Origin of the sequence: Nocardia sp. NPDC052316 (genome assembly GCF_044547795.1) — a bacterium.
GTDB lineage: Bacteria > Actinomycetota > Actinomycetes > Mycobacteriales > Mycobacteriaceae > Nocardia.
This window is the reverse complement of record NZ_JBIUBB010000001.1, coordinates 1306343-1364013: the sequence shown is the minus strand read 5'-3', so window position 1 is coordinate 1364013 and position 57671 is coordinate 1306343. Positions and strand designations below refer to the sequence as shown.

Here is a 57671-nt window from a genome sequence, read left to right as displayed (position 1 = left end):
AAGCTGCCCACCGCCCGCGGCGAGTAGTCGATCGGTCAGCTCGAGATCCGGATCGCGCAGAAACCGGGGATCCTGCGCCCCGCAGCGCGCCTCCGAGAGAAACGGCCCCTCGGTATGAACGCCGCCGAGCAGCCCGTCTTCGGCGAGTTCCCGCAGTACCGCGGTCTGCGCGACCATGTCCGCGGCAGCCGCGGTGACCACGCTGGCCACCACGGTCGTCGATCCGCTCGCATGGTGAAATTGCGCCGCCGCTCGGGCTTCCATCGCATCCACGGTGTCGAACCGATGCCCGAACCCACCGTGATTGTGCATGTCCACCAGGCCGGGCAGCACCGTGCCTGCGAAGGCGGGCGCAGCCGAATCCGGATGCGCCGCAGCCCACTCCGCGAACGGCGCCACGGCAGTGATTCGGTCTCCGGCGACCGTGACGACGCCGTCCGCGAGCTGAGCGCTCGCGGAAACGACGCGCCCGCGGATCGTCGTCTCGGTCCCGGCGCCGATCATTCGAGCGCCCCATGCCTTGCGAACAGCGCGGCCCCCATCAACCCAGCCCGAGCACCGAATTCACCGAGCACGACGCGCGGTGCGGCAAACAACCGAAGCCGGTCGGCGATGGCTTGATGCAGCGGGTCGGTCAGCGCGGCACCCGCTCCCGCCAGCCCGCCACCGAGGATGATCAGTTCGGGGCAGGCGGCGTGCACGATGCCGATCAGGCCGTCGGCGAGCGCGTCGACGGCGTCCCCGAGCACCGCCTTGGCATCGGTGTCGGTCTCCACCAGCGCGAATACTTCTGCCGCGCCGTTGATCTCGCGGCCGGTGCGGCGGGTGTAGGCGCGGGCGATCGCCGCACCCGAAGCCACGGTCTCCACGCAACCGGTGTTGCCACACGGACAGGGCAGACCGTCCGCACGGACCGGGATGTGCCCGTATTCGCCGACCTGACCGTACGAACTGCGCAGCAGATGTCCGCCGACGGACAGCGTGCCCGAGATGCCGGTACCGAGAATGACCACGCACACGTTGTCGTAACCGCGCCCGGCGCCGAAGCGCCATTCGGCCCAACCAGCAACGGCCACATCGTGTTCGATCAGCACCGGAATGCCCCAGCGGGTGACGAACCGGTCGCCGACCCGCACGTCGCGCCACCCGACATTGCTGCTGAACACGGCGATCGATCGGGCGGTGTCCACGATGCCGGGCAGCACGACGGCGGCCCGGCCGACCCGATCGCGAAGCTCGGGGGCCAGCTCGGCGAGCAACTGATCACCGAGCGCCCCCATCGCGTCGAAGGCCGCCTCGCCCTGCGGGGTCGCGACGGTGCCGACGGCGAGCACCCGGCCCGCGGCGTCGGTGATCTCACCCTTGATGGTGGTGCCGCCGACGTCGAGTCCGAGCACCAGCGCGTCCTCGGCCAACGCGTCCGGCTGCGGGCGCACCGCAGCCGGACGCGTCACTGTGCCGCCGCGATACGCCGCCGCGGTCGACCCGGCAGTCCCGGCCGCGGCGTCGGCGGCACCGGTCGAGGACGCCGGGCTTGCGGCTACAGCCGTTCGCCCTGCTCCCGGGTCCTGCGTGACTCCCATGCTCGGCACAGTAGTTCCCGGTTCGTGCTGCGGCGCGCGGCCGGCTGGTTCGAGTGTCACCGGGTCGGTCCGATCACTGGTCGAGGACGACCGAGCGATTGAGCCCACGCGGGTGGTCGGGGTCGAGGCCGAGATCGGCCGCGCGCAGCACACACAGCTGATGGACGCGCAACAGATCGGCCATCGGGTCGATGTCGCGGTGCTCGAAGTGCGCACCGGTACCGGCGATGTCGGCGGCGAAGTTGGGCACCAGCGGGCCGAAGGCCCAGACCGCGCGGCCCGGCGCGGAGATGGCGATCGGGCCGTGCCGGTACTCGGTGGCCAGGTAGGACTCGGTCCAGGACTGGCAGGATTCGCGCAGCTTCAGCCCGGACTCCTCGGCGATGGCGGCGGCGAAGCCCATGCCGACGAAGCTGATCTCCTCGGCGTGCCGGACGTCGGCGAGCGAGACGGCCGGGTCCTCGGCGAGCACCGCGCGGGCCTGCTCGATCACCGGGGCGAGGTCTTCGCCGAGGTGCCAGCGCAGGATCGCCAGCGCGGTGGTGGCGAAGCGGGTCTGCACCACCGATTCCTCGTCGACCTCGTCGATCAGGATCGGGTCGCCCAGCTCGAGCACCGGGGTGCCCGGACTGGAGCAGATGACGGTGCGGGGAATGTGTGCTGGGATGGCCCGCATGGCGTTGACCACCTCGGTGGTCGTGCCGGAGCGGCAGATCACCAGGTAGCGGTCGTAGTCGCGGCCATAGCGGACCTCGCTGGCGGGCCAGGCGTCGGTCAGACCGTGGCCTGCGCCCTCGCGCAGCGCCGCGATCGCTTTGGACATGAACAGGGAAGTGCCGCAACCGATCACGGCGACTCGCTCGCCCTTGTGGGGGAGGATGTCGCGATGTTCGGCAGCGATCGTTTCGGCGCGCGCCCAGTCGTCAGGCTGGGTGGCGACCTCGGTGGCCAGGTGGGTCACGGGCGTGGTTTCGGCGGAGATCGGCACACCAACAGAATCCGCCCGGTGATCGTTCATGTCAAATTTACGAGCGAATCGGTCACATATGATCAAGCTTGGGTCTATGTTGATAGTCGGTCGATCAGTTCGATCCCATCATCGGCTGTCCAGTGGCGCCCGGTGTGCAAATTTGAAAGGTTCTACTCGTGAAAAGACCACTCCACGGCGTGCTTGCGGGGGTCGCGATGGTCACCGGCCTCGCGCTGGCGATCTCGTCCTGTGGGTTCGGCTCGAAAGATAACGCCGACTCCGACACCACGATCAACTTCTTAGCCCCGGCCTACAGTGACGGGGCCACCGGTACGAAGGCGCTGTGGGACGGCATCATCGCGGATTTCCAGCAGAAGAACCCTGATATCAAGGTGAACCTGCAGATGGAGTCCTGGAACTCGATCAACGACGTGGTGCGCACCAAGCTGCAGTCGAAGTCGACCACCCCGGACATCCTCAACATCGACGCCTACGCGAGTTTCGCCAGCGACGGGATGCTGTACCCCGCCAACGAGATCGTCTCGCCGTCGGTGCTCTCCGACATCCAGCCCGGCTTCGCGAAGAACGCCTCGCTCAACGGCACCCAGTACGCGCTGCCGCTGTTCGCCTCCACGCGCACCCTGTTCTACAACACCGAACTGTTCGAGAAGGCAGGCATCAGCTCACCGCCCAAGACCTGGGCCGAGCTCACCGACGCGGCCAAGAAGATCCAGGCGCTCGGCGGCGGCGTGTCCGGCTACGGCCTGCCGCTCGGCAGCGAGGAGGCTCAGGGCGAGACCTCCATCTGGACCTTCGGCGCGGGCGGCCAGTGGGCCGACGGTGACAAGATCACCGTCGACACCCCGCAGAACCTGGAGGGCGTGCGCGCCATGCGCGAGCTCGCCGACGCCGGTGTCACCCAGCCGAATCCGGGAGCGACCGACCGCAAGGACGTGATCAACGCGTTCATCCAGGGCAAGATCGGCATGATCGAGGGCCTGCCCCCGACCATCGGCCAGATCGCCGCGAAGAACCCGGCGCTGAAGTACTCGACCGCGCCGACGCCGACCAAGTCCGGGACCCCGGTGACGCTCGGCGTCGCCGATCACCTGATGGCGTTCAAGAAGGACGGCAAGAAGACCGAGACGATCAAGAAGTTCCTCGACTTCTTCTACAGCGCCGACGTCTACGCGAACTTCGTGTCCAAAGAGGGCTTCATCCCGATCACCAACACCGCGGCCGCCAAGCTGGCTGCCGACCCGGTGACCAAGGCGTTCGGCCCGACCCTCGCGGTGGCCAAGTTCTACCCGAGCAACAACCCGAAATGGGCTGCGGCGCAGGGCGCTATCCGGCAGCAGATGGGCACCATCGCGCAGGGCACCGATCCGGCCCAGGTGCTGGCGCGTGTTCAGGAAGCCGCGAAATAGCGTGCGCCGGAAAGGAACTCTGGCGGCGATACCGTGGATCGGGCCCGCGCTGGTCTTGATCGCGGCTATCGTCGCCTTTCCGGCCTGCTACATGGTGTGGACCAGTACCAGGGATCTGAGCGACTACGGTCAGGACCGAGGCTCGGCCGGACTGGCGAACTTTCGCGAGCTCTTCAGGATTCCAGAGCTGGGTTCGGTACTGGCGCACACGGTGATCTGGGTGGTCGCCGTCGTGCTGATCACCCTGGTGCTCTCGGCCGGGCTGGCCCAGTTCCTGGCCAAGGACTTCCCAGGCCGCACCGCGGTGCGGATGGCGGTCCTGGTGCCGTGGGCGGCCTCGGTCGTGATGACGACGACGATCTTCTACTACATGCTGGATCCCGACGTCGGCATCGCCAACCGGTTCCTGGTCGATATCGGCCTGCTGGACCGGGGTTTCGGCTTCACCAAACAGCCGACGCCCGCGTTCCTGGTCGCGATCGGGGTCGCGGTGTTCGTCTCGATCCCGTTCACCACCTACACGATTCTGGCCGGGCTGCAATCTATTCCGGCCGAGGTGGGCGAGGCGGGCCGGGTCGACGGCGCGAGCGCGTGGCAGCGATACCGCTTTCTCACGCTGCCGCAACTGCGTCCGGCCATCGCGGTGGCGACGATCATCAACATCATCAACTCGTTCAACTCGTTGCCGATTCTGCAGGTGATCACCGGCAGTATCGCGGGCTTCGAGGCCGACACCACTACCACGTTGATGTTCAAGCTGATTCGGCAGAACCGGGCGATCGACGTGGCTGCCGCCATGAGCGTGCTGAACTTCGTGCTGATCATCGTCATCATCGCGATCTACGTGAAGGTGATCCGGCCGACTCGGGAGGTCGACGGGTGACAAGACCGCAGCCACACTCGCCGGCCGACCGGGTGTCCCGCACGGCACAGGAGGCCGACCGATGACCACGGCGGACGTCGCGCACCTCGAAAAGGTAACGGGTGCGGTAGAAGTGGCCGTTTCGGCCGAGCGCCCCGGGGTGAAACCGAAACGGCGCCGCTGGGAATTGACCGCCGTCGGGGTCGTGCTCGCCGCGCTGTTCCTGTTGCCGTTCATCGTGATGGTGCTCGGCTCGCTCAAGAGCAGGCCCGAAATCCTGCGCATCCCACCGACCTACCTCCCCGAGTCGTGGCATCCGGACAACTACGCCACCATGTGGGACACGCCGGAGACGCCGCTGGCGTTCAACATGGCCAGCACCGTGATCATCTCGGTGTTCGCCACGGTGCTCGTGTTGCTCGTCGCCATCCCGGCCGCGTATTACACGGCGCGGCACAAGTTTCCGGGTCGCGCGGTATTTCTCGGGCTGGTGCTCGTCACCCAGATGCTGCAGCCCACCGTGCTGGTGACCGGTCTCATCCGGGAGTTCTTCGCCATCGGCATCAACGACACCTGGCTGGCGATGATCCTGGTGAACGCGGCGTTCAACCTGTCGTTCGCGGTGTGGATCCTGCACAGCTTCTTCGCCTCCATACCGGTGGAGATCGAGGAGGCCGCGATGCTGGACGGTTTGAGTCGCTGGCAGACGTTGGTCCGAGTGTCCCTGCCGCTGGTCTGGCCCGGCATCGTCACCGCAACGATCTTCGTTGTGGTCTCCTGCTGGAACGAGTTCGCCGCCAGCCTGGTGGTGCTGACCACCGCGGAGAACCAGCCGCTGTCGGTGGCGCTGACCAAGTTCATCGGCCAGTACGACACGTCGTGGCAATACGTCTTCGCTATCTCCACGGTCGGCATCATCCCGGTCGTGATCCTGTTCGCGATCATCGAGAAGCGCCTCGTCGCAGGTCTGACGGCGGGCAGCGTCAAGTAGTCGGACGCGGCGGGTGGTGCGCTGCACCACCCGCCGTTGTCATGTTCGTGAACCGCACCACTGTCTGAGTCTGGACTTCTGGCCCGTTATCTGAAAATATCTCTTACCAATATTGGTGGCGAGCGGTTACGGGAAGGCACTTCGATGAGCGTGCGCAATGGTGGGCGCGTCGTCGTCCTCGGCGTCATCGCGCTGATGGCGGCGTGGACGGCACTCGGTTCGGGGCAGGCCGAGCCGGGCGAGCAGGACGGTGTCCGGGTCGAGCCCGCGCCCGCACTGACCCTGCCGCCCGAACTCGACGACTTCTATCGCCCCGCCGCGGGTGCGGTCGCCGCGGCGCAACCGGGTGAGATCCTGCGCGCACGGGCGATCTACCCGGCGTTCATGGGCATCGTGCAGCTGAATGTCGATGCGTGGCAGTTGCTGTATCGCACCACCAACAGTCACGGCGAGCCGATCTCGACCGTCACCACGATCCTGAAGCCGCGCGGGCCCGCACCCGCGGGTGGCTCGAAGCTGCTGTCCTACCAGATCGCCGAGGACAGCGTCGCGCAGTACTGTGCCCCGTCCTATGTGGCCCAATCCGGTGCCATCCCGGTCGATTACGTGAACGCGGCGGAGACGCTCATCCCGATCGCCGCGGGTCTCGGCCAGGGCTGGACCGTCGCCATGCCCGACTATCAGGGCCCGAATTCGGCGTACGGCGCCTCGCGCATGAACGCGCAGGCGACGCTCGACGGTATTCGCGCCGCCGAGAACTTCGCCCCGGCACAGTTGAACGGACCGCAGACGCCGACCGCGCTGTGGGGATACTCCGGCGGCACGATTCCGTCGGCCTTCGTGCCGGAGATCAAGCAGAGTTACGCTCCCGAACTCAATATCGTCGGCGTCGCGGCGGGCGGTGTCGCGGCGGGCGACTATGCCGGGGTGGTGCGGCACAACAATGGTGGCGTCTACGCGGGCCTCATCTCGGCCGCGATCGTCGGCATCGCGACCGAATACCCGGACATGCAGCGGATAATGCGCGAAAAGGTCGACGTGCTCGGGCAATTCGTCATGGCGTCGAAGAAGGTACTGTGCCATCCGCAGGGCGCGGCACTGTTTCCCGGATTCAATTACTTCGGCAGTTTTCAGGGCGGTGACCCGTTGAATCTGCCGGAGATCCGGGCGGCGATCGCGGATAACTCACTCGGCCAGCAGAAGCCGACCGTGCCGATCTACTTCTACCACGCGCAGCACGACGAGCTCATTCCGATCGCGGGCACCGACGCCATTGTCGACAAATACTGCGCCGAGGGCGCGCCGAGCGTGACATACGTCCGGGAATTCCTCGCCGAACATCTCTCCGGTGTGCCCGCGCATCTGCCCGGCGCGTTCTTCTGGTTGCGGGACCGGCTCAATGGTGTCGCGGCGCCGCAGGGCTGCTCGATCACCAGTCCGGTGAGCGCCTTCACGGAACCGCAATTCGGGCAGGCGCTGTCGGAGATACTGCCGCCGATGGCGCAAGCCCTCGTCGGATACGCGATCGGCCAGCAGAAGTAGGGCGGTGCGCCCGGCGCGGACCGATCTCCGTGCCGGGGTGGTGGGGCGGGTGCGGGGTAGCATCGAACGGTGGCACGGCGGGAAGAGGATGCAAAGGACGGTCGCAGCTACGGCGGGCTGTCCAGGGAGCAGCGGGTCGCCCAGCGGCAGACGCGATTGATCGACGCCGCGCTCGAATTATTCGGAACCCAGGGGTACGCAGCCACTTCCATCGAGCGCCTGTGCGCGGAGGCCAATGTATCCACGCGTAGTTTTTATGAAGATATGGGCAGCCGTGAGGCTTTGCTGATCGCGCTGGTGAATCGGATCACCTCGCGCGCGGTCGAGCGGGCGCTGGAGGCGCTGGCCGAAACCGTCGGCGAGCCACTGTCGACCAGGGTTGTGCAGGGCTTCGGCGCTTATCTCGCGGTGACTTGTCAGGACCACCGCTCCGCGCGGGTCTGTTATGTCGAAGTGGTCGGCGTGAGCGCGGCCGTGGAGGAATGGCGCAGGGAGCAGCGGCGGCTGCTTTCCGCCCTCATCATCAGCGAGGCCGAGCGGGCGGTCGAGCGTGGCGAAACCAAACCGAGGCGATTCGATCTCTTCGCCCTCGCGGTGATCGGCGCGGTGAACTCGCTGGCTCAAGAATTGGTCCAGAGCACCTTGCCCGGCACGGTGATCGGTCTCGACGAAATCTGCGAGGAGATCGCGTATTTCGTGAACTCCGGACTCGCTCTCACCTGATCTGAAATCAAGCGTAACCGCTGCGGGATCACCTAGGCCGACCATCTGAAAAGATGTCTTGCCCAATTTGGGATAATCTCCTACAGTCGAGTCGACCTCCTTACTCGAGGCGGTCATCGATTCTCTGGACGGAGTGTTCATGTCCTCCATCGGAAGTGCCGTTCGGGCGCTGATGGTCAATCTGCACTCGGTGGGCGTGCTACAACGCGCCGGGGTGCTCGACCTGCGCGCGCCCGCCGATCTGGTGCGCGCCTCCCGGGCCGTCCGGCAGTTCGGCGGCATCGCCGGGCCGGTGCGGATGTCGGCCCGGCGCGAACCCGACCGGGTGGCGGTGATCGATGAACTCGGCTCCCTCACCTATCGGGAGTTGGAGGCCCGCGGCAACGCGCTGGCCCGCGGCTTCACCTCGCTCGGGCTCGGGCCGGGCGACACCGTCGCCGCGCTCGTCCGGGACCGGCGCGAGCTGGTGGACACCATGCTCGCCGCCGCCAAGATCGGCGCACGACTGGTACTGCTCAATACCGGATTCGCCGCGCCGCAGCTGGCCGATGTCGCGACGCGTGAGGGCATCGACGTCGTGGTGTACGACCAGGAATTCACCGAGCTGTTGCGGGTGGTGGCGCCGCAGGTCCGGCGGGTGCTCGCGATGCACGACGGCGTCGACCTGGACGGCATCGCCACGGTCGACCAACTGATCGCAGGTCACGACGCGGCCGAGCTGGCGCCGCCCGCGCGGCAGGGCGGGTTCGTGCTGCTCACCGGTGGGACCACTGGAACGCCGAAGGGCGTGGCACGCGAGATCAAGTCCCCCTTGGCGGCTGCCGCATTGCTGGAGCGAATCCCATTGCAGCGCAATCAAACTGTGGTAATCGTGGCACCGCTGTTCCACGGCACGGCGCTGAACCAGTTCATCCTGGCACTGTCACTGTCCTCGACGGTGGTGCTGCGCAGGCGATTCGACGCCGAGGCGACGCTGGCCGCCGTCGCCGACCATCGAGCACAGGTGCTCGTCCTCGTGCCGACCATGCTGCGCCGGATACTCGACTTGGGCCCGGAAGTCTTGGCCGCGTATCGAACCGACAGTCTGCGTGTCGTTTTCAGCGCGGGCTCGGCCTTGCCCGCCGCGCTCGGCGACGCCGCCGCCCAGGTGTTCGGCGATGTGCTCTACAACTTCTACGGCTCGACCGAGGTAGGCGTCGCCGCCATTGCCACGCCCGAGGATTGGCGGGCGGCGTCCGGAACGGTGGGCAGGCCGCCGACGGTGTGCACCGTGCGGCTCTACGACGACGGCGAGCTGGTCACCGAACCGGGCAGGCGCGGCACCGTTTACGTGCGCAGCCTGCTGTCGTTCGCCGGGTACTCCGGCGGCGGCACCAAGGACAGCATCGACGGTCTGCTGTCCACCGGCGATGTGGGGCACTGGGATTCGGGCGGGCGGCTGTTCATCGACGGACGCGACGACGACATGATCGTCTCCGGCGGCGAGAACGTCTTTCCCGGCGAGGTCGAGGAGTTGCTCTACGCCCACCCTGCCGTTGCCGAGGCGGCCATCGTCGCGGTGCCCGACGAGGAGTTCGGGCAGCGGCTCGCGGCCTTCGTGGTGCGGCAGGCCGGTCACGAGTTGGACGCCGAAGGGGTTCGGGCACACGTCAAGGCGAACCTGGCTCGGTTCAAGGTGCCGAGGGATGTCACCTTCCTCGACGAACTGCCACGCACCAGCACCGGAAAACTGCTGCGCCGCGACCTCACGGTGCACTGAGAGCGATGGGTGATCAACGATGATGACCGTCTACCCGCTGCATCGCGGTGGTACGCGCCGGGGCCGTTTCGCCAGGGCCACCTCGACCACGGCACGAACGCTGCTCGCCGTCGGTGTACTCACCGTCTCCTCGGTGCTGCCGCTCGCCGGCGCGGAACCGCCGGGCGCGGACGCCCTGCCGACGGCCGACTCCCGCACCGGATTGCCCGAGGGGTGGAATCCGGGTCCGAAGCGGTACGGCGTCGGCGAGCAGAAGAACGTCGAGCTGCCCATGGCGGACGGTGTGGTGCTGCGCGCGGACATCCGGTATCCGACGGACGCGTCCGGCGCACCGGCGACCGGCCCGTTCCCGATCGTGCTGACCCAGACCTCGTACGGCAAGGACAGCGGGGGCCTGTTGCGCCTGCTGTCCTACGACGGTCTCGGACCGCTGCTGGAAAACGCGTTGCCGACGGTCATCGACGTGGCAAAGCAGGTGAGCGACGCGGCGGGCTACGGCGACTACTTCGTCGAACGCGGCTATATCAGCGTGATCGTGGACATTCGCGGCACCGGATCCTCCGGCGGGCAGTGGAGCATCTTGCAGCCACAGGAACGCGAGGACGCCAAGCGGGTGATCCGCTGGGCCGCAGGGTTACCCAACTCGACCGGCGAGATCGGGCTGTGGGGCCTGTCCTATCTCGGGATGTCCGAACTGTTCACCGCCGGTGTGCTGGAACCGGATTCGCCGGTGCGCGCGCTGTTCCCGCTGATGCCGGGTAATCACGCGTTCCAGGATCTGCTCAACCACGACGGGTTCTACAACCTCGCCTTCCTGGCCTCCATGCTGCAATTTCCGATCACCGTGCTGCCGCAGCTCGCGCCGATCCTCGGGCTGTACCGCGAACCGGACAAGCTGACCAGCGTCTTCGTGGACCATCTGCTCGCCCACTTCCGGCCCGACGGCACCTGGCCTTCGGTGTTCGACGCATTGCTCGACGGCGACAAGGCTTACAACAGCCCCTACTGGGAGTCGCGGGCGATCGACAACGTGGTGGCCCGGATTGCCGCGAACGACATTCCGACGTACCTGGTCAGCGGTCAATACGACCTGCTGCAGGACGGTACGCCGCGCACCTTCGCCGGACTGCAGAACGCCTACGCCGGACGCGCACAGCACGGGCCGATGCCCGCGAACGCGCCGTCCAGCGGCCGCTTCCAAATGCTCACCGGCCCTTGGTTTCACGTGCAGCCCGGCGTGCAGCGCAACACCGATCTCGATATGCACGCCATCCAGCTGGCGTGGTTCGACCGGTGGCTGAAGAACGACCACAACGGCATCGATGAGACGAAGACGCCGCTGCACGCGATCGACGTCAACGGCAAGGTGATCGAGAGTGCCACCTATCCGATGCGTGAAACGCCCACGCAGAACCTCTATTTGGCGGAGGGCGGCCGACTGTCACCGCAACGTCCTGCGGCTGCGTCGGGCTCGGACCGGGTGACGTTCAGCCCGGTCAATGGCGGCACCCTCTGCAACTCCTCGTTCTCCCGCAACTTCTCCGGCGTCTATCAACTGCTCGCCACCATGGCCGGTGTCGACGACCCCTGCGGGCAGTTCCCCGCCCATCCGGATGTGCCTTGGCTGCTGGACAATCCGCAATACAGCACCGAGCCGTTCACCGAGCCGACCGTGCTCGGCGGGCCGATCGGCGCCACCCTCTTCGCCAGTTCGAGCACCCCGGCCTCGGCCCTCAGCGTGACCGTGCAGGACATCGCGCCCGACGGCACGGCCATCGCGCTGACCGACGGGCAACTCGCGGGGAACTTCCGCGCGCTGGACGAGGATCGGACGTGGCGGGCCGCGGATGGAAGTGTGCTCGGCGCGTTCCACCCCGGCACGCGCGAATCTCTGCTTCCGGTGGTCCCGGGGCAGGTGACCGAGTACAACGTGAAGGTCCGCCCGGCCTTCCACGTCTTCCAGCCCGGTCACCGGTTGCAGGTGACGATCGGCTCGGGGGACGCGCCGACCCACCTTCTCAACCCGAAGGACTATCCGGCGCTGCTGGGTGGCGTATACGACATCCAGCGCACCGAGGGGGCGGCCTCGTTTCTCACGATTCCGCTGGCCACGGCCACCGCCGGCCGGCGCTGAGACTGCGCTCGGCTTGGCATCGCGGTACCGGAATCTCTACGTTCGGCAGCGTGCCTGTGATCAGATTGTTCGCGTGCCACGAAAAACAGCAGGTCGGTGTGTTCGAATGCCGCAGGGCGGTATGAGATGACCGGGCCGACCGACCGACCACAGCGCTGGAACCGGCTGCTCGAACTGCTCGCCGACGCGGGCAGGCTCTCGGTGGAGGAAGCCGCCGAACGCCTCGGTGTCTCCTCGGCGACCGTGCGGCGCGACTTCACCGCGCTCGCCGAACAGCAGCTGGCGACCAGGACACACGGCGGTGTCGTGGCGACCTCGGTCGCCTACGACCTGCCCGCCCGCTACCGCCAGACCGGCGGGGAGGCCAAGCAGCGGATCGCGGAACACGCTGCGTCACTGGTGGATCCGCGCGCGGTGATCGCGATGAACGGCGGCACCACGACCACCGCGGTGGCCAGGGCGCTGGCCGGGCGCACCGACCTGGGCATGACCGGCGACGAGCAACTGACCATCGTCACCAACGCCCTCAATATCGCGGGTGAGATGGTGCTGCGCCCGCACATGCGCACCGTCGTGCTCGGCGGCGTGGCCCGGCGCGAGTCCTACGAACTGCACGGCCCGCTGGCCGAACGGGCCCTCGCCGAGCTGCGCCTGGACGAGCTGATCCTCGGCGTGAACGCCATCTCCGCCGAGGGCGGCGCGCAGTGCAGGCACATCGACGAGGCGGGCGTCACCACCGAGATGGTGCGCCGCTCCGGGCACGTCATGGTGGTGGCCACCGCCGACAAGCTGGAGCGCACTGCCCTGGCCCGCATCTGCAGCATCGAGCAGGTGCACGCGCTGGTCACCGACACGGACGCGGACCCGTCGGCGGTAGCGGCGATCCGCGCGACCGGGGTGCGCGTCGACGTGGTGTAGCCGCGCCCCGGTGTTTGAACGCGGTGGTGCCGGGCATGCACGAGGCCATGACCACTGAACCCGGTACCAACCGTCCCGACGACACCGAGGTGGACCGCGACGAGGTCGACCAGCCGGATGCGACCGACGACGCCGCCGCCACCAGGGAAGACCAGGCCGCGAATATGGATTACGAGGGTGACACGCCCAACTAGCGGCTGACGTCCCGGACTCCGTCGAACAGCCCGGCAGGCCATGGATGCCTGCCGGGCTGTGCTGCTTCTCCGACCGGACCGGCAGCCGCGTCACCCATTGACTGAGTCATGGCGTCTCATTAACCTGAGTGGGACAGTACGTCCCATATGAACGTTCAGGCAAGGTGAGCCCGCTATGGCCGATGTCGATTCCCCTGTTGCCGAAGCCGATGCCACGCTGCACCCGCCCCGCTGGGCGCCGACCTTTATTCGCTGGCACAACACGCCGGTGAGCTGGTGGGAGTCGGTGCGGTTGTCGCTGGGGATCCTGCCAAGGGTGCGCGATCACACGGTGTTGGACTACGTGACCAATTTCCCCGGGCAGGACGACGTGATCGTGGCCAGGGTGCCGTTCGCGAAGTTCGTCATCGTGCGCAGTCCCGAGTTGGCGCGGCACGTGCTGGTGACCAATCAGAGCAACTACACCAAGAGCCCCGACTACGACATGCTCGCGGTGGCGTTCGGGCGCGGACTGGTGACCGACCTGAACGACGAACTGTGGCAGCGCAATCGGCGGCTGGTGCAGCCGATCTTCGCCAAGCGCAACGTCGATGGGTTCGCCCCGATCATGGTCGAGGCGGCCAGGGACGCGGTGGCGCGGATTCGGCAGCTGTCCGCGGCGAACGACGTCATCGATGTCAACGCCGAAATGAACCGGCTCACTTTGGATGTCACGTCGCGCACGATGTTCGGCACCGACATCACCGGCCCGATGTCGGAGGTGGTGCTCTATCGGCTGCTGCGATTCTTCGGCCGTGGCTTCATGACCAATCTCAGTCACCCGCTGCACCACGTCGCGACCTGGCTGCACCGGCATTCCCGCCATCGGGACGACGCGGGCAACTCGCGGCTGCCGATGCGGATCATGCGGGCGGCAGGCTGGGTGGTCGAGCCGCGCACCATGCGCGACCTGCGCCACGCCGAGCGCGTGGTGGACGGCTTGATCGCCGACCATCGCGCGGGCCGGATCACCCGCAAGGACAACCTGCTCGCCGCGCTGATCGACGCCGCCGATCCGGAGACCGGTTACCAATACACCAATCAGGAGATCCACGACGAGCTGATGACCTTCGTCGGCGCGGGTATGGAAACCACCGCGACCGCGCTGACCTGGGTGTGGCAGCTGCTGTCCGAGCATCCGGCGGCCCGCGAGCGACTCCGCGAGGAGGTGCGCTCGGTGCTCGGCTCGCGCCCGGCCACGGCGGCCGACCTCGATCGGCTGCCGTGGACGCAGGCCGTGGTCGCAGAGACCATGCGGCTGTTGCCGCCGGTGGTCGGGCTGGCCAGAACGGCGAAAGAGCCGGATGCGCTGGGTGGTTACCTGATCGAGCCGGGCACCACCGTGATCACACTCATTCACGGCGCGCACCACAATCAGCGAGTGTGGGAGCGGCCGGCGGAGTTCGATCCGAGCCGCTACCTGCCGGAAAATGTTGCGCGCGAACACAAGCGGGCCACCATGCCGTTCGGGGCAGGCAAAAGAATGTGTGTCGCTTCGGGGTTCGCGAATATGGAGGCCGCGCTCGTCGTCGCCACCTTCGCCCAGCAGCTGCAGTTCGACGCGGTGTCGGATCAGCGGGTGCGACGGCAGATCTCGTTCACCGGTGGTCCGGATGGGCCGCTGCTGATGCGGCCTCGGTTCCTGCCGGAACTGGAGCGTGCGGACACCGCCGTATAGTCGATAACCGTGAAACCCGCCCACATGCGTAGCCATCGCAGGCGCTCGGGCGGACAGCGCTGGGACGAACACAACTCGGCCAGGCAGGCGCAGATCTTGGCGGCGGCCGTCGCGTTGATCGAGGAGCACGGCCCGGCCGCCGAGGTATCCATCCAGCAGATCGCCGAGCGAGCCGGGCTGGCGCGCTCGGTGGTCTACCGCCAGTTCGACAATCGCGACGACCTGGACGCCCGGGTGCGCGAGTACATCCTGGACCACTACGTGGCCGAGGTGGAGGCGCTGTTCGTGCTCGACCCGGCCAAGACCGCGGAGCAGATGTTCCACGAGGTCATGCGCCGGGTGGTGAGCTGGGCGGCCGAGCATCCCAATCTCTATCAGTTCGGCCAGAACGGTCCGGTGCACGGGCACTCGGCGGGGGAGACCAGCCTCACCATCGGCAGGCACCGGGTGGCCGAGTCACTGTGGCAGCAGTTCTCGTCGTGGACGAGCATGCTCGCCATCGACGTCGCGCCGTACCGCCCGCTGGTCTACGGGCTGGTCGGCCTGGTGGAGGGCATCGTCACGCAGTACATCGGTACCCCGCCCGGTGCCGAGCGACCCGACCAGGAAACCATCGCCCGCATGCTCACCGCCTCCGCCTGGCACCTGTTCGCGGGCCACGCCGCCGACCGCGGATACCACTTCGACCGGTCCGCCACTATCGCGGAAACCCTCGCTGAGCTCTTCGCCGACGCCGCGGCACCGAAAGATTGAGCTACCCGGTGTGGCAGGGCCCGCTCGGAAAATCACTGCGTGAGGGGTAACCCGAAGAGTGGGAACAGGTCCCGGCCGAGGAAGACGGTGATGCGCTCGATCGACGAACCTCTCGTGCCGAGCACATGGATGGAGTGTGCGCGATGGACGCCGGTTTCGTCGAGCAGGTAGTAGGCGACGGCGGGCTGGGTATTGGCGGCCGTCGGAATCGCCCGCCACGCCTGCTTGCCCCGGCCCACCTTGTCCGCGAAGAACTCCAGCACCTGTGCCCGACCCGCGAACCACACCAGGGCGGGCGGCATCTCGAAGACGACGTCGTCGAGCAGCAGCCTGCTGAGGCCGGCCATATCGCTGTCGCCGAACGCGGCGACATAGCGGTCGATCACCGCTCGTTCGGCGGGGCCGAGGGATTCGGACATCTGATCGATCATCGGCGCGACCTTGTCGAGCTGGGTGCGCGCGCGTTGCAGCGCGCTGTTGACTGCGGCAGGGGAGGTTTCGAGCAGATCGGCGACCTCGGCGGCGGACCAGGCCAGCACGTCGCGCAGGATCAGCACGGCCCGCTGCCGGGCGGGCAGATACTGCAGCGCGGCGACGAAGGCCAGCCGGATACCGCTGCGCGCCGCGACCACCGTGGCGGGGTCGTCGGCCGAATTGCCGAGCAGCCCATCGGGAATGGGCTCCAGCCAGGGCAGTTCCGGATGTCGCTCCGGACGCAGCCGCACCGTCTCGGCCGGACCGCCGAGATCGACCGGTAGGGCTCGTCGGGCGCGCTGCTCCAGCGCGGTGAGACAGGCGTTGGTCGCGATGCGGTACAGCCAGGTGCGCAGCGCGGCCCGCTCGGGGTCGAACCGGCCGGCCGCGCGCCAAGCCCGCAGCATCGTCTCCTGCACCAGATCCTCGGCGTCGTGGATCGAGCCGAGCATGCGGTAGCAGTGCGCGAGCAGCTCGGGGCGGTGCGCCATCGCCTTGGCGGTGAAATCCGCGCTGACCGTCATGGGTGGACAACCTACTGCGCCGGAGCGGGTTCGGCTCTGGTCCGGGCTGGTCACGCGGGGGCTCCGGACGTGTCCGCGGACATCGGCGCGGGACTTGTCTCCTGCGCCACCGGTGTACCTGCGGGAATGAGCGCACCGACCGCGGCGCCCACGAGGCCCAGCACGGCCGCCGTCCCCATCGCGGCGGCGAAGCCCGCGCTGAACGCCCCGGCCGATTCCAGTCCGCCGACCGCCGCGAACACCGCGGTGGGCAACGCGACGCCGAACGCGAAACCGAGTTGGCGCATCGTGTTGAAGGTGCCCGACGCGGCACCGACCGCCGTCATCGGCACCGCACGCAGCACCGCGCTCTGTGCGGCCGGAATCGTCATCGAGACGCCGATTCCCGACAGCACGAACGGCGCGACCAGGGCGGTATAGGACAGCGCGGGATCGGCGATCAGCGCGATCAAGCAGTAGCCCACCGCCTGCATCGAAAGCCCGAGCACGATCAGCGGACGTTCACCGAACCGGTTGACCTGGCGTCCGGCGATCGGCGCGACCACGAACAGCGTCACCGTCCACGGCGCCATGCGCAGACCGGCGCCGAGCGGATCGGTGCGCAGCACGACCTGCAGAAACTGCGCGAAGAAGAACGCGCCGGTCGCGATCGACGCGGAGAGCAGGAACCCCACCACATTTCCGGCCGCGAAGGCCCGCGACGCGAACAAGCCCATCGGCATCATCGGTGCGTCGGTGCGCAGCTCCCACCGGACGAAGCCGGCGATCGCCAGCGCGCCCGCGCCGAACGCCGACACCACTTCGACACTCGCCCAACCGGTTTCATTGCCGCGCAGCAGACCCAACACCAATCCGAACGCGCCGGTGCTGACCAGCAGAATGCCCACCAGGTCCACTTTTCGCGCCAGGCCGAAACTCTCCTCGATCCTGGTGCACAGCAACGGAATCAGCACAACGGCGATCGGAATGTTGAGCCAGAAGACCCACTGCCACGCCAACCCCTGCACCACCGCACCACCCACGAGCGGCCCGCCCGCGGTCGCCAATCCCGTGACGGCAGCGAACAATCCGAGCGCCTTGCTCCGCTGCTCCGGGGGGAACGCGGCCGAGAGCAGCGCGGTCGCCGTCGGCATGACGGCCGCGGCGCCGACCCCCTGCATCGCCCGCGCGGCGATCAGCCACTCGAGACTCGGTGCCAGCGCGCACGCCGCCGACGCCAGCCCGAACAGTCCGAGTCCGAGCGCGAGCACCCGTCTGCGACCGTACCGGTCGCCGAGCGCCGCGCCCGCCATCAGCAGCACCGCGAAGCTCAGCATGTAGGCGTTGATCGTCCATTCCAGGTCGGCGATCGACGCGTGCAGATCCCGCTGGATGGCGTGCAGAGCGGTGGTGACCACCAGCGCGTCCAGCACCGTCATCAGCGCGGCCACCGAGGTCACCGCGAGCACCCAGCGCTGTCGAACAGTCATCGTCATGGCGAAAAGTCCTCCTCCGAAGGTTTCACCGGTACCTACCGGCGCCGGGGCGCCGATTCATCGGAGGCGGCCGAACTTTTTTCTAGGGGGTCGTGGCCAGCGGCACCGCGGCGGGCGGGAGCACCGGACGGATGCTGCGCATCCAGACGACGAAACCCCAGGCCACGAAGCCCGCGTAGACGAAGTAGAGGGTGGCCGACGGGTAGTAACCCGCCCGCACCAGCAGGGGGATGCCGACGATGTCGACGGCGATCCAGATGAGCCAGAACTCGGCAAGCCCGCGGGCCATGCCGTAGGTGGCCAGCACCGAGCCGGTGAAGATCCACGCCTCGGCCCACGGACCGTAGGACCCGATGACCGCGAAGAGCTGGGCGAACGCGGCGGTGCCGAGCAGCATCGCGGCGACGAGGACGAGACGTTCGCGGTTGCTCGCCCAGCGCGGCTCGACGCCGCGGTGTTCGAGACCGGTCTCGTTGGCGTGCCGGTGCCAGCTCCACCAGCCGTAGACGCTGACCGCGATGAACATCAGCTGACGCCCGGCCTGGCCCGCCATGTTCAGCTGCTGCGGGGTGTTGAAGACGCCGCCGACGAAAACGGTGAACAGCAGCGCGTTCCCGCCGATGCCGATCGGCCAGGCCCAGACGCGACGGCGCATGCCACCGAGCGCGGAGGCGAGGCCGAATCCGTTACCGATCACCTCGCGCCAAAGGATCTCCGAGCCTGCGATGTGCAGCTTGGCGTCGAGCAGCGCGATGACAGGGTTCACCTGTGGTGCAACCAGCGCATGGACCGATGTCATCCATCGGTGCGATATCGGCTCGCGGCGATCGAAAACGCGTCGGCGCGTAACGACGGCGAATCCGGGGTCGTGATTCGCGATATCGGCGCTGTGGACTGCTTCTAGGGTGACTGTCATGCGTGGCGAAAGCAGTATCGGGCCGACACTGAACCGACGGTCTCTGCTTCGTTACTCCGCGCTGGCCGGCGCCGGCCTGCTCGCCGCGTGCGGCGGCGACGCCACCGACCCCTTGGGCGGTTCCACCCCGGACGGCTCCGAGTACGGAACTGTCGCGCTCCAGCTGTCCTGGCTGAAGAACATCGAGTTCGCCGGTGAGTATTTCGCCGACAGCAAAGGCTATTTCCAGGAGGCGGGCTTCGGCTCGGTCGAGCTGATCGCGGGCGGCTCGGCGAGCACCGCGGTGGAGGCCGGGCTGGACACCGGGAAGATCTGGCTCGGCCTGTCCGCGCCGCAGACCACGGCCCGCGCGGTGCTCGAGGGTCTGCCCGCCAAGATCGTCGCCACCACCTATCAGAAGAATCCCTTCGCGATCGTCAGCTCGGCCGCGAAGCCGATCAAGACGCCCGAGGACATGAAGGGCCGCAAGATCGGCGTGCAGGACACCAATCAGCTGATCTTCCACGCCCTGCTCGTCGCCAACGGCATGAAGCCGGGCGATGTCACCGTCGTGCCCGCGCAGTTCGATCCGTCGCCGCTGGCCAGCGGCGAGGTGGACGGTTGGGTCAGTTACGTGACCAATGAGCCGATCACCTTGACCGCCAGGGGATTCGCGAACACGCACTTCCTGTTCGCCGACTACAACCTGCCGCTGGTGGCCGAGACGTTCACCGTCGCACAGTCCACCATCGACAAGGAGCGGGAGAAGCTGAAGGCGTTCCTCGTCGCCGAGATCAAGGGGTGGAAGGACGCGGTGGCCGACCCCGCTGCGTCCGCGCGACTCGCGGTCGAGGTGTACGGCAAGGATCAGCAGCTCGACCTGGCCGAGCAGACGAAAGCGGCGGTGGCGCAGAACGATCTGGTCACCTCCCCCGATACCGCCGCCAACGGCCTGCTGACCATGACCGACCGGCTGATCGAGCAGAACATCACCGCATTGCGGGCGGCCGAGCTGGCGATCACCGCCGATCAGCTGTTCGACCTGTCCGTGCTGCGCGAGGTATATGTGGAGAACCCAGGTCTGAAGGATTAACTGCTCAGTCCGACAACAGTTTTCAGTGGTTGCGGGGTGGTGCTGTGCTGGGCGTGCCGTCCGGCCTGTTCGGTCCTGGCGGCGATCAGCTCGGCGGCGATCGCGACGGCCATCTCGGCGGCGGTGCGCGCGCCGACGTCGAGTCCGGCGGGGGAGTGCAACCGAGACAGCGTCGCCTCGGAGAAGCCGCCCGCCCGGAGGTCTTCCATGCGCTGGGTGTGCACGGCGCGCGCACCCATGGCGCCGAGGTAGCCGAGCTCGGGTAGTCGGAGCGCGACGGTGAGCAGCGGAATCTCGAACTTCGGGTCGTGCGAGGCGACGACGATGCCGGTGCTGCCGTCGATCTCGCCGGCCGAGGACAGCGTGTTCAGGTACCGGTGCGGCCAGTCGACGACCACCTCGGCGCCGGGGAACTTCTCGGGCTTGGCGAAGTTCTCCCGCGAGTCGCAGATGGTGACCCGATAGCCGAGCAGCTTGGCCTGCACGGTCAGCGCGGCGGCAAAAGAGTTGGCGCCGAAGATGATCAGCCGCGGCGGCGGGGCGAAGGACGCGACGAACACATCGGAGTCCGGCAGGGCGAGCAGCTCGGTGCCGTGGCGTTTGTCGGTGACCAGGTGCTGGCCGATCAGGTCCGCATCGGAGTTCCACACGACGGTGAACACGGTGATCCTGCGGTGCGCCGCGATCTCCGCGGCGACGAGGGGAAACTCGGGAAAGTGCCTGCGCGAGAACGGTTCGGTGAACACGTCCATCATGCCGTCGCGGTCCGCTCCGCCCTCCACACCGGTAGCCACGCCGTAGCGGTGCATCGCGCGCTGACCGGTTCGCGCGGCATGCAGCACGGCCTCGTAGGCGATCTCCTCGAGCCCGCCGTCGGTGACCGCGCCGTAGACACCACCGTCCGGATCGACGAGCATGGCCGAGCCGACGGGTAAGGGGGCCGAGCCCATCGTGCGCACTATGGTGGCCAGCCCGCCGGTGCGCCCGGAATGCCATACCCGCAATAGGTCGTCGACGATGTCCCGCATCTGCCCGCTCCGATCACCGTGCGGACGAGGCCGGGTAGTCACGATCGACGCCCGTCGCCAAATCGTCGCACGTGACGCACACCATATCGTTCTTGCGCGACAAATAGGTGCGCGCACCCGAATCTCCTACGGCCTCCTGACATATCGAGGTCCAGTGCTTGTGGGCGAGCACAACGGGGTGCCCCGGTGTGTTGTGGAACACAGCGCGGGCCAGGCCGCTCGGCGCGGTGAACGCGGCCGCGGTGACCCGGGCGACCACATCGGCGCCGACGTCCGGGGTATCCACCGGCATGATCGCGGCGAAGCGGGCGGGGGTGCGCGCGGCGGCGATCAGCCCGGCTCGCACGGACGCGCCGAGCCCGGTAGCCCAGTCCGCGGCCCAGACGGACTGAACGCCGGCGGGCAGGTCGAGTGGCGTCGGATCGGGACCGGTGGCACCGAGCACCACGATCACCGGATCGCAGCCGCCGTCGCGCAGCGCGGCCACCGCGCCGCGCAGCCAGGCGCCGCCCTCGGCCAGCGCTTTCGGCAGGCCGTAGCGCGTTCCGGCGCCTGCGGCGAGCAGGATGCCCGCGCAGTTCGGCGGGGTGGCCGGGCGATCGGGTACAGCCATGGGTACGACGGTAGTCCGGAACCGCCCGCCGCGCGTGCCGGAAGAGTGCTGCTCGCGGCGCTGCCCGGCCATTTTCTTTGCGGCGACACGCCGGGCGTGATCTATCTCTTTCGGGTGGCGGCCGGGCGGGTCGTATTCGATGCTGGTCGGATGACAGACGACGGGGCTGGTCTCGCCTGGTTCCACGCGTTGCCTGCGGACCGGGCGACCGAGGCATTGCTCACGTGTTGCTCGTCGCCCGCGTTTGCTCGGGGACTCGTCGAAGGGCGGCCGTATCCGAGCGTCGACGCCTTGCTCGATACCGCCGACGCGGTGCTGGCCGGGCTGCCCGAGTCGGAGATTGATCGGGCGCTGGCCGGGCACCCCAGGATCGGCGAGCGACCGGATACGGCGGCCTCGGCGCGGGAGCAAGCCGGGGTGGCCACGGCGGCGGACGCGGTACGGTCGGCGCTCGCGGCGGGCAACCGGGCCTATGAGGCGCGGTTCGGCCACCGCTATCTGGTGTGTGCGAGCGGTAGATCAGGCAGCGAGCTGCTCGCGATCCTCGAAGACCGACTCGGCAACGATGCCGAGACCGAAAGGCGGGTCATGCGTACAGAATTGGCGAAGATCAATCGGATCCGGCTGCGCGCGCTGCTGGCGACGACCCGATGAGCACGCTGAGCACCCACGTGCTCGACGCGGTGAAAGGCGCGCCCGCTCAGCATGTCGCGGTGACGCTGTATCGCGGTGCCGAGCAGCTGGATTCGGGAACTACCGACGCGGACGGCCGGATCGGCGCGCTGGCCGAGGCGCTCGCGCCGGGCACCTATCGGCTGGTGTTCGACACCGGCGCCTACTTCGCCGGGCAGCAGGTCGACACCTTCTACCCCGAGGTGTCGGTGACGTTCGCCGTCACCGAGGAGCGGCACTACCACGTCCCGTTGTTGCTGTCGCCGTTCGCCTTTTCCACCTATCGAGGGAGCTGACCGAGCATGGAGTTGACCGGGCCGATCGAGCTGACCGACCACCGATACGGCAAGGCCGAGAACCGGATCGTCCGGATCTGGCGGCAGATCGCGCGCCACGAGATCCGCGACGTGAACGTGTCCACCGTGCTGCGCGGGGACTTCGCCGACGCTTATGTCGCGGGTGACCAACGCAAGGTGCTACCCACCGACACCCAGAAGCAGACCGCCTACGCCTACGCGAAACAGCCTGGGCTACAAACGATCGAGGACTACGCGCTCGCCTTGGCCGGCCACTTCGTCGACGATGTCGAGCCGGTGACCAGTGCGCGCGTCGAGGTCGACGAGTATGCCTGGGGGCGAGTGTCGGTCGACGGCCGCGAACACGAGCACACCTGGGTCCGGCAGGGCCCCGAGGTGCGTACCGCCGCGGTGACGGTGGCGGGTACCGGCGCCGATCGGCGGTCCTGGGTGATCGGCGGGGTGAAGGACCTGACCATTCTGAAGTCGACCGGTTCGGAGTTCGCCGACTTCCTGAGCGACGAATTCACCGTGCTCGCCCCGACACACGATCGGATGCTGGCCACCTCGCTGGCGGTGCAGTGGCGTTTCGCGGGCACCACCGACATCGCCTGGGACGAGGTGTACGCCGGTGTCCGGGCGCGGCTGGTCGAAACATTCGCGACCCAGCATTCGAAGGCGTTGCAGCAGACGCTGTTCGAGATGGGCAAGGCCGCGCTGACGGCGTACCCGGTGCTCGCCGAGATCCGGCTGGCCGCACCGAACAAGCACCACTTCGACTACGACCTGGATCGCTTCGGCATCGAGAACAACGGCGAGGTGTATTACGCCGCCGACCGCCCGTACGGCCTCATTCACGCGACCGTGCGGCGGGCCGACGCACCGGAAGCGGGGCCCGCATGGCTGCCGTGACGGTCATCGAGGGTGGCGCCGTCGCGACCGTCGACGCGCACGGCACCGAATACCGCGACGGCTATGTCGTGCTGCGCGGCAACCGGATCGAGGCCGTCGGTGCGGGCGCGGCACCGGTACTCGACGGCCGGGTGCGGCGCATCGACGGCCGTGGCTGCCTACTGACCCCCGGTCTGGTGAACACTCATCATCACCTCTATCAATGGATCACCCGGGGCCTGGCCGCGGACCACACACTGTTCGAGTGGCTCACCACGCTCTACCCGATCTGGGCGGGCATCGACGAGGAAACGGTGCGGATCGCGGCAACCGGTGGGCTCGCCGCGCTGGCCCGCACCGGCTGCACGACAACGACCGACCACCACTACGTGTTCCCGCGCGCGGGCGGCGACCTGCTCGGCGCCGAGATCGCCGCGGCCGCCGAGGTGGGCTTGCGCTTCCATCCGTGCCGGGGCTCGATGGATCTCGGCGCGAGCGCGGGCGGCCTGCCACCCGATCACGTGGTGCAGTCGCTCGACGACATCCTGGCCGACAGCGCGGACGCCATTGCCCGCCACCACGATCCGTCGTTCGACTCGATGCTGCGCATCGCGCTCGCCCCGTGCTCGCCCTTCTCGGTGACGCCGGAGCTGCTGCGAGAATCGGCCGCGCTGGCCCGTGCGGAGAAGGTCCGGCTGCATACCCATGTCGCCGAGACGAGCGACGAACAGGACTACTGCGCGGCAACATTCGGCTGCACGCCCGCCCAGTACATGGAGCGACTCGACTGGGTCGGCGCCGATGTCTGGTGGGCCCACGCCATCCACCTGGACGACTCCGCGATCGAGACCATGGCGAAAACCGGTACCGGAGTGGCGCATTGCCCCACCTCGAACGCGCGCATCGGCGCGGGCATCGCGCGCACCGCCGATCTGGTGCGCGCGGGCGTCCCGGTGGGGCTCGGCGTGGACGGCGCGGCGAGCAACGAGTCGAGCTCGATGATCGAGGAGCCGCGCAATGCCCTGTTCTTCGCGCGCAACACCGGCGGCCCGCGGGCGATGACGGTACGAACGTCGTTGGCGCTGGCCACCATCGGCGGCGCGCGCGTGCTCGGCCGCGACGCCGAGATCGGCTCGATCGAGCCGGGCAAGCTCGCCGACCTTGCGCTGTGGCGCCTGGACACCCCGGCGCACGCGGGCATCGACGATCCGGTGACCGCGCTCGTGCTCGGCTCGGCGCCGCCCCTCGCGGCGCTGATCGTCAACGGACGCGAGGTGGTGCGCGACGGTCGGCTGCACACCGTCGCCGAGGACGTCGTCGCAGCACAGGTGGCCGCGGCACAAGCGGCATTGGTCGCCAAGGCGCGGTAGCGCCGGTTCGAGCTCAGGCCGCGAACGAGGTCACGCCATGTGCCAGTGCGGCAGCGGATCTCAGGCGATCATCGGTCGGGCCGACCGGCGGCTCCGGCTCGGTCGATCCGGCAGGCGCGCGCAACGCCAGCAGGCTCATGACGTCGTGCAGCGTGCAGTCGAGCTCCGTCGCGTGCAGCTGGGCGACCTCGTGATCGAGCCCCGCCGGGTGCGGCTGATCGAGCACGATCATCTCGGCGAGCATCATGCCCGCCATCGCCTGATTTCTGCTGAGCCGCCGGTTGGTCGGCAGGTAGGACAGCACCCACTTGCCCCGGTCCTGTTCGGGAAGATCGATCCGGAACGCGGCCTCGTGCACCACGTCACTGGTGATCAGCCAGCCTGTCGCCGTAATCGCCATCGTGCGACCTCTTTTCATCCGCCCCGCGTTGTCACGTTGTCCCTGTGACACCTTCCAGGATGGCAGTTCGGGTGGCTGCGGGGCGATCCCAGCGGGTGCGGCGTTTTATCGGGTTGACGCAATTACTTGACCTGGGAAAACGCTACTGATACCAAGGAATTAATCACAATCAGCGTCCCGATTCTCCGGCGCAGGCCGCACCCTCGCCGGATGCGTCGCGCGCGGGAGGGTGGCGGGATGGATCGATCCGGCCGAACCGACCGCTGGCGTCCCGGCGGCACCCTCACCGCCGAGCAACGGCGGCGCCTGCGTGATCGCCTGGCCGACTTGGGCCTGACCGAGCTGCAGCTGCTCGAGCCGCTGGCGGGCGAACTGCGCCAGCGCGGGTACCGGCCGCGCGCGGCCTGGCGCTACGCCAACGGCTTGACCCAGGCCGCGGTCGCCGAGCGGTACAACGAGCTGACCGACAGCGCGCGGGCGGCGATGAAGGCCAGCCGGATCTCCGAGTACGAGGCGTGGCCCTTCGCCAGGGACGGCACCGACCCCGACGACGAGGAGCACCGGCCGAGCGGTGCCCGGCCCACCATTCGCGTGCTGAAAAACCTTGCCACCATTTACGGTACGACCTGGGACCAGCTGATCGACCTCGCCGACCTGTCCTACATGCCGCACGCCGAGCGGCTGGAGTATCACGAGGTGGTGGCCAGGCGCTCCGTCGGCCGCCAGCCGGTGCGCGCGGGTCGCGACCTGCCCGCGGAGGTGCCGCACTTCACCGGTAGGGAGGGTCCGAAAACGCAACTGCGCGAACGGGTTGCCACGCACCTGCGCAGCGGGACCGTCGCCGTCCACGTCATCGTCGGGCTCACCGGCATCGGCAAGACGGCGCTGGCCAGGTACGCCGTCGCGGTCTTCGGTAAGCACTACCCGGACGGCACCGTCTGGGTCGACCTGCACGGCTACACCCTCGGCCGCGAACCGCGGGAACCGGTGGACGTGCTCGAGCAGCTGTTGCTGCAGATCGGTGTGCCGCGCGAGACCATCGACGCGGATCTGGCCGGGCGGGCGCACCGGTGGCGCAGCGCGACCCGGCAGCGGCGGATGCTGATCGTGTTCGACAACGCACTCGACAGCGCCCAGGTGAAACAGCTACTGCCGCAGGCGCCTGGCTGTTTCGTGTTGATCACCAGCCGCAGCAAGCTCACCGGGCTGGCCGAGGCGGCGCCGCTGCGGCTGGACGTGATGGAGTGGGCCGAGGCGGAGGAGCTGCTGGTCAAGCTGGGCAATCTGCGCTCGGGCTACGATCGGGCCGCGGTGCGCCAGATCCTGCACACCGCGGGACGGCTGCCCCTGGCCATCCGGCTGATCGGCGGCCAGATCGCGCACCACGGCGAGGCCATGCTCGCCGACAGCGCGGCCGATATCGCGCAGTTGACCGAGGGGATCAAGCGCGCCCCCGCGGATCGCACGAATGGCTCGGCGACCGAGCATCTGCTGGATCGCTTCGCGGCCGAGGACGAGTCGCTGCGGGCCGCGTTCGAGCTGTCCTATCAGCGGCTCGGCGATGCCGGGCTGCAACGCGCCGTCCGGCTGCTCGGCTGGTTCCCTGGACCGGAGATCACCGCCGAGGCGATGGCGACCATGGCCGCCGTGCCGCTGCGCGACGGAAAGACCTTGGTGCGCAGGCTTTTCGAGGCCGGTTTCCTCGACCCCTCGCCGGGCGGACCCGGCGGCCCGCGCTACCGGATGCACGACCTGACCCGACTGTGCGCGCGCCTGCACGCCGAACGCGAGGACGCACCGGTGGAGTACGCGAAGGTGGTCGACCGCCTGGTCGGTGCCGGCCTCGCGGTGGCGCGCCGGGCCAGCGCGCATCAGCTCTTCGATCCGGCAGGCAGCGAGCATCTTTCGAACCCGTCCGCCGATACGGCACGGGCCAGGGCCTGGCTCACCAGAGAACGCGACATGCTGGTGTGCTGCCTGCGCGGGGCCGAAGCCTCCTCGGCGGCGGCGGAATTGGCCACCCGGCTGGCCTCGCACCTGTCCGGCACCGGGCACTGGTCGCTTGCGTTGCGCCTCTACGCGCGGGCCTTGGATATCGCCGTCGAGATCGCCGATCGGCGCGCGCAAGCCTGGGCGCTGGTCGGCAAGGGCCGTATCGATCGGCTGATCGGGCAGCACCAGCAGGCGTGCGCCGGGTTCCGGCTGGCCAGCGAGATCGCCATGGACCTGACCGATCGGCAGTGCCACGCGGCCGTGCTGTGTGAGCTCGGGCAGACGGCCCGGGTCACCGGCGACCACAAGGCGGCGCGCTGCTATTTCAGCGAAGCGCTCGCCATCGCCAGGGACATCGATGATCGACCCACCGAGTGCGACGCCCTGGACGGGCTGGCCCACGTCGAGCGGGCCTCGTCGGAGTACCGCGCCGCCTGGAACTGCTCAGCGCAGGCGCTGGCCATCGCGGAGGCCATCGACGATCCGGTGCGCATCGCCACCGCGCAGTGGGGGTTCGCGGAGGTGATCCGCAGGCTCGGCGACCCGGAGGGCGCCGAACGCCGCTACGCCGAGGCGCTGGACATCGCCAGAAGCCTGAATCATCAGAAGCTGGAGGGCGACGCGCTGCGCGGGCTCGGGCACATCGAACGGCTGGTCGGTGACCACGAGACCGCGCGGCGCTACTTCGACGACGCGCTCGAGATCGCCCGCCGCATCCACGACCGCTACGGCGAGGGCTGGACCCTGTGGGGCCTGGGGAATCTCGCGCGTAAGTCGGGATCGCCCGCCCAAGCCCGCGACATGTTCCAGGGCGCCTACGAGATCGCCGTCGAGATCAATGATCCGCTCGGCCAGGTCGACGCGCTGCGCGGGCTCGGGCATATCGAGCGGCACTTCGGCCGATTCGATTCCGCCCGAAGGTATTACACCGAATCGATGGGCGTCGCGTACCGGATCTGCGATCCGTTGGGTCGCGCGGACGCGCTGCGCAGCCTGGCCGGCGTCGCGTCGGCGACCGGCGCCAGGGGCGAGGCCGAAGCGCTGCTCGCGCAGGCGGTCGGGCTGTACGACGGCATCGGGGTGCAGCTCGCGGCGCAGATGCGCACGGAACTGCGCACCCGAGGCAGGTGAGCGGCTATCCGCAGCGCCGCTCGGCCAACAGCGCGAGAGTGTCTGCGCAGGCCCGCATTTCGCTGATCAGCACGTGGTGTTCGGTGTCGGGTGCGGCGCCGCGCGGCCCGAACAGGCAGCATTCGATGCCCGCCCGGCTCAGGTGGGTGGTGTCGTTGCCGCAGTAGGAGTAGGGCAGCGCCAATCCGGTCTCCTCGACCTGGAAATCGGAGACCCTCGGCAGCAGTTCGGCGATGTCGCGCACCACCGCGCAGTCGGCGGGCATGTCCATCGGCGGCATATCGGTGCCGCCGACCCGGTACTGCGGATCGACCGGGTGCTCCACGATGATCTCGGCCTCGGGGAAGGCGTCGCGCGCTCGGTCCAGCACCACATCGATGGCCTTGCTGACGTTGTGCGGCTCGTGCGGCGGTGGATAGCGCAGATCGATGAGGGCGGTGGCCTTGTCCGAGCAGTAGCTCACCCCGGACAGATCGTGGCCCTCGCCGCGGCCCGCGATCAGGCTGGCCACCTGAAGCCTCGGCAGCGGCGGGAATTCGCTGTTGCGCAGGCCGAGGTCGGCGGTGTCGAGCAGGTCGAGCACGCGACGCAGCACCGCGACCGCGTCGACACCTTCGTGGTGCCTGCTGGTGTGCGCGGTGGTGCCGCGCACCACGATGGCGAACTTGTGCACCCCGGCGGTGCGGGTGATCACCCGGCGGACCGAGTACGGCTCGGGCACCACGGCGGCGTCGGCGGTGAGCCCGCTGCGCAAGGCGTGCCTGGTACCGACCCCTCCTTGCAGCTCACCCACGACGAACTCGAGCAGCAGCGGACGCCGCAGGGCCATTCCGCTGCGGCGCACCGCGATCGCCGCACCCAGGATCGCCGCGAGACCGCTCTTCATGTTGTGCAGGCCCGCACCGTAGAGCCGGTCACCCTCGCGCCGGGCGGTGAACGGCTTGCCCGGCTGGTCGCGGCCGAGCGGATCCATGTCGAGGTGGCCGTTGAGCAGCAGCGCGGGGGTGCCGTGCTCCGGGCCGAGCCGCGCGATGGTCTGCAGGCGGCCGGGCTGCACCTCTTGGTGGTAGGCGTGGATGTCGTTGCGGGCGAGGGTGTTCCGGACATGGAACGCCAGCGGCGTCTCCTGCCCGGTGAAGGAGGGGACCGCGGTGAGCCCGGCAGCCAGCTGCACGAGCTCGTCGTCGGGCAGCAGCCGGGGCAGCTGGTCGACGAAGGTCGTCGTCGTACTATTCACGCTTTCTGAATCCGATCAGCAGGACATCGCGTAACCCGGCGCCCGCGTCGGGATCGGTCGCCGTGATTGTCGTCGTGTAGTGCAGTACCCGTTCGTCGTCGAAGACGTAGGAGTCGAGCGGGTTTTCCAGGACGAAGCCGCACAGCTCCCGGTCCGGGTCGTAGCGATCGTAGAGGGCGGAGTCGCCACCGGTGACATTGGTCCGCTGGATCAGGTGCGCGGAGCCGGCGATGAGGCCGTCGCGGTGCTTGCCCTCCGGCGCGGGATGGCCGGGCGCGATGAGCCGCATGTAATGGGCGTCGACGAGGCAGTGCGGCGTGGTGTGCGCCGACAGCAGGCCGTTGGCCGCGAGCAGCCGGGCGACGGCGGTGGCGATCTGCCTGGTCGGCTCGGTCGCCGGATGCGCGGGCGGGATCAGCTTGAAGGTGCGCTCGATATCGCCGGCCACCGGGTTGACCTGCTTGGACTGTACGTAGGGCGGTGGCTGGTCGATCGCGGTGAGTGCGCCGGGCCCGGCCGCGGCCAATCGGGCCGTGCTCAGCTCGAAGCACTGGTATGCCCGGCGCCGGTACTGTTCGCCACCCGGTAGCCAGTGGTCGAGTTCGGTGTCGTCGCGGAACGTGCGACGCAGGACATGCAGGTCGCGCTCGGTCAGGGGGAAGTCGGCCGCCGTCATCAGCCAGGAGGACGGTGCGTCCGCGGCGCGGGGCGCAGGCAACTCGTGGTCGGCGGTCGCCGCCCGCTGGTTGGCGTTTATCGGTGGCCCTTCCGCGTCGGGACATGGCTGCCGACAGCAGGGGCCGCCGGTGGCACACATCAGTAGGGAACGGCCCGACGATGCGTGGGAAATGTCACACAGAGCGGGCCGCGATGGAGATTAATCCGGCGGCTGCCCGGTTGTCGAGTGTGGAACGTGTCCGGCCGTGCGTGTCTACAGCGCGCCGTGGACCGGGGACGCGGCGTGTCGCACGGGGGTGCTGCCGCCGCGCGATTCTCGCGGCCTGTGCGGGTAGCGGTGAGAAATAGACTGGCAGGTATCCAATTGGCATTGGGCCTGTTCAGAGCACGTGCGGGATACTGGAACGGTGTCGCCTCTGACTGTCGGGAGGCGGACGGGACGGACGTCGAGTGCCGCGGGGGTGTGCGGGCGATCTTGGGAAGCGGAGTGCGCGGTCAGGTAACGGCCGCGCAATCTGGGGCGGGAGTTGTGCAACATCGCGGCAACTCCCCGCTCCTACTGTGGCCGTAGCGGCAATGGAGTGAGGTGAGACGTGGACCTGGACACGATCCGGGAGGTGTCGGTGGCGCGGCGGCGCGCCGACCTCGGCGCCGTCGGTGGTTCGTGCGCGGTGCTCGCCGGCGGGACGTATCTGTTCGCCGAACCGCAGCACCACCTGGAACGGCTGATCGACATCACCGCGCTCGACTGGCCCGCCTACACCGTCGTGCCCGACGGGCTGGAGATCGCGGCGACCTGCACGCTGGCCGAGTTCGCCGGCGCGGTGCCCGGCCGCGAGCTCGGTGCACCCGTGCTGCGCGAAGAGTGGCCGGGGACAAGGCTGTTCGCGCAGGGCTGCCGGGCATTGCTTGCGTCACACAAGATCTGGCGTACCGCGACGGTGGGCGGCAACGTGTGTTTGTCGTTGCCCGCCGGTGGTGTGCTCGCGGCGCTGACCGCGCTGGACGGTGTCGCGTTGGTGTGGGGACGAGACGGCGTGGACCGGCGGATTCCGTTGCGGGAGTTCGTCCTCGGTCCGGAGGAGAATGTGCTGCGGCCGGGTGAGGTGTTGCGCTCGATCACCGTGCCGACGGCAGGGCTGCTGGCGCACACCAGTTTCCGGAAGATAGCCCTCGCGCCACTCGGCCGCTCCGGTTCCGTGGTGATGGGACGCCGTGAGCCGAGTGGCCGATGTGTCGTCACCGTCACCGCCGCCACCGGTCGGCCGGTCGTGCTGGAGTTCGTCGAGCCGCCCAGCGAGGCCGAGATCGATGCCGCGGTCGCCGGGGTAGCTCCGTCGCTGTGGTTCGACGACCCGCACGGCGCGCCCGACTGGCGTCGCCATGTCACCGGTGTGCTCGCCCGCGAGGTCGCCGCTGAGCTACGCGATGGGGGGCGGCCATGAGATTCGAGGTCGACGGCAGGCCCGTCGAGGCCGACCCACGCCCCGGGCAGTGCCTGCGCACCCTGCTGCGCGAGCAAGGCACCTCGTCCGTGAAAAAGGGTTGTGACACAGGCGATTGCGGTGCCTGCTCGGTGCAGCTCGACGGAGCGACCGTGCACTCCTGCCTGATCCCGGCCCACCGCGTCGCCGGTCGCGCGGTCACCACGGCCGCCGGGCTGGGCACCGCCGCCGACCCGCATCCCGTGCAGCGCAGCTTCGTCGAGCACGCCGCCTTCCAATGCGGGTTCTGTACCGCGGGAATGGTGGTGACCGCCGCCGGTCTCGGCTGCGGCACCGAGGACGGCCGAGCCGACGCCGACCTCGCCGAGCTGATGAAGGGAAACCTGTGCCGTTGCACGGGCTATCGGTCGATCGCCGAGGCGCTGAGCGGCCGAGCGCCCGCCGACGTGACCGAAGCGGATGGCGCAGGCCGGTGCGCGGGACATCAGCGTGCGGTCGCCGGGCGCGCAGGAAGCGGAGTCGGCGCCCCCGCCGGGTCGCGGATCGTGCGCGGCGCGGAGCCGTTCACCTTCGACATCCACCCCGGCGCCGGGCCAACGGTGGCGAACGACGGCACCCGGGAGACGAATTCCCCTGGCGCACCGGAGGTATCGCCACCCACCGCGCCGCTGCACATCGCGGTCCTGCCCAGTCCGCACGCACACGCCCGCATCGTCTCGATCGACACGGCAGCGGCCGAGGCCGTGCCCGGAGTGCACGCCGTGTTGACCTACGCGGACGCGCCGGACGTGGCGTTTTCCACGGCCCGGCACGAGTTGCGGGCCGACGACCCCGACGACACCTACGTGCTCGATCGGACGATGCGCTTCGTCGGGCAGCGGGTGGCGGCGGTGGTCGCGGAGAGTTCGGCGGCCGCCCGCACCGGTTGCCGGGCCTTGCGGGTCGAGTACGAGGTGTTGCCAGCCGTCTTCGATCCGGCCGACGCCTTGGCGCCGGAAGCGCCGAAACTTCATGCGGAGAAACCGGATTCGGCGCGGATCGCGGACCCGGCGCGCAATCTGATCGCCGAGATCCACGGCGAGGTCGGCGACGTGACGGCCGGGCTCGCCGCAGCGGCGAAAGTGGTACGCGGCGTATGGCATTCGCCGCGTGGACAACACGTGCACCTGGAAACCCACGGCGGGATCGGCTGGTTGGACGCCGAGGGCAGGCTGGTGATCCGGTGCAGCACCCAGGTGCCGTTCCTGGTGCGCAACGAGCTGTGCCAGGTGTTCGGGCTGCGGCGCGATCAGGTGCGGGTGTTCGCCACCCGAGTCGGCGGCGGGTTCGGCGCCAAGCAGGAGATGCTGGCCGAGGACCTGATCGCGCTGGCGGTGCTGCGGACCGGGCGGCCGGTGCAGTACGAATTCACCAGGGCCGACGAGTTCACCTCGGCCACCTGCCGTCATCCGATGCGGGTCGAGGTGAGCGCGGGTGCCGACGCCGGCGGCGTGCTGACCGCACTGGCGGTCGATGTGCTCGCCGACGCGGGCGCGTACGGCAACCACAGTGCCGGGGTGATGTTCCACGGCGTCGGCGAGTCGATCGAGGTGTACCGCTGCGCCAACAAGCGGGTGGACGCACAGGCGGTGTACACCAACAACATTCCCTCCGGCGCCTTCCGCGGCTACGGACTCGGGCAGGTCATCTTCGGGATCGAGTCGGCGCTGGACGAGCTGGCGCGCGAACTCGGCATCGATCCGTTCGAGTTCCGGCGGCGCAACGTGGTGGTGCCCGGTGACGCGTTCGTCGGCGCCGCGGTGGACGAAAGCGATCTGAGCTTCGGCAGCTACGGCCTCGACCAGTGCCTAGACCTGGCGGAACGAGCACTGTTGCGGGGCAACGGAACAGCGGCGCCCGGCCCGGCATGGCGGACCGGCACCGGCATGGCGGTGGCGATGATCGCGACCATCCCGCCGCGCGGGCATTCGGCGGACGCGACGATCACCCTGCTGCCCGACGGCCGGTACGAACTCCGGGTCGGCACCGCGGAGTTCGGCAACGGCACCACCACTGTGCACGCGCAGCTCGCGGCCACGGCGCTGGAGACCGACGCGGCGCGCATCGTGGTCCGGCAATCCGACACCGATCTGATCGGGCACGACACCGGCGCGTTCGGCTCCACCGGAATCGTGGTGGCGGGCAAGGCAACCTACGCGGCGGCACTCGAACTGCGCAGGCTGCTGCTGGCCAGAGCGGCGAAGCTGGCCGGGCTGCCCGAGCGAGACTGCGTGCTGGTCGCCGGCGGAGTCCGCTGCGGCGAGCAGGTATTCGGCGTCACCGAGTTGCTGGCCGACGGCGAACTGACCGCGCACGGCGAGCACGCGGGCACCCCGCGCTCGGTGAGCTTCAACGTGCACGCCTTCCGGGTCGCCGTGCACCCGGACACCGGCGCGGTGCGCATCCTCCAGTCGATCCAGGCCGCCGACGCCGGGACCGTGCTCAATCCGGTGCAGTGCCGCGGCCAGGTGGAGGGTGGCGTCGCCCAGGCCATCGGCACAGCGTTGTACGAGGACATGCGCGGCGAGCGCGGCGTGGTCACCACGCACTCGCTGCGGCATTACCACATTCCGCAGTTCGCCGACGTGCCGCGCACCGAGGTGTACTTCGCCGACACCGCCGACGAGTTCGGCCCGCTCGGCGCCAAGTCGATGAGCGAGTCCCCGTACAACCCGGTCGCCCCGGCGCTGGCGAACGCGATACGCGATGCTGTCGGGGTGCGACCTGATCGGTTGCCGATGACGGCTGATCGGATCTGGCGCGCTATGCGGGAAGGAGACCAAGGGTGACACGCTTGCCGGAGAACGTCCGGGCCAGCATCGATGCCATGCTCGACACCGTCGACACGGAGTTGCGCACGCGCTACCCGGGGACGGACGGGCGGGCGCAGCCGATCCACACCGCCTATGTCCCGGCCGACCGGATCATGGAGGACACCCCGGGCACCTGGGGTGCGGCGGCCGTCGAGCTGCTCGACCGCCACCACGACCTGCTGGCCGAGCTGGACTCGACGGGCTCGCTGCCCGACGTGCGCGAGCGGCTGGCGCGGGATCCGATTCAGGATCTGCGCATCGACTTCGAAGACGGCTACGGCTTCCGCACGGACGCGGAGGAGGACGAGGCGGCCGGTGCCGCCGGTGCGGTGCTGGCCACCTGGGCGTACACGCCGTACCGCCCGCAGAGCTACGGAATCCGGACGAAGGGCCTGGCCGTCGGCGAGCGCAACCGGACCGTGCGCACGCTCGAGCTGGTGCTGGCGGCCATGGTCGACGTGCCCGCGGGTTTCGTCTTCACCGTCCCCAAAATCCGGGCCGCCGAGCAGGTTCCGGCGCTGGTGGCGCTGTGTGAGGGGCTGGAGAGCGGCTATCGGCTCGCCGCGGGCACGCTGCGCTTCGAGCTGCAGATCGAGAGCCCGCAGGCGATCATCGCCGCCGACGGCACCGCGCCGATCGCGCGCATGATCGGACTGGCCGAAGGGCGATGCAGTGCACTGCATTTCGGCACCTACGACTACACCGCCGCCTGCGGTGTCGCCGCGCCGGACCAGGCGCTCGACCACCCCGCCGCGGACTACGCGAAGTCGGTCATGCAGGTGGCGGCCGCGCAGACCGGGGTCTGGGTGTGCGACGGCTCCACCCAGATCGTGCCGGACACCGAGCCGGCGGCGGCGCTGCGCAATCACCACCGCCTGGTCGGCCGGTCGCTGCGCCGCGGCTACTACCAGGGCTGGGACATGCACCCCGGCCACCTGGTCACCCGCTGGCTGGCGACCTACGACTTCTTCCGGCAGGCGATCGACGTGGCCGTGCCGCGCCTGCAGGCCTACCTGGACCGCCGCTCGGGTGGGGTCATGGACGAGCCGGCCACCGCGGAAGCCCTGGCGGCCACCGTCTTACGCGGCGTGGAGTGCGGCGCGCGGACCGCCGAAGACCTCGCCGCCCGAGCGCCCGAATTGTCACCGGCGGTGTTGCGTGCCCTGGTCACGCGTGCGCCGATTCCGCAGGAGGTACGGTCATGACCGCCGAAATCGTCACCGGCGGCGGGAAATCCGCGCCGCATGTGCGCGCCCACCCCGCGGCGAGCGTTGCGGCCGCCGCGGACTTCACCCTGCTGCCCGACCTGGCCGTTCGCCCGCTCGGCGGCTCGGTGATCTGGGCGAACGACGAATTCTTCGCGGAGAAGGAGAATTTGATCAACCCGGGCCCGGCCGAATACCAGCCCGCGACCTTCGGGCACAAGGGTCAGGTCTACGACGGCTGGGAAACCCGCAGGCACCGCGGCCGTCCCGGCGACGACTTCGCCATCGTGCGGCTCGGCGTGCCCGGCGTGATCCGCGGCGTCGTGGTCGACACCGCCTGGTTCAAGGGCAACTATCCGCCCGCGGTATCGGTGGCCGCGCTGGAGGTCGCCGACTATCCGACCGCGGAAAGCATTGCCGCCCGCGACGATTGGGAAACACTGATCGATCATGCGCCGGTCGCCGGGGACAGCCGCAATCCGTTCGCCGTCGCGAGCGAACGGCGGTGGACCCACGTCAAACTCACCATGCACCCCGATGGCGGGGTGGCGCGCCTGCGGGTGCACGGCGAGGGCAGCCCCGACCCCCGGCTGCTCGGGCTCGGCCCGCTCGATCTGGCTGCGCTGGAAAACGGCGCGCTGGTGCTCGACTGCTCCAACCGCTTCTACAGTTCGCCGAATCAACTGCTGTATCCCGGGCAGGCCCGGCGGATGGGCGACGGCTGGGAGACCGCCCGCCGCCGCGACGACGGCAACGACTGGGTGCGGATCCGGCTCGCCGGGCCCGGCCTGATCCGGCTCGCCGAGATCGACACCTCGTACTTCCTCGGCAACAGCCCCGGCGCGGCGCGCCTGACCGGGCGCACCAACGACGGCACCGAGCTCGAATTGCTGCCGCGCACCGACCTTTTGCCCGACACCAGGCACCAGTTCGCCATCGCGCCGATGGCGGCGTCGGTGGAGGAGGTGCGGTTGGACATCTACCCCGACGGTGGTCTCGCCCGGCTGCGGCTGTTCGGCGAGCTCGGCGGATGAGCGAGCCGGTCGCGCCGAGCCGCGACTTCCTCGGCTACGGCCCGACACCGCCCGATCCGCGGTGGCCCGGCGATGCGCGGATCGCCGTCCAGTTCGTGCTGAACTACGAGGAGGGCGGCGAGCTCAACGTGCTCGACGGCGACGAGCACTCGGAGACGTTTCTCTCCGAAATGACGCCGGCGCAGGCTTTTCCGAACCGGCATATGAGCATGGAGTCGCTCTACGAGTACGGCTCCCGCGCCGGTCTCTGGCGGGTGCTTCGCGTCTTCGAGCGCCGCGGCCTGCCGCTGACCATCTTCGCCGTCGCACACGCGCTGCGGCGAAACCCGGAGGCGGTGGCCGCTTTTCGCGAACTCGGTCACGAGATCGCCGGTCACGGCCTGCGCTGGAAGTCCTATCAGCTGACCGACCGTGCCACCGAACGCGCGGACCTGGCCGAGGCGGTGCGCATCCTCACCGAGCTCACCGGCACCGCGCCGCTGGGCTGGTACACCGGGCGCGACTCCCCGAACACCAGGGAGTTGGTGGTCGAGCACGGCGGCTTCGTCTACGACGCGGACTCCTACGCCGACGACCTGCCCTACTGGGTCACCGTGCACGGCCGAGACCACCTGGTGGTGCCGTACACGCTGGACACCAACGACATGCGGTTCGCCTCGCCCGCGGGCTTTCCCACCGGAGAGCAGTTCTTCGCGCATCTGCGCGACGCCTTCGACGTGCTGTATCGCGAAGGCGCGCAAGGCAGTCCGAAGATGCTGTCGATCGGCCTGCACTGCCGCATCGTCGGCCGCCCGGCCAGGACCGCCGCGCTGGAACGCTTCCTGGACCACGTGCAGTCGCACGACAAGGTGTGGATCACCCGCCGCATCGATATCGCCGAACATTGGCGCCGGGTCCATCCGGCGCGGGCCTGAATTCCGCACCGCGCCGTTCGAAGGCAACATAATTCGGGTCATGCGTAGCGAGGGCTCGCCGATTAAGGTTCGGCCGTCTACCCGATGCATGAGGAGTTCGAATGTTCGCAGTACGTGGATTCGCCGCCGCCGCCATGATCGGTGCCGCAACCCTGATCGGCGCCGGCGCGGCCGGCGCGGCGCCGTTGCCGCTCGAGCCGCACGCCCCCGTCCAGGTCGAGACCGTCCAGGGCAGCTGCGGTGGCGTCACGCACCCGTTCGCACTGCTGGTCTGCACGATCAGCAGCCTGTCCGGCTAGCGGGCGGCGCGGCCGCTCGACGAGCGGCCGCGCGCCGTCGGCTCAACCGAACAAGCCACGCACGAACGGCACCGAATCCCGCAGCGACGCGTTCACCGCGCCGCTGTGGTCCTCCGGGTAGGTGTGCAACCGCACCGGCTGTCCGTTCGCCTGCAACACGGCGGCGAACCGCAGCGTCTCCGGCGTGATGACGTCGGTGTCGCGCAGCCCCTGGCCCAGGAATACCGGCTTGTCGTAGCCGGATTCGGGCAGCCCGAGGTAGCGGGTCAGCAGCCCGTGCAGGTCCGGGATCTGGTTGAGCGGCTTGCTGAAGAGGTTCCCGACTACGACGCCCTCGGCCGCGAGCTCGTCGCCGAGCGGCACGAGGCAGGCCTCGCGCGCCTCGGCCAGCCACCTGCGGCCCGCGTCGGTGAGGAAGGACTCGATGTTCAGCTCCGGGTAGGTGGTGCGCAACCCGTTGAGGATGTAGAGCACGTAGCCGGTGGTGTGCGGGCTCAGCTTCACCGGCGGCATGCCGGGGCCGAGCAAGGTCAGGATGTCCTCGATATATGCGGGTACGCCGGTGCCGACCGCGCCGCGGTAGTCGAGCTCCGGACCGCCGAATTCAGTCGCGTAGCGCGCGGTATAGACGGCGGCACCGCCGCCCTGGGACTGGCCGACCACCACCCACTTCTTGGCGAGCGACGGATACTGCGCGGTGGCCGCCCTGACCGCGTCGACGACGTTGTGCGCCTCAACGATCCCATTGAGATACGGGTGCTCACCCGGGGTGCCGAGCCCGGCGTAGTCGGCGGCGACGATCGCATAACCCTGCTGTAGCCAGGTCCCGAGATAGGCCCAGTCGCGTTCGACCGCGCCGGGCCCAGCGACGCTGTACGCGCAGTTGTCGCCGAGGCCGACGGTGCCGTGTGCCCAGGCGATCACCGGCCAGCCGCCCGCGGGCGGCTCGCCCGGCGGGAAGTAGACGGCCGCGCTGGCCGTGGCAGGCACGTCGTTCGCGGTGGTCGAGCGGTACAGCAGGCGGGCCGAGTTCACCGAGCCGGGCAGGGTCGCGGCCGGGGCCAGCGGGGCGATCGACTCGACCGTGCCCGCGGGCGCGGCGGTCGCGACCGGCAGATTCAGCAGGCCTGCGGTGCAGGCGAGGGTGAACGCGGCGGCGAGGACCGATTTCCGCATGGGGACTCCTGTTCGGGTGCGCAGTGCTGCCGGGTGCACGGGCAGTGCTGCCGTTCGCGGACGCCGTGGTGGCGCCGGTCGCATGTCCAAGTTCGGATTCGCCTCAGTCTGCCCGACGCCGCGCGCCCGGCACAGGCGAGGGTGGCGTGGCCCACACGGGCGGCACCCGCCCGGACTTGTGAACGTCCTCACAACCCGGAATGCCGCGCCCGGTCGAGGACCGAGGTGCCGTCGATCTCTAACAGTACGAGCGTTACGGTAAAACCGCACGTCAGGGCTACCAGCCGGTAGGTTCAGTCTTTGCAATTAGCCCGCTAATTTCGCAAAGTTAGCAAACGGGGATCGAAACCTAGCTTAGATTCGCATTAGCAACAGGTAGACGGCCATTTCGCATTGTGCAATCGTGTGGAAGTACACCCCATGGGCCTAGCAAGCCTGCAAATTGCCGCTCCAGCAGTTCGAGCTGTTTCACCGCTCGGCCGTGGGGCAATCGACTTAAAACGAGGAAGTGGAGTCAGAGATGTCGAACGCCGGCACCCCGAAGACCGCTGCGGAAATCCAGCAGGACTGGGACACCAACCCCCGCTGGAAGGGCGTCACCCGTAACTACACCGCCGAGCAGGTGTCGAAGCTCCAGGGCACCGTCGTCGAAGAGGCCACCCTCGCTCGCCGCGGTTCGGAGATCCTCTGGGATCTCGTGAACAACGAGGACTACATCAACTCGCTGGGCGCCCTCACCGGTAACCAGGCGGTCCAGCAGGTCCGCGCCGGCCTGAAGGCCATCTACCTGTCCGGTTGGCAGGTCGCCGGTGACGCGAACCTGTCCGGCCACACCTACCCGGACCAGTCGCTGTACCCGGCCAACTCGGTGCCGTCGGTGGTGCGCCGCATCAACAACGCGCTGCTGCGCGCCGACGAGATCGCCAAGGTCGAGGGTGACACCTCGGTCAGCAACTGGCTGGCGCCGATCGTCGCCGACGCCGAGGCAGGCTTCGGTGGCGCGCTGAACGCCTACGAGCTGCAGAAGGCCATGATCGCCGCCGGTGCCGCCGGTGTGCACTGGGAAGACCAGCTGGCCTCGGAGAAGAAGTGCGGCCACCTCGGTGGCAAGGTGCTCATCCCCACCCAGCAGCACATCCGCACCCTGACCTCCGCGCGCCTGGCCGCCGACGTCGCCGACGTGCCTTCGGTGATCATCGCCCGCACCGACGCCGAGGCCGCCACCCTGATCACCTCCGACGTGGACGAGCGCGACCGGGAGTTCCTGGACGGCACCCGCACCGCCGAGGGCTTCTTCGGTGTGAAGAACGGCATCGAGCCCTGCATCGCGCGGGCCAAGGCCTACGCCCCCTACGCCGACCTCATCTGGATGGAGACCGGCGTGCCGGACCTCGAGGTCGCGCGCAAGTTCGCCGAGTCGGTGCGCAGCGAGTTCCCGGACCAGCTGCTGGCCTACAACTGCTCGCCCTCCTTCAACTGGAAGGCGCACCTGGACGACGCGACCATCGCGAAGTTCCAGCGTGAGCTCGGCGCGATGGGCTTCAAGTTCCAGTTCATCACCCTGGCCGGCTTCCACTCGCTCAACTACGGCATGTTCGACCTGGCCTACGGCTACGCCCGCGAGGGCATGACCGCCTTCGTCGACCTGCAGGAGCGCGAGTTCAAGGCCGCCGCCGAGCGTGGCTTCACCGCCATCAAGCACCAGCGTGAGGTCGGCGCGGGCTACTTCGACACCATCGCGACCACCGTGGACCCGAACACCTCCACCGCGGCGCTGAAGGGCTCCACCGAAGAGGGCCAGTTCCACTGAGCCACTCGTGATTCACCCAGGGAATGAGGTTCCCGACGTGAATACCGATAACCCCCTGTAGGGGTGTACCGCCCTCCCCGCCTGAACAGCCCCGGCGGGGAGGGCATCCCTATACCTTGGACCATCGAAGGGCCGCTCACACCAGAGCACACCCCTTCCAGCCACCGACTAGCCAGACCAACAGCAGGAGCGGGACGTGAGCAGCGAGAAGATTCAACGCGTCGGTGTCATCGGCGCCGGACAGATGGGTGCCGGAATCGCGGAGGTGTGTGCCAGGGCGCACGTCGACGTGCTCGTCTTCGAACAGACCAGGGAATTGGCCGCCGCGGGTCGTGCCCGCATCCTCCGTTCGCTGGACCGCGGCGTCAGCAGCGGCAAGATCACCGAGCGCGAGCGCGAGCAGGCCGCCTGGCGACTGCGGTTCACCTCCGACCTCAACGACTTCGCCGACCGCCAGCTGGTGGTCGAGGCGGTGCTCGAGGACGAGAAGGTGAAGACCGCCATCTTCGCCGAGTTGGACAAGGTCGTCACCGACCCGTCCGCGGTGCTCGCCTCCAATACCTCCTCCATCCCGATCATGAAGATCGCCGTCGCCACCACCCAGCCCGAGCGCGTGGTCGGCATGCACTTCTTCAACCCGGTGCCGGTGCTGCCGCTGGTCGAGCTGGTCACCACGCTGAAGACCAGCGAGGCCGTGTCCAAGCGGGCCGAGGCGTTCGCGGGTGACGTGCTGGACAAGCAGGTCGTGCGCTCCGCCGACCGCTCCGGCTTCGTGGTGAACGCGCTGCTGGTGCCGTACCTGCTCTCGGCCATCCGGATGGTCGAGTCCGGCTTCGCCACGAAGGACGACGTCGACAAGGCGATGGTGCTCGGCTGCGCGCACCCGATGGGCCCGCTGGCACTGACCGACCTGGTCGGCCTGGACACCGTCAAGTCGATCGCCGACTCGATGTACCAGGAGTTCAAGGAGCCGCTGTACTCGGCTCCGCCGCTGCTCATGCGTATGGTCGAAGCTGGGTTGCTCGGCAAGAAGACCGGCGCCGGTTTCTACCAGTACAACCGGGCCTGAGCTCGTTTCGATTCAACCCAGGCGCAATAGCGTGCGGCGTCCAGTCTTCGTAGTGGGCGCCGCACAGCCATCGAAGGGAGCAGCGCGCTCATGGTGAACGTGACCGACGGCTACGGGTCGAGCATCCTCGGCTATCCGCGCATCGGGCCGCATCGAGAACTCAAGCGGGCACTCGAGGCCTATTGGCGCGGTGCGATTCCTCGCGAAGAGTTGCTCGCGGTGGGCCGTGACATTCAGGAACGGCAGTTCAACGAACTCGCCGCCACCGGGTTGACCCAGGTCCCCGGCAATACCTTCTCGTTCTACGACCACGTGCTCGACAACGCGCTGATGTTCGGCGCGGTGCCCAAGCGGTTCGAGCCGTTCCGCGACGAGATGGATCCGCTGGACTTCTATTTCCTCATGGCGCGCGGCAGGCCGGATCTGCCGCCGCTGGAGCTGGTCCGGTTCTTCGGCACCAATTACCACTACCGCCAGCCGGAATTGGATGCCGACACCGAATTCTCGCTGCACCCCGAGGCGTTGCTCGACGAATTCGATCGGGCCAAGGCGCAGGGCATCGAGCTGCGACCGGTGGTGCTCGGCCCGGTGTCGCTGCTGCTGCTGTCCAAGGCGGGCCAGGTCCCCGGTGAGGACGAGTTCGACACGCTGAAGCTGCTCGACCGGCTGCTGCCTGCCTATGAGGAGCTGTTCGAGATCCTGGCCAAGCGCGGCTCCACCTGCGTGCAGCTGGACGAGCCCGCGTTCACCAGCGAGCGCACGCCCGCCGAGCTGGCCGCGTTCGAGGCTGCCTACCAACGGCTTTCGAAGGCGCCGCTGCGCCCGAGGATGCTCGTCACCGGCCAGTACGGCGATTTCGGGGAGGCGCTGCGGATCCTGGCGGCCAGCAATGTCGAGGCCATCGGGCTCGACCTGGCCAGCTACCGCATCCGGCCGGAGGAGCTCGCGGAGATTCCGGGCATTCGCCGTAAGCGCCTGTACGCCGGTGTGATCAGCGGCCAGAACGTTTGGCGGGCCGACCGTTACGTCACGCTCGAGTACCTGAACCAGCTCGCGCAGGTGTGCCCGGATCTGGTCGTCTCGACCGGAACCACACTGCTGCACGTGCCCTATGACCTGCTCATCGAGTACGACATCCTCGGTAACGTCGCCGACCGGCTCGCCTTCGCGAAACAGAAGGTGGGCGAGGTGGTTTCGCTGGCCAAGGCGCTCACCGACGGCCCGTCGGACAGCTGGCGCAAGCGGCCGACCGAGGTGCACTTCAAGCAGAAACACGCGGTGCGGCAACGGGTTTACGCGGTCACGCCGGACATGCGGGCGCGCGAGCCCTACGCGGTGCGCCGGGAGGCCCAGCAGGCCAAGCTGAACCTGCCGCCGGTGCCGACGACCACGCTCGGCTCCTTCCCGCAGACCAACAAGATTCGGCAGGCCCGCTACGAACTCGGCCAGGGCCGGCTGTCCTTCGACGACTACAAGAAGCGGATCGAGGCCGAGATCGAGGCGACGATCCGGCTGCAGGAGGACATCGGGCTCGACGTGCTCGTGCACGGCGAGCACGAGCGCAACGACATGATCCAGTACTTCGCCGAGCTGCTCGACGGCTTCGCGACCACCCACTTCGGCTGGGTGCAGGTGTACGGATCGCGGTGTGTGCGACCGCCGATCCTCTACGGCGACGTGTCGCGGCCCGCGCCGATGTCGGTGGAGTGGATCAGCTACGCCCAGTCGTTGACCGACAAGCCGGTCAAGGGCATGGTCACCGGGCCGGTCACCATGCTCGCGCGCTCGTTCGTCCGGCAGGACCTGCCGCTGCACGAGACCGCCGACCAGGTGGCGCTGGCCATCCGGGACGAGGTGGTCGACCTGGAACGGGCGGGCATCGCGATCATCCAGGTCGACGAGCCCGCGCTGCGGGAGATGCTGCCGCTGCGGCCCGAGGGCAGGGCGGAGTACCTGCGCTGGGCGGTCGGCGCGTTCCGGCTGGCCACCTCCGGGGTGCAGCCGGAGACCCAGATCCACACGCACATCGGCTATTCCGGCCGGGCCGAGGTGGTCGAGGCGATCGAGGAACTCGACTGCGACGTCACCGCGATCGTGGCGACCCGCTCGATCGACTGGGTGGTCAAGGCGCTCCAGGCGGACAGCGGCACCGACCACGGGCTGAGCCACGGTGTCGGTCCCGGTGTCTACGAGAGCCGCTCGGCGCGGATCCCGGACATCGACGAACTGGACGAGTTGCTCACCGCCGCGGCGGAAGCCATTACGCCGGAACGACTCTGGGCGAATCCGGACGGTGGGCTCAAGACCAGGCACTACTGGCAGCTGGAGCCGTCGTTGCGCAACATGGTCGCCGCGGCGCGGCGGGTGCGCAGGCGCGCGCTGGCGAGCGAGTAGCCGAACTACGTTGGCCGCCCCCTGTTTTCGCAGGGGGCGGTTTTCGTTCGAGGCGCGCCGGTGGCGGGTCGCCGATCGGTGAGCTACCGATGGTCATTCCTCGGCCGGGCGGGGAGTGACGTAACCCACTGGCAACCTGGCGTCGAGGAATACTCGAGGTTGCGGTAGAGTTACCCGAGGCAAGCGTTGATCTTCACGCTCCCTCTCGATCCGTCGTGGATGTCTTACCTTTCGCGTCGGCGCCTCAGCTGGGTGTCATAACACCGAACGCACGGACGACAGTCCTGCGCAGCGCTGGGGTACACCCCGATGCCTGGAAGGCACACCCACCTCATATGACGAACCCTTCTTCGAATTCTGCCGCCACCACGTCCTTCGCCGCGCTCGGCGTCGGCGCGAAGCTGGTCGGCGCCCTGACGGCCAGCGGTATCACCGCTGCGTTCCCGATCCAGGCGGCCACCCTGCCCGATACCCTGGCCGGTCGCGACGTGCTCGCCCGCGGCAAGACCGGTAGCGGCAAGACGCTGGCCTTCTCCATCCCGATGGTCGACCGCCTCGCCGGCGGCGACCGCAAGCCGGGCCGCCGCCCCCGCGGTCTGATCCTCGCCCCGACCCGTGAGCTGGCCACCCAGATCGCCGCCGCGCTCGAGCCGATGGCCACCGCAGCGGGGCTGAAGGTGACGACCATCATGGGTGGCGTCTCCCAGCACCGGCAGGCCAAGGCGTTCTCGGCCGGCGTCGACATCGTCGTCGCCTGCCCAGGCCGGCTCGAGGACCTGATGCGTCAGCGTCTGGTGTCGCTGCAGGACGTGCAGATCACCGTGCTCGACGAGGCCGACCACATGGCCGACCTCGGCTTCCTGCCCGCGGTGACCCGCATCCTGGCCGCGACGCCGAGCGGCGGCCAGCGGCTGCTGTTCTCCGCGACGCTGGACAACGGCGTCAACAAGCTGGTCAAGCAGTTCATGCGCAACCCGGCCACGCACTCGGTCGACTCGGCCGACTCGCCGGTCCCCGCGATGACCCACCACGTCTTCGAGGTAGGCGGCGTCGAGGCCAAGCGGATCCTGGTGGAGACGCTGGCCGCGGGCTCCGGTCGCCGGATCCTGTTCATGCGCACCAAGCACCAGGCCCGCAAGCTGGCCAAGCAGCTGACCACCGCGGGGATTCCCGCGACGGACCTGCACGGCAACCTGTCGCAGGTGGCCCGCGACCGCAACCTGGCCGCCTTCACCAACGGCTCGGCCCGCGTGCTCGTCGCGACCGATATCGCGGCGCGCGGCGTGCACGTCGACGACGTCGAGCTGGTCGTGCACGTCGATCCGCCCGCCGAGCACAAGGCTTACCTGCACCGCTCCGGGCGCACCGCCCGCGCGGGCAGCTCCGGTGATGTCGTCACCGTCGTGCTGCCCGAGCAGCGCCGCGATGTCGCGGCACTGCTGCGCAAGGCGAACATCACTGTCGCCTCGCAGCGGGTGACCGCGGACGCGGCGGCGGTGACGGCGCTGGTCGGCACCGTCGCACCGAGGGTCGCGCCGAGCGCGATGCCCGTGGCGTCGAACTCCGAAGGACAGGGCAACCGCAACCGGCGCGGTGGGGGCGATCGTCGCTACGGCGCGCCTGCCGGTCAGGCCCGCAGTCGTGGCGCACGGGACGGCGCGCCTGCCGGTGGGCAGCCACGCGGCCGGACCGCGCGCAGCACCGATGACGCCGCGTCGCGCGGTGTCGCCGGTAACCAGTCGCGCAGTCGTGGCGGGCGTGGCGGCGACGCCGCGGCACACGTCGCCGGTGGTCAGCCGCGCAGCCGGAACGGGCGTGGCGCGAACGGTGCCGCAGCCCACGGCTTCGACACCGCGAGCCGCACCGCGAGCCGTTCGGTCCGTGGTGGGGTACCGCGTACCCGCGCGACCCGCGAGCAGGCACCCGCCGCGCGCGGCTAGGCGAGCGGTTCACTAGCTGAAAGACAAAGGCCGCCTTCCCCTTACCGGGAAGGTGGCCTTTGTCGTTCAGTGCGCTGTCTGAACGGCGGAGCGGAACTGGGTGTCCAGCACCGCGAGGAAGACCGCCATCGGGTCGTTCCAGTCGCCGTTGGTGTGCGTCACCACGGTGCGCGTGCCGTCCCGGCTGCCCATCGCCCAGGTCCACGAGCCCATGGTGGCGCCGGAGAGACCGTAAACCGTTGTGCCGCATGGCAGCTGCTGCTCGAACACGCCGCAGCCGTATCTGGTGTCGGGGACCCATTGCGCGCCATCGGTGGCGACGGTGGTCCACATTTCTCGCTGCTGGGCGGGCGGCAGCAGCTGTCCGGTCAGCAGTGCGTGCAAGAAGACCTGGAGATCGCCCGTGGTCGAGACCATGTCGCCTGCGGCGCCTGCCCAGGTCTGGTCCATCTCCGTGATGTCGTGGACCGTGGCGTCCGGGGCGGGGTCGAACAAGGTGGAGTAGTGGCGGGGATGTGGGCCACGGATCTCGGTGCCTGTGCCTGCGCAGTAGGTTCCGGTCAAGCCGAGGGGTGCACAGATTCGGCGGGAAATCTCCTGCGCTGGTGGGGTATTGGTCACCTGCTCGATGAGTAGCCCGGCGAGAATGTAGTTGGTGTTGGCGTATCGGAACTGCGCGCCGGGCGCGGAGTGGGGCGGGTGCCTGGTCGCGATCCGGACGAGTTGTTCGGGGTGCCAGCCCTCGGCCGAGCGCACCTGTTCGTCGTCGGTGTGGTTGAACAGCCCGCTGGTGTGGTCGAGCAGTTGCCGAATGCTGATCGCGCTGCCGTCGTTGCCGTTTCCCGCGACCAGTCCGGGTAGCCACTTCTCTACCGTGTCGCCGAGGTTCAGCTTGCCCTCGGCGACCAGTTGCAGGATCACCGTCGCTGTGAACGCCTTTGTGGCGCTGCCGATTCGGAACTCCTCGTGCTCGGCGCGTGGCCGGCCGGTCGAGGTGTCGGCCACCCCTGCCGCGCCGAACCAACGGCCCTGCCCGTCCCGGATCTCGCAGACGATGCCCGGCAGGCCGCGCTCGCACACCGCCTCGTCCAGCAACTGCTGAACCTCCGGATGTGCTGTCATCACGCGTCCTCGAGAATGTGCTGGACCTGGGCTTGCAACTCCGTCCGGTCCACACCGGCCAGTGCGAGCGCACGCGGTACCGTCCCGACCTCGGCCCGCAGAATGCCGAGCAGTACATGCGCGGGACGCAGATCTCGTTTGCGCGGAACAGAACCGAACCCCCGCTCCAGCGCGAGCTTCGTCGACGCGCCGACATTCGGGGAGCCCTTGCCGTAGCCCGGTGTGCGCGGCACATCAACCCCGGCGAGGGACACCCCCGCCGCGCTCAAGCTGTGCTCGAACTCGCGGCGTAGCGCGGCACGGATCGCCTGATGGTCGAGTCCGGCGGCGGCCAGGACGCGCTGCGGCGCGGTGCCCTCCTGTGCGGCGATCGCGAGCAGCAGGTGCTGGGCCTCGACGGTCGCCGAGCCGTCCCGCTGCGCCTCGCTGCTGCCCTCGGTGAGGACCGTGTGCAGGTATTCGTCGAATGCGGTCAGAATCATCATCGCCTCCTCAGGCTGACGCCCGCGGCGATGAGCCGCTTGGCGTGCTTCTTGTGCACCGCTTGCCGGGTGACGCCGAGCGCCTCGGCGACCTGCGGCCAGCTCCAGCCCGTCCGCATCGCCTCCTCGACGGCGGCGTCCTCCAGTTGATCGGCCAAGCGCCGCAACGCGACCACGGCGGCGAGCCGGTCCGCGGGGTCGCCGGAATCGGGGATTTCGGGGATGGGCATGCGAGCAACCTTAGTTGACTAATTTGCGGTTAGTCAACCTTGGTTGCTATCGGCTCAGTGGCTCAGCGCGGCGACGAGCAGCATGATTCCCGCCCCGGTCACGGTGCAGGCCAAGGTGAGTCGGGACGGGTGGACGGCGTGTGCCTCCGGCAGGATGTCCGCGGTCGCCAGGTACAGCAGGAAGCCTGCGAAATAGCCGAGGTAGAGCCCGACTACGCCGTCGGGGACCTGGATCAGGGTGCCGAGGACCGCGCCGACCACCGGGGCGATGGCGTCGAGCGCGAGTAGGGTCAGCGCCCGCTTGCGGGCACTGCCGTAGAGGGTCGAGATGGTGAAAGTGTTGAAGCCGTCGGCGAAGTCGTGCGAGATGACCGCGATGGCCACCGCCGCGCCGACGGTGGCGCCCGCCTGGTAACCGAGGCCGATGCCGAAGCCGTCCAGCAGACTGTGAAAGATCAAGCCGGACGCGGCAAGCAGACCGACCGACTCGAAACCGTGGGTGTGCGAGCCGAATTCCTGCTCGTGTCCGGTGTGTACGGCGACCGCGCGTTCGATGACGTGGATGGTGAGAAACCCGACCACCGCCGCGATCAGCGCGGCGGGCACCCCGAGGACGTGCTGCCCGGACTGTTCCAGCGCCTCCGGCAGCAGGTCGAAGAAGACCACGCCGAGCATCACCCCTGCGGCCAACCCGAGCACCAGGTGCCTGCGGTCGCCGATGCGCACCGCGACGAAACCGCCGACCAGCGTGGAGCACATCGAAACCAGCGCCAGCAGAATCGCCATTGTTCCAGCATCGGTGAACGGCACGGGCGGGAACGGTAGCACGGGCCTGCGGGTTCGCCGGGTGGTAACCCGGTGTGCTCAGTTCGGGTCGGTCGCCGCCGCCAGTGCGCGCAGACCCGCCGCGATGGTCTCGGCCGAGGGCGCGTTGGTCGGGTCGATCAGCCATTGGACGAGCAGGCCGCCGATCATGGTCTGCACCACGGCACCGATGGCGGGATCGGGGGCGGCACTGTCGGCGACGTGCGAAAGTGCCTGGCGCGCACGGGCTTGCGCGGTGCCGAGTTCGGCGCGCAGTTCGGGGGAGTGCAGCGCCTGCACGAAGCTCTCGATATTGGCGGACCAGAGCAGCCGTTCCTCGGTGAACGAGCGGATCAGGTGCTCGAGGAATGCTCGAATGCGGACGGCCGGATCGGCGGTGTCGTCGGCGGGCAGCGAGTCGAGGATCGCCTGCACCGCGGTCGCGCTCGACTCCATCATGGCCTGGCTGAGCAGCTTGTCGCGGGTGCCGAAGTGGTAGTTGATCGCGGCCAGGTTGGTGCCGGAGGCGGCCACGATGTCGCGCACGGTGGTGCGCGCGTAGCCACGTTCGGCCAGGCACTGCTTGGCCGCGGCGAGGAGGTCGTCTCGGGTTCCCACATCCGCACGATAGCAGCCGGACATACGCGTGTTTGTGACGCATGTTCCAAACATATGTTTGTGACAAGCGTTTGAAACATGCGTATGTTCGACGGTATGACCGCACAGCGCCCCATTTCCCCGTTCGAATCCACGTTCTTCGGCACGGATACCAAGCTCGGCAGTGTCCCCACCGGGGGCATGCCGCTCTACATCGGATCGACCGTGCACGGAGCGCTCGATCCCGAGCTACTGGGCCTGGTCCTCGGCGAGCTGGCCGCCCTCCACCCACTGCTGCGCAGCAGGGTGGTCACCGAGCCCGACGGCACGATGTACCTGCGCCGCGACGACGACTATCGCCCGCGCCTGGACGTCACCGACGGTGACGAGGCCGACTATCTGCGGCTGGTGAACGGCCCGCGGGACTGGGCCGACGGCTTGTTCCGCGCCCACCTCTTGCGCGCCGGCGAGCGCCAGCAGATCGTGCTGATCATTCATCACGGAATCGCCGATGGCCGTTCGGCTTTCGCATTGCTGGCGGAGTTGTGGCGGCGCTACACGGCGCACATCGCGGCCAGCCCGCTGCGGGTGGGTGCGGCGGATCAGTCGTTACCGGAGGCGATGGATACCCGCCTCGCCGCGGTCTTCTCCGACGCCGAGGTGGCCGAGTTCCTCGAGCTCGCCGCCGCAGGCGTGACGATGATAGACCCGGCCACGGCGCCGCGGGCCCTGCCCTGCGACGGGGACGGCGTCGGCGCCGATCCGCTCGGCCGTTTCGCGGTGCGGCGCATCGAGTTGGACAGCACGGAAACCGGGATGCTGATCGATTCCGCTCGCGCGCACGGCATCTCGGTGAACAGCCTGCTCTGCGGCGCCGCGCTGGTGGCCTGGCGCACGCAGCTCGAGCCGGCCACCGGTGCCCTGCCGCTGCTCTGCGGGCACGCAATGGATCTGCGCAACGAGCTGGCGCCGCCGCTGCCCGCGAGCACGATGCTGAATGTCGCGTCCGGGGTCGGCACCGCCGCCGAGGTCGAGCCGGAGCACAACCCGATCGATCTCGGTCTAGTGGTGACGGCTGGTATGCGGGCCGCCGTCGCGCGCCGCGACGCGGGCCGATTCCTGCTGGCCGCGCAGCGCGTCACGGACCCGGCGACGGCCGCCGCGTTCGCCGCGGCCCCCACCATGGCGATGTCCAATATCGGCCGCCTGCCCGCACATTCGATGCCGCCGGGCATCGGGCACATGCGCGACGACGTCTTCGCGATGGGGCCGGGCATGCCGCCGAAGCTCACCGTCTTCACCGTCGGCGATCGGCTCACCATCCAGGTCGAGCACGACACCGCGCAGCACAGCCGCGCCCAAATGGGCAAGATCGCGACGGGGCTGGTCGAGCAGCTGCGCCGGTGCGCGGCTACTCGTCCTTCTTCGGTCGCTCAGCTCCGGTGAACCGAATGGTCAACTGGCGAGCCCACTTTCGGTGGGGCTTCGGCGGTGGCGGCGGCAGCGGCGCGCGCACATCGATATCGGTCTGCACCTCGTAGCGCCGGATGTAGGCCCCGGAGAAGGCCTGCACGGTCGCGGTGACCGGAATGGCGAGCAGCGCACCGGTCGCGCCGAGTAGCGCGGCACCGGCCAGCACCGCGCCGAACGCTACGGCCGGGTGCATGTCCAGGGTGGTCGCGGTGATGCGCGGTTGCAACACATAGTTTTCGAACTGCTGGTACACCACGATGAAGCCGAGAATCCATACGGCGTCGGAGGGGTCGTGCACCAGCGCGACGATGACCGGCAGCGCACCGGCCAGGTAGGTGCCGACGGTCGGGATGAACTGCGAGACCACGCCGACCCACAGCGCGAGCGCGAACGCCGAGGGCACATCGAGCACCCGCAGCGCGACATAGTGCGCCACCGTCGAGGCGAGGGCGAGCAGCCCGCGCGAGTAGATGTAGCCGCCGGTCTTCTCCACGGCGATATCCCAGGCGCGCAACACATGTCGCTGCTTGCGCGGCGGCAGCAGCGAGCACACGGCGTTGCGGAAGCGCGGGCCGTCGGCGGCGAAGTAGTAGGTGAACAGCAACACCCCGAGGGATTGGAAGACCACGCTGACGGTTCGGGTGCCGATGTCCCAGGCGTTTCCGGCCGCACCCTCGAGGTATTTGCTCCAGTCGCTGGTGTATCGCTCGATGTCGGTACCGGACAGGTTTGTCTTGAAGGTGTGATTGATCCAGTCGATGCCTTGGTCGGCATACTCCGGCGCGTTGGTGACCAGGGCGGTGACCTGCTCGATCAACAGTGCGCCGAGCGTCCAGAAGAACGCGACGACGATTGTGATCAAGACGAGAAAAACCACCCCCGTGGCGAGTCCGCGCTTCATCCCGCGGCGCGCGAGCCAGTTCACCGCGGGCTCGATGGCGAAGGCCAGGAACAGCGAGACCAGCAGAATGGTGAGCAAGCCCTGCAGCCGGGTCAGCGCCCAGAAGCCGGCGAACAGTCCGGCGACCGTCGCCGCGGCGAGCAGGAATGCCCGCAGCAGCCACGGCGGCGGCGTTGTCGTCATCTCCGCGGTAACCACGGCTTCGCCGGTGGGTGCCACCGCGGGCGGTGTCGCGTTGTCGTCTTCGTCCGAAGCCACATCGCCAACGTACCCACCCGATTCGATCTCACCCCGCATTCGGCACTGAGGTGCGCACAACAGCACGCCACCGGGCCCAGGGAGTCCGATTCCCGGGGCCCGGTGCGGATCAGATATCGATCGAGCCGGCCGACGGCAGCGGTGTCCGCCACAGGGTGCCGATGAAATCGAGCATGCGCTGACGGACGTCGTTGCCGTAGGACGGGTTGTTCCCCGCGATCGCGATCGCGACGAAGTACGCCGACCCGCGACCGGTGCCCCGCAGCACCGGCGCACTGCTCGACATCGGCAGATAGTGCTTGCCCGCCAGGTTGTTGTGGCCACGGATGGCGACGGCCTGGATGGTGACGGTGGCGAACAGCGCGTCCCAGTCGGCGTTGCTCGACGCGGTGGCGTAGTCGTCGTTGCTGGCCAGCTCGACCCCCTGGGCGGCAAGGCTGCTCGCCAGGTTCGTCCACCGGTCCTTGACCGCGGTGATCCGGGCATCGTCGCCGGTGTAGGTACGCACGAAGTCCACGATCGGCAGGTAGGCGGCCCGCCCGGTGGATTGGATGGCGCCGCGGCCGCGGAACTTGTAGAAGTCCGCCTCCTGCAGGAACGCGGTCGAGCTGTCGATCGACGTCGGCACGCCGGCGGGCCAGGTCGTGCCCCGCCACTCCGGGCGGTCGCGCACGGCCTGGTCGGTGGGTGCGAGGGTGCCGAACGCGGCGAGGTAGATCGGGTCGTGGAAGCAGGCGAACGCGGTGTGATTGCCGTTGCCCGTGTTGTAGGAGGCCTTGGTGAAGGCCGCCTCGCCCGGCCGCTGGATGAGGAAGGAGTCGAAGGCGTAGGACAGGCCGGGATGGCCGTATCCGCCAACGGTTTCCGCGCCGCGGAACTGCAGCTTGCCACCCGTCTCGTGCAGGAACTTGGCCATCAGCGTGGCGAATTCCGGCAGCGTGATCCCCTTCGCGCCGACGCCGCGGTCGGTGCCGACGATGGGCGGGAAGGCATTCCAGGTCTCGATGAAGCGGTTGAGCGTGTCGGTATCCATCGACATCGACAGCGGTCCCCAGCTGCCCCGCCCGGCCAGCGTCGCGGTGAACCAGCCCGCGAAGGTCTTGCCGGTGACATCGAGGAAGTAGTTGTCGATGTCGGTGGCGTCGAAGAACTCGACGGCCGCGGCCTGACCGAGCTGCGCGTCGGTCGCCGCCGTAATCGGCACGGAGGCCGTGGGTTTCCTGGTCGAGGCGTTCGTGTAGTCGGGGTCGTAGGCGCCGCGTAGCGCCCTGGCGTACGCCTCCTTCGCGGCCTCGGCGGTGATCAGGTTCTTCGCCTGCGCGTTGCCGAGCACATGCTGCAGGTCCTGCAGATCCTGGGTGGTCGTCGACGAGCGGTCACTCGGCGAGGTGCGGCCCGCGCCGAGCCCGGCGGCCGGTGCGGCCGTCGATCCGTCGCCGGAGCCCGCGCCGGCGCTGCCGTACTTGGACTGGATCTCGCGCGCCTTGGTGGCGGCCTCGGCGATCGAAATCGTGTTGTCGGACAGCTTCTTCAACAGGTCGGCGACCTCGGCGCGGCCCGACATGTCCCGGAAGATGCCTGGCGTGCCGAGCAATTGCAGTGCGGCGGCCAGCCCCACCGGATCCGGTGCCGGACTAGGCGCGACGACATTGACCAGCGACTGCGGGAACGGCGTCGGCGTCGGGTTGGTCGGCACCGGTGTCGGCGTGGTCGGCACGACGGGCGCGATCTCCGGGGCCTGGATGGGGATCGGGTGCTCCTCCCACTTCCAGAAGCGGGTGTTGTCGATCTCCTCCGCGACATTGCAGTGGCCCAGTTTGCCTTCCGCGAACACGCCGCGGGTCGGCATGGTGATCAGCCGTTCGGTCTGCGCCTCGGGCGGCGGGTCCATGACGACGGTCCCCGCCGCCGTCAGCGGGTACGCGACATGGTTGCCGAAAACCTCGAGCGGTGTCGGCACGGCCATGTCGGCGAGTGTCTTGCCGTCCGCCCACGGCTTCGTCTCGAAGGCCACGCTGATATCCGCGGTCCGGGTGGCCAGCATGACGGCGCGGTTGTAGTAGGCGTTGTTCGTGTTGACATGGTCGATGAGTCGCTGGGCGTGCTGAAACTCCTCCGGCGTCAGCGATTTGGCGGGCGACCAGGTGGGCGGCAGATCGGCGGGGCGGGGGCCGGGGCGCCGGATGAACGTGACGGTGTTGGAGGACCCGTTCTGCCGGAAGAACAGGTCCACGTCCACGTTGTCGAGCAGCGCGATGGCGCCGCCGGGATGAAAGGCGTTGATCGCCAGGCGATCCGCCCGCCAGTTGTTGTCCTCGTGCAGCACGAACTCGAACCCGACCAGGTCGCGCCACGGCACCGGCTGGTCCGGCTTGGAGATGAAGCTGGCCGTGGCCGTATCGTTGAGCCGCTCAGCGGTATTGACGTTGCGGGTCAGGTCGCCCTTCTCCCATTCGAGCAGCAGCGGGCGGTGCACCACATTGTTGCCGTCCAGCAGGATCAGGTTCAGCATCACCTGCTGGTCGGTGGTGTCCCCGCCGCCCTCGGAGGGCTTGACGTAGAACTCGAACAGGCCGAATCGCAGATCACCCTCCCAGAACTGGGGCTGCGGCTTGTCCAAGGTGGCCGGGTCGACGCCGTGCAGCAGCTGGTTCCTGGCGACCAGATCCTTCTTCGCCAACGCCGCGAAGCCCGGCGCGAGGGCCGGGTCCAGCAGCACCGGCTCCAGGACGGCCCGGTGCCGCAGCAGTTGGGCGTCGTCGAAATCGGTGATGGGCGCGGGGTATTGGACCAGCACCGCCGGGCGGCGGCGCACCCATTGCACCGCGACCCGATAGTGCCGCAGCACTTCGTAATACAGGATCGTCAGGGTGTGCGCGTGGTTGTAATTGGAGAACGTGCGGGTCTGGATCGACTCGTGCTCCTCCTGCCTGGCCTGCACCACGACCGTCGAATTGATCTCGCGCAGCGCCGAACTCGCCTGACTGAAGCTGTCGCTGAGCCGCTGCACGTTCTCCGCGGTCAGGTCGCGGCTGCCGTCGCTGGTCGCGGTGCTGCCGCCCATGCTCCAGGCATCGCCGACCGCGGCGCCGAGGCCGACGACGCCGACGTTCGCGCTGCCGCTGCCGCCACCGGAGTGCGCCACCCCGCCCATGAAATTGGACCCGTGCTGCATTTCGCGCAGCCCGGCCTGCACCGTCTCGCTGATCGTGCGGTCCCGGTGCGTCCGGTGCAGCACGTCCTCGGTGAGCTTGGTCTGCTCGTCCCGGCGGGTGAGGCTGTCCCACGACCAGTCCAGGATGGCGAGCTTCACCGATTCACCGGGTGCGAGCGGCAGGCTGTAGAGGATCTCGCCGAGCGAGTGACCGAGGGCGCTCCAGGTGACCTTGTACTCATCGATGTAGGCCGCGCGGTAGGGCTCGGGGATGGTGATGCCGGGTGGATCGTCGCTGAGCCGAACCACCTGCCGGGTGGTGAATTCGTGCAGCGACAGCGTGGCCGGATACAGGTTTTCGCAGCCGTTCTCACCGACCAATTGGTTGGGGTTGGTGGCGAACGAGGACGGTGACAGCTGCCAGTCGGTGAGGCTGGGATTCTGCATGGTCGCCATCCCGCCCTCGTAATGCGGCGGCGCTATCCCGGTGGGCGGCAGCACGATTCGGCCGACCACCGCGCCCGCGGTGAACCGGTTCTGGTCGAGCACGTCTACCCACTCGGCGGCGCCGTAGGCGAGGGCGCGGATGGTCATCGTTTCGCCGCCGTCGAAGTCCTCGCCCGCATCGGCGAGGGCGGCCGCGCCGTAGCGGCGCACGGCGACCGTGTTGTCGAGCCTGCGGCTGACCGGCGCGGGCAACCGGGTCAGGTCGAAGGACACGTACCCGACATGGTCGGTCCACAGCACGCCGAGCGGTGCGGCCCATTCGATCTCGGACTCGCAGTCCGTCGATTCGTCGGACGTGGCACTGGCCGTCTGGTCGCCGATGGTGTGCGGTTCACCGTCGCACCGCCGCACCACCACCTCGGCATAGACCGGGTGCCGCGCGATCGCGGCGCCTGATTCTTTATCGATGAGGAAAAGCCCGAGATTCGTGTGCGAGCGCACCATGTCCATGCCGGATCCATTTCTTCCGAGTGCTGCCGGAAATTTGCGTGGATCTGGAAGGTATCTGCGGAATTATGCCGCCGTCCCGTGTGCGTTTCGGTGATCGGACCGGGTCGACCAATTCTGCGGCGGTGCTCGGCGTCAGATGGTCGACACGTCGATGACGAAGCGGTAGCGGACGTCGCTGGCGACCACGCGGTCGTAGGCGCCGTCGATCTCGTCGGCCGAGATCACCTCGATCTCCGCGCCGATGCCGTGTTCGGCGCAGAAGTTCAGCATCTCCTGGGTCTGCGCCAGGCCACCGATCATCGACCCGGCCAGCGAGCGCCGGTAGCCCGCGATGGTGAACGGCTTGACGGTCATCGGGTTCTCCGGGAGACCGAGGATCACCAGGGTGCCGTCGAGGTTCAGCAGCTTGAGGTAGTCGTCGATCGGCAGATCGGCCGAGACGGTGTTGAGGATCAGGTCGAACCGGCCGCGCAACTCGCGGAAGGTCTGCCGGTCGCTGGTCGCGTAGTAGTGACTGGCGCCGAACCGCTTGCCGTCGTCCTGCTTGCTCAGCGAGTGGCTGAGCACGGTGACCTCGGCGCCGAGCGCGGCGGCGATCTTCACCCCGACGTGCCCGAGGCCGCCCATCCCGATGATGGCGACCTTCTTGCCCGGCCCGGCGTTCCAGTGCCGCAGCGGCGAGAACAGGGTGACGCCGGCGCACAGCAGGGGTGCGGCCTGGTCGAGCCCGATCCCCTCGGGGATGCCGACGACGAAGTTCTCGGTCACCACGATCTGGGTGGAGTACCCGCCCATGGTGTACCCGCCGGGCTGGACGGCCGGATCGACGGGCGTGTTGTAGGTCATGGTCGCGCCGCGGGTGCAGTACTGCTCCTCGTCGGCCAGGCACGGCCCGCATTTACCGCAGGAATTGACCATGCAGCCGACACCGACGCGGTCACCGACCTGATATTTGGTCACCTCGGGCCCCACCGCCGCGACCAGACCCGCGATCTCGTGACCCGGCACACAGGGGTACTTGGTGCCGCCCCACTCGTCGCGTGCGGTGTGAATGTCGGAATGGCAGATACCGGCGAATTTGATGTCGATCAGCACATCGCGCGGACCCAGGTCCCTGCGTTCGATCGTCACCTTCTCGAAGGCGCCATCAGAGGCGGAAACGGCATACGCAGCAGCAGAGGTCATGCATACATGCCTACCGCCGCATGCCTCC

At 68.7% G+C, this 57671-nt stretch carries 48 protein-coding genes (1 of these 48 cut by a window edge); 28 read left to right on the top strand and 20 right to left on the bottom strand.

Annotation, left to right across the window (positions count from 1 at the left end):
• From ACIHA7_RS06305 to ACIHA7_RS06295, 3 genes are all read right to left on the bottom strand, one after another.
• Positions 1-504, bottom strand: the beginning of a protein-coding gene (locus ACIHA7_RS06305) for an N-acetylglucosamine-6-phosphate deacetylase (RefSeq protein WP_397286098.1). 660 nt of this gene lie to the left of the window's left edge; only the first 504 of its 1164 coding nucleotides appear in the window; the start codon lies at positions 502-504; the stop codon falls past the left edge of the window.
• Complete coding sequence (locus ACIHA7_RS06300; protein WP_397286096.1) at positions 501-1583, bottom strand: ROK family protein; 1083 nt, start codon at positions 1581-1583, stop codon at positions 501-503. Before ACIHA7_RS06300 ends, ACIHA7_RS06305 begins: the two co-directional genes overlap by 4 nt.
• 73 nt (positions 1584-1656) lie before the next feature.
• A complete protein-coding gene (locus ACIHA7_RS06295) occupies positions 1657-2571 on the bottom strand; it encodes an SIS domain-containing protein (protein ID WP_397286094.1) in 915 nt (304 codons plus the stop codon).
• A 158-nt stretch (positions 2572-2729) separates the two neighbouring features.
• Here ACIHA7_RS06295 and ACIHA7_RS06290 point away from each other — a divergent pair, with 158 nt between their 5' ends.
• The 11 genes from ACIHA7_RS06290 (at position 2730) to ACIHA7_RS06240 (ending at position 15573) form a co-directional block, all read left to right on the top strand.
• Entirely contained in the window at positions 2730-3980 is a 1251-nt protein-coding gene (locus ACIHA7_RS06290; protein ID WP_397286092.1) for an extracellular solute-binding protein, read from the top strand.
• Positions 3958-4863 carry a carbohydrate ABC transporter permease gene (locus ACIHA7_RS06285; protein ID WP_397286090.1) on the top strand — a complete coding sequence of 302 codons (906 nt, stop codon included), beginning with the start codon at positions 3958-3960 and terminating at the stop codon, positions 4861-4863. The genes ACIHA7_RS06290 and ACIHA7_RS06285 overlap by 23 nt, the downstream gene beginning before the upstream one ends.
• A gap of 61 nt (positions 4864-4924) precedes the next feature.
• Positions 4925-5833, top strand: coding sequence for a carbohydrate ABC transporter permease (locus ACIHA7_RS06280; RefSeq protein WP_397286088.1), 909 nt, complete (start codon positions 4925-4927; stop codon positions 5831-5833).
• Between the two features lie 144 nt (positions 5834-5977).
• On the top strand, positions 5978-7375 hold the full coding sequence (locus ACIHA7_RS06275) for a lipase family protein (RefSeq protein ID WP_397286086.1): 1398 nt from the start codon (positions 5978-5980) through the stop codon (positions 7373-7375).
• A 156-nt stretch (positions 7376-7531) separates the two neighbouring features.
• Positions 7532-8098: a TetR/AcrR family transcriptional regulator gene (locus tag ACIHA7_RS06270; protein WP_397286084.1), complete on the top strand. Its 567-nt coding sequence runs from the start codon at positions 7532-7534 to the stop codon at positions 8096-8098.
• A 139-nt stretch (positions 8099-8237) separates the two neighbouring features.
• On the top strand, positions 8238-9857 hold the full coding sequence (locus ACIHA7_RS06265; protein ID WP_397286082.1) for an AMP-binding protein: 1620 nt from the start codon (positions 8238-8240) through the stop codon (positions 9855-9857).
• Between the two features lie 19 nt (positions 9858-9876).
• Positions 9877-11991, top strand: coding sequence for a CocE/NonD family hydrolase (locus ACIHA7_RS06260; RefSeq protein WP_397286080.1), 2115 nt, complete (start codon positions 9877-9879; stop codon positions 11989-11991).
• Between the two features lie 126 nt (positions 11992-12117).
• Positions 12118-12909 carry a DeoR/GlpR family DNA-binding transcription regulator gene (locus tag ACIHA7_RS06255; RefSeq protein ID WP_397286078.1) on the top strand — a complete coding sequence of 264 codons (792 nt, stop codon included), beginning with the start codon at positions 12118-12120 and terminating at the stop codon, positions 12907-12909.
• Positions 12910-12956: 47 nt separating this feature from the next.
• Positions 12957-13103: a hypothetical protein gene (locus ACIHA7_RS06250; protein ID WP_159080744.1), complete on the top strand. Its 147-nt coding sequence runs from the start codon at positions 12957-12959 to the stop codon at positions 13101-13103.
• A 175-nt stretch (positions 13104-13278) separates the two neighbouring features.
• Complete coding sequence (locus ACIHA7_RS06245) at positions 13279-14820, top strand: cytochrome P450 (RefSeq protein WP_397286075.1); 1542 nt, start codon at positions 13279-13281, stop codon at positions 14818-14820.
• A 9-nt stretch (positions 14821-14829) separates the two neighbouring features.
• On the top strand, positions 14830-15573 hold the full coding sequence (locus tag ACIHA7_RS06240) for a TetR/AcrR family transcriptional regulator (protein ID WP_397286073.1): 744 nt from the start codon (positions 14830-14832) through the stop codon (positions 15571-15573).
• A gap of 32 nt (positions 15574-15605) precedes the next feature.
• Here ACIHA7_RS06240 and ACIHA7_RS06235 read toward each other — a convergent pair whose 3' ends face one another.
• The 3 genes from ACIHA7_RS06235 to pnuC all read right to left on the bottom strand — a co-directional run bounded on the left by ACIHA7_RS06235 (position 15606) and on the right by pnuC (position 18845).
• Positions 15606-16571 carry a sigma-70 family RNA polymerase sigma factor gene (locus ACIHA7_RS06235; protein ID WP_397286071.1) on the bottom strand — a complete coding sequence of 322 codons (966 nt, stop codon included), beginning with the start codon at positions 16569-16571 and terminating at the stop codon, positions 15606-15608.
• Positions 16572-16621: 50 nt separating this feature from the next.
• Complete coding sequence (locus ACIHA7_RS06230; protein WP_397286069.1) at positions 16622-18046, bottom strand: DHA2 family efflux MFS transporter permease subunit; 1425 nt, start codon at positions 18044-18046, stop codon at positions 16622-16624.
• Positions 18047-18128: 82 nt separating this feature from the next.
• Positions 18129-18845, bottom strand: coding sequence for a nicotinamide riboside transporter PnuC (gene pnuC, locus ACIHA7_RS06225; RefSeq protein WP_397286067.1), 717 nt, complete (start codon positions 18843-18845; stop codon positions 18129-18131).
• 115 nt (positions 18846-18960) lie between these two features.
• On the opposite strand from pnuC, the gene ACIHA7_RS06220 reads away from it, so the two are divergent.
• Positions 18961-20034, top strand: coding sequence for an ABC transporter substrate-binding protein (locus tag ACIHA7_RS06220; protein WP_397286065.1), 1074 nt, complete (start codon positions 18961-18963; stop codon positions 20032-20034).
• On the opposite strand, the gene ACIHA7_RS06215 is transcribed toward ACIHA7_RS06220, so the two are convergent.
• Both ACIHA7_RS06215 and ACIHA7_RS06210 read right to left on the bottom strand, forming a co-directional pair.
• Positions 20031-21062 carry an XdhC family protein gene (locus tag ACIHA7_RS06215; RefSeq protein WP_397286063.1) on the bottom strand — a complete coding sequence of 344 codons (1032 nt, stop codon included), beginning with the start codon at positions 21060-21062 and terminating at the stop codon, positions 20031-20033. The genes ACIHA7_RS06220 and ACIHA7_RS06215 overlap by 4 nt on opposite strands.
• A gap of 13 nt (positions 21063-21075) precedes the next feature.
• Positions 21076-21675 (bottom strand): NTP transferase domain-containing protein, encoded by a 600-nt coding sequence (locus ACIHA7_RS06210; protein WP_397286061.1) that lies wholly within the window; start codon positions 21673-21675, stop codon positions 21076-21078.
• Between the two features lie 150 nt (positions 21676-21825).
• Here ACIHA7_RS06210 and uraD point away from each other — a divergent pair, with 150 nt between their 5' ends.
• From uraD to ACIHA7_RS06190, 4 genes are read left to right on the top strand one after another with little or no spacing between them, the layout of a single operon-like run.
• The gene (uraD, locus tag ACIHA7_RS06205; RefSeq protein ID WP_397286059.1) at positions 21826-22329 is read left to right on the top strand and encodes a 2-oxo-4-hydroxy-4-carboxy-5-ureidoimidazoline decarboxylase; all 504 of its coding nucleotides are present in this window, start codon (positions 21826-21828) and stop codon (positions 22327-22329) included.
• Entirely contained in the window at positions 22326-22643 is a 318-nt protein-coding gene (uraH, locus tag ACIHA7_RS06200; RefSeq protein ID WP_397286057.1) for a hydroxyisourate hydrolase, read from the top strand. Before uraD ends, uraH begins: the two co-directional genes overlap by 4 nt.
• A gap of 6 nt (positions 22644-22649) precedes the next feature.
• Positions 22650-23555: a factor-independent urate hydroxylase gene (gene pucL, locus ACIHA7_RS06195; protein WP_397286055.1), complete on the top strand. Its 906-nt coding sequence runs from the start codon at positions 22650-22652 to the stop codon at positions 23553-23555.
• Positions 23543-24904 carry an 8-oxoguanine deaminase gene (locus ACIHA7_RS06190; protein WP_397286053.1) on the top strand — a complete coding sequence of 454 codons (1362 nt, stop codon included), beginning with the start codon at positions 23543-23545 and terminating at the stop codon, positions 24902-24904. The genes pucL and ACIHA7_RS06190 overlap by 13 nt, the downstream gene beginning before the upstream one ends.
• Positions 24905-24917: 13 nt before the next feature.
• Here ACIHA7_RS06190 and ACIHA7_RS06185 read toward each other — a convergent pair whose 3' ends face one another.
• Positions 24918-25304, bottom strand: coding sequence for a hypothetical protein (locus ACIHA7_RS06185; RefSeq protein ID WP_397286051.1), 387 nt, complete (start codon positions 25302-25304; stop codon positions 24918-24920).
• A gap of 210 nt (positions 25305-25514) precedes the next feature.
• On the opposite strand from ACIHA7_RS06185, the gene ACIHA7_RS06180 reads away from it, so the two are divergent.
• Positions 25515-28427 carry a tetratricopeptide repeat protein gene (locus ACIHA7_RS06180; protein ID WP_397286049.1) on the top strand — a complete coding sequence of 971 codons (2913 nt, stop codon included), beginning with the start codon at positions 25515-25517 and terminating at the stop codon, positions 28425-28427.
• A gap of 4 nt (positions 28428-28431) precedes the next feature.
• Here the strand turns inward: ACIHA7_RS06180 and ACIHA7_RS06175 are convergent, their stop codons facing one another.
• The gene (locus ACIHA7_RS06175) at positions 28432-29664 is read right to left on the bottom strand and encodes a M20 family metallopeptidase (protein ID WP_397286047.1); all 1233 of its coding nucleotides are present in this window, start codon (positions 29662-29664) and stop codon (positions 28432-28434) included.
• Positions 29657-30340, bottom strand: a complete 684-nt coding sequence (locus tag ACIHA7_RS06170) for a 2OG-Fe dioxygenase family protein (RefSeq protein WP_397286045.1) — start codon at positions 30338-30340, stop codon at positions 29657-29659. The genes ACIHA7_RS06175 and ACIHA7_RS06170 overlap by 8 nt, the downstream gene beginning before the upstream one ends.
• A gap of 595 nt (positions 30341-30935) precedes the next feature.
• On the opposite strand from ACIHA7_RS06170, the gene ACIHA7_RS06165 reads away from it, so the two are divergent.
• The 6 genes from ACIHA7_RS06165 to ACIHA7_RS06140 all read left to right on the top strand — a co-directional run bounded on the left by ACIHA7_RS06165 (position 30936) and on the right by ACIHA7_RS06140 (position 38091).
• Positions 30936-31787 carry an FAD binding domain-containing protein gene (locus ACIHA7_RS06165; RefSeq protein WP_397286043.1) on the top strand — a complete coding sequence of 284 codons (852 nt, stop codon included), beginning with the start codon at positions 30936-30938 and terminating at the stop codon, positions 31785-31787.
• Positions 31784-34615 (top strand): molybdopterin-dependent oxidoreductase, encoded by a 2832-nt coding sequence (locus ACIHA7_RS06160; protein WP_397286041.1) that lies wholly within the window; start codon positions 31784-31786, stop codon positions 34613-34615. The genes ACIHA7_RS06165 and ACIHA7_RS06160 overlap by 4 nt, the downstream gene beginning before the upstream one ends.
• Positions 34616-34653: 38 nt before the next feature.
• Positions 34654-35844 (top strand): DUF6986 family protein, encoded by a 1191-nt coding sequence (locus tag ACIHA7_RS06155; RefSeq protein ID WP_397286547.1) that lies wholly within the window; start codon positions 34654-34656, stop codon positions 35842-35844.
• Positions 35841-36878 carry an allantoicase gene (alc, locus tag ACIHA7_RS06150; RefSeq protein ID WP_397286039.1) on the top strand — a complete coding sequence of 346 codons (1038 nt, stop codon included), beginning with the start codon at positions 35841-35843 and terminating at the stop codon, positions 36876-36878. Before ACIHA7_RS06155 ends, alc begins: the two co-directional genes overlap by 4 nt.
• Positions 36875-37792 (top strand): allantoinase PuuE, encoded by a 918-nt coding sequence (gene puuE / locus ACIHA7_RS06145; protein WP_397286037.1) that lies wholly within the window; start codon positions 36875-36877, stop codon positions 37790-37792. The genes alc and puuE overlap by 4 nt, the downstream gene beginning before the upstream one ends.
• 101 nt (positions 37793-37893) lie before the next feature.
• Positions 37894-38091: a hypothetical protein gene (locus ACIHA7_RS06140; protein WP_397286035.1), complete on the top strand. Its 198-nt coding sequence runs from the start codon at positions 37894-37896 to the stop codon at positions 38089-38091.
• A 42-nt stretch (positions 38092-38133) separates the two neighbouring features.
• Here the strand turns inward: ACIHA7_RS06140 and ACIHA7_RS06135 are convergent, their stop codons facing one another.
• Positions 38134-39267: an alpha/beta hydrolase family protein gene (locus tag ACIHA7_RS06135; protein ID WP_397286033.1), complete on the bottom strand. Its 1134-nt coding sequence runs from the start codon at positions 39265-39267 to the stop codon at positions 38134-38136.
• A 520-nt stretch (positions 39268-39787) separates the two neighbouring features.
• On the opposite strand from ACIHA7_RS06135, the gene aceA reads away from it, so the two are divergent.
• From aceA to ACIHA7_RS06115, 4 genes are all read left to right on the top strand, one after another.
• Positions 39788-41077, top strand: coding sequence for an isocitrate lyase (gene aceA, locus ACIHA7_RS06130; RefSeq protein ID WP_135233687.1), 1290 nt, complete (start codon positions 39788-39790; stop codon positions 41075-41077).
• Positions 41078-41273: 196 nt separating this feature from the next.
• The gene (locus ACIHA7_RS06125; protein ID WP_107659627.1) at positions 41274-42146 is read left to right on the top strand and encodes a 3-hydroxybutyryl-CoA dehydrogenase; all 873 of its coding nucleotides are present in this window, start codon (positions 41274-41276) and stop codon (positions 42144-42146) included.
• Between the two features lie 90 nt (positions 42147-42236).
• A complete protein-coding gene (gene metE / locus ACIHA7_RS06120; protein WP_397286029.1) occupies positions 42237-44540 on the top strand; it encodes a 5-methyltetrahydropteroyltriglutamate--homocysteine S-methyltransferase in 2304 nt (767 codons plus the stop codon).
• 335 nt (positions 44541-44875) lie between these two features.
• Positions 44876-46480, top strand: coding sequence for a DEAD/DEAH box helicase (locus tag ACIHA7_RS06115; protein WP_397286027.1), 1605 nt, complete (start codon positions 44876-44878; stop codon positions 46478-46480).
• Positions 46481-46546: 66 nt separating this feature from the next.
• Here the strand turns inward: ACIHA7_RS06115 and ACIHA7_RS06110 are convergent, their stop codons facing one another.
• From ACIHA7_RS06110 to ACIHA7_RS06090, 5 genes are all read right to left on the bottom strand, one after another.
• Positions 46547-47602: a serine hydrolase domain-containing protein gene (locus ACIHA7_RS06110; protein WP_397286025.1), complete on the bottom strand. Its 1056-nt coding sequence runs from the start codon at positions 47600-47602 to the stop codon at positions 46547-46549.
• Positions 47602-48084: a Clp protease N-terminal domain-containing protein gene (locus tag ACIHA7_RS06105; protein WP_397286023.1), complete on the bottom strand. Its 483-nt coding sequence runs from the start codon at positions 48082-48084 to the stop codon at positions 47602-47604. Before ACIHA7_RS06105 ends, ACIHA7_RS06110 begins: the two co-directional genes overlap by 1 nt.
• Entirely contained in the window at positions 48084-48314 is a 231-nt protein-coding gene (locus ACIHA7_RS06100) for a hypothetical protein (RefSeq protein WP_397286021.1), read from the bottom strand. Before ACIHA7_RS06100 ends, ACIHA7_RS06105 begins: the two co-directional genes overlap by 1 nt.
• A 54-nt stretch (positions 48315-48368) precedes the next feature.
• On the bottom strand, positions 48369-49100 hold the full coding sequence (locus ACIHA7_RS06095; RefSeq protein WP_397286019.1) for a ZIP family metal transporter: 732 nt from the start codon (positions 49098-49100) through the stop codon (positions 48369-48371).
• A 78-nt stretch (positions 49101-49178) separates the two neighbouring features.
• A complete protein-coding gene (locus ACIHA7_RS06090) occupies positions 49179-49736 on the bottom strand; it encodes a TetR/AcrR family transcriptional regulator (RefSeq protein WP_397286017.1) in 558 nt (185 codons plus the stop codon).
• A 96-nt stretch (positions 49737-49832) separates the two neighbouring features.
• Here ACIHA7_RS06090 and ACIHA7_RS06085 point away from each other — a divergent pair, with 96 nt between their 5' ends.
• Entirely contained in the window at positions 49833-51161 is a 1329-nt protein-coding gene (locus tag ACIHA7_RS06085; protein ID WP_397286015.1) for a hypothetical protein, read from the top strand.
• Here the strand turns inward: ACIHA7_RS06085 and ACIHA7_RS06080 are convergent.
• From ACIHA7_RS06080 to ACIHA7_RS06070, 3 genes are all read right to left on the bottom strand, one after another.
• Complete coding sequence (locus tag ACIHA7_RS06080) at positions 51127-52347, bottom strand: AI-2E family transporter (protein ID WP_397286013.1); 1221 nt, start codon at positions 52345-52347, stop codon at positions 51127-51129. The two genes, ACIHA7_RS06085 and ACIHA7_RS06080, sit on opposite strands and share 35 nt — an antisense overlap.
• 109 nt (positions 52348-52456) lie before the next feature.
• Positions 52457-56458 carry a hypothetical protein gene (locus ACIHA7_RS06075; protein ID WP_397286011.1) on the bottom strand — a complete coding sequence of 1334 codons (4002 nt, stop codon included), beginning with the start codon at positions 56456-56458 and terminating at the stop codon, positions 52457-52459.
• Positions 56459-56590: 132 nt separating this feature from the next.
• Complete coding sequence (locus ACIHA7_RS06070) at positions 56591-57643, bottom strand: NAD(P)-dependent alcohol dehydrogenase (protein ID WP_397286009.1); 1053 nt, start codon at positions 57641-57643, stop codon at positions 56591-56593.
• Positions 57644-57671: the final 28 nt, after the last annotated feature.

Coding starts and splice junctions, on each gene's coding strand:
- ACIHA7_RS06300 (WP_397286096.1), bottom strand. CDS start 1,583: ATGGGAGTCACGCAGGACCCGGGAGCAGGGCGAACGGCTGTAGCCGCA.
- ACIHA7_RS06280 (WP_397286088.1), top strand. CDS start 4,925: ATGACCACGGCGGACGTCGCGCACCTCGAAAAGGTAACGGGTGCGGTA.
- ACIHA7_RS06275 (WP_397286086.1), top strand. CDS start 5,978: ATGAGCGTGCGCAATGGTGGGCGCGTCGTCGTCCTCGGCGTCATCGCG.
- ACIHA7_RS06265 (WP_397286082.1), top strand. CDS start 8,238: ATGTCCTCCATCGGAAGTGCCGTTCGGGCGCTGATGGTCAATCTGCAC.
- ACIHA7_RS06260 (WP_397286080.1), top strand. CDS start 9,877: ATGATGACCGTCTACCCGCTGCATCGCGGTGGTACGCGCCGGGGCCGT.
- ACIHA7_RS06255 (WP_397286078.1), top strand. CDS start 12,118: ATGACCGGGCCGACCGACCGACCACAGCGCTGGAACCGGCTGCTCGAA.
- ACIHA7_RS06250 (WP_159080744.1), top strand. CDS start 12,957: ATGACCACTGAACCCGGTACCAACCGTCCCGACGACACCGAGGTGGAC.
- ACIHA7_RS06245 (WP_397286075.1), top strand. CDS start 13,279: ATGGCCGATGTCGATTCCCCTGTTGCCGAAGCCGATGCCACGCTGCAC.
- ACIHA7_RS06235 (WP_397286071.1), bottom strand. CDS start 16,571: ATGACGGTCAGCGCGGATTTCACCGCCAAGGCGATGGCGCACCGCCCC.
- ACIHA7_RS06230 (WP_397286069.1), bottom strand. CDS start 18,046: ATGACGATGACTGTTCGACAGCGCTGGGTGCTCGCGGTGACCTCGGTG.
- pnuC (WP_397286067.1), bottom strand. CDS start 18,845: ATGACATCGGTCCATGCGCTGGTTGCACCACAGGTGAACCCTGTCATC.
- ACIHA7_RS06220 (WP_397286065.1), top strand. CDS start 18,961: ATGCGTGGCGAAAGCAGTATCGGGCCGACACTGAACCGACGGTCTCTG.
- ACIHA7_RS06215 (WP_397286063.1), bottom strand. CDS start 21,062: ATGCGGGACATCGTCGACGACCTATTGCGGGTATGGCATTCCGGGCGC.
- ACIHA7_RS06210 (WP_397286061.1), bottom strand. CDS start 21,675: ATGGCTGTACCCGATCGCCCGGCCACCCCGCCGAACTGCGCGGGCATC.
- uraD (WP_397286059.1), top strand. CDS start 21,826: ATGACAGACGACGGGGCTGGTCTCGCCTGGTTCCACGCGTTGCCTGCG.
- uraH (WP_397286057.1), top strand. CDS start 22,326: ATGAGCACGCTGAGCACCCACGTGCTCGACGCGGTGAAAGGCGCGCCC.
- pucL (WP_397286055.1), top strand. CDS start 22,650: ATGGAGTTGACCGGGCCGATCGAGCTGACCGACCACCGATACGGCAAG.
- ACIHA7_RS06190 (WP_397286053.1), top strand. CDS start 23,543: ATGGCTGCCGTGACGGTCATCGAGGGTGGCGCCGTCGCGACCGTCGAC.
- ACIHA7_RS06185 (WP_397286051.1), bottom strand. CDS start 25,304: ATGGCGATTACGGCGACAGGCTGGCTGATCACCAGTGACGTGGTGCAC.
- ACIHA7_RS06180 (WP_397286049.1), top strand. CDS start 25,515: ATGCGTCGCGCGCGGGAGGGTGGCGGGATGGATCGATCCGGCCGAACC.
- ACIHA7_RS06170 (WP_397286045.1), bottom strand. CDS start 30,340: ATGACGGCGGCCGACTTCCCCCTGACCGAGCGCGACCTGCATGTCCTG.
- ACIHA7_RS06160 (WP_397286041.1), top strand. CDS start 31,784: ATGAGATTCGAGGTCGACGGCAGGCCCGTCGAGGCCGACCCACGCCCC.
- ACIHA7_RS06155 (WP_397286547.1), top strand. CDS start 34,654: ATGCTCGACACCGTCGACACGGAGTTGCGCACGCGCTACCCGGGGACG.
- alc (WP_397286039.1), top strand. CDS start 35,841: ATGACCGCCGAAATCGTCACCGGCGGCGGGAAATCCGCGCCGCATGTG.
- puuE (WP_397286037.1), top strand. CDS start 36,875: ATGAGCGAGCCGGTCGCGCCGAGCCGCGACTTCCTCGGCTACGGCCCG.
- ACIHA7_RS06140 (WP_397286035.1), top strand. CDS start 37,894: ATGTTCGCAGTACGTGGATTCGCCGCCGCCGCCATGATCGGTGCCGCA.
- ACIHA7_RS06135 (WP_397286033.1), bottom strand. CDS start 39,267: ATGCGGAAATCGGTCCTCGCCGCCGCGTTCACCCTCGCCTGCACCGCA.
- aceA (WP_135233687.1), top strand. CDS start 39,788: ATGTCGAACGCCGGCACCCCGAAGACCGCTGCGGAAATCCAGCAGGAC.
- metE (WP_397286029.1), top strand. CDS start 42,237: ATGGTGAACGTGACCGACGGCTACGGGTCGAGCATCCTCGGCTATCCG.
- ACIHA7_RS06115 (WP_397286027.1), top strand. CDS start 44,876: ATGACGAACCCTTCTTCGAATTCTGCCGCCACCACGTCCTTCGCCGCG.
- ACIHA7_RS06110 (WP_397286025.1), bottom strand. CDS start 47,602: ATGACAGCACATCCGGAGGTTCAGCAGTTGCTGGACGAGGCGGTGTGC.
- ACIHA7_RS06105 (WP_397286023.1), bottom strand. CDS start 48,084: ATGATTCTGACCGCATTCGACGAATACCTGCACACGGTCCTCACCGAG.
- ACIHA7_RS06100 (WP_397286021.1), bottom strand. CDS start 48,314: ATGCCCATCCCCGAAATCCCCGATTCCGGCGACCCCGCGGACCGGCTC.
- ACIHA7_RS06095 (WP_397286019.1), bottom strand. CDS start 49,100: ATGGCGATTCTGCTGGCGCTGGTTTCGATGTGCTCCACGCTGGTCGGC.
- ACIHA7_RS06085 (WP_397286015.1), top strand. CDS start 49,833: ATGACCGCACAGCGCCCCATTTCCCCGTTCGAATCCACGTTCTTCGGC.
- ACIHA7_RS06075 (WP_397286011.1), bottom strand. CDS start 56,458: ATGGACATGGTGCGCTCGCACACGAATCTCGGGCTTTTCCTCATCGAT.
- ACIHA7_RS06070 (WP_397286009.1), bottom strand. CDS start 57,643: ATGACCTCTGCTGCTGCGTATGCCGTTTCCGCCTCTGATGGCGCCTTC.